This is a genomic window from Pseudoprimorskyibacter insulae, assembly GCF_900302505.1.
Lineage (GTDB): Bacteria > Pseudomonadota > Alphaproteobacteria > Rhodobacterales > Rhodobacteraceae > Pseudoprimorskyibacter > Pseudoprimorskyibacter insulae.
The window spans coordinates 1-54,875 of record NZ_OMOJ01000016.1 but is presented as its reverse complement, the minus strand read 5'-3'; the positions used below and the strand labels follow the sequence as shown (position 1 = coordinate 54,875).

57 protein-coding genes, 1 tRNA gene and 1 pseudogene (1 of these 59 running past the window's edge) are annotated in these 54,875 nt (G+C 60.4%); 34 read left to right on the top strand and 25 right to left on the bottom strand.

The window, feature by feature from the left end:
* Both PRI8871_RS18620 and PRI8871_RS18615 read left to right on the top strand, forming a co-directional pair.
* Positions 1-16, top strand: the end of a protein-coding gene (locus PRI8871_RS18620) for a DNA packaging protein (protein WP_108887702.1). 479 nt of this gene lie to the left of the window's left edge; the window shows 16 of its 495 coding nt (coding positions 480-495); its start codon lies beyond the left edge, outside the window; it ends in the stop codon at positions 14-16.
* On the top strand, positions 3-1,781 hold the full coding sequence (locus tag PRI8871_RS18615) for a phage terminase large subunit family protein (RefSeq protein WP_108887701.1): 1,779 nt from the start codon (positions 3-5) through the stop codon (positions 1,779-1,781). Before PRI8871_RS18620 ends, PRI8871_RS18615 begins: the two co-directional genes overlap by 14 nt.
* Positions 1,782-1,910: 129 nt before the next feature.
* Here PRI8871_RS18615 and PRI8871_RS18610 read toward each other — a convergent pair whose 3' ends face one another.
* Complete coding sequence (locus tag PRI8871_RS18610; RefSeq protein ID WP_108887713.1) at positions 1,911-2,237, bottom strand: Arc family DNA-binding protein; 327 nt, start codon at positions 2,235-2,237, stop codon at positions 1,911-1,913.
* Between the two features lie 75 nt (positions 2,238-2,312).
* On the opposite strand from PRI8871_RS18610, the gene PRI8871_RS18605 reads away from it, so the two are divergent.
* The 8 genes from PRI8871_RS18605 to PRI8871_RS18570 all read left to right on the top strand — a co-directional run bounded on the left by PRI8871_RS18605 (position 2,313) and on the right by PRI8871_RS18570 (position 8,012).
* Positions 2,313-2,465, top strand: a complete 153-nt coding sequence (locus PRI8871_RS18605; protein ID WP_108887700.1) for an Arc family DNA-binding protein — start codon at positions 2,313-2,315, stop codon at positions 2,463-2,465.
* Positions 2,466-2,581: 116 nt separating this feature from the next.
* Positions 2,582-2,920 carry a hypothetical protein gene (locus PRI8871_RS18600; RefSeq protein ID WP_146188713.1) on the top strand — a complete coding sequence of 113 codons (339 nt, stop codon included), beginning with the start codon at positions 2,582-2,584 and terminating at the stop codon, positions 2,918-2,920.
* Between the two features lie 96 nt (positions 2,921-3,016).
* Positions 3,017-3,523, top strand: a complete 507-nt coding sequence (locus PRI8871_RS18595; RefSeq protein WP_108887698.1) for a hypothetical protein — start codon at positions 3,017-3,019, stop codon at positions 3,521-3,523.
* Positions 3,520-4,827, top strand: a complete 1,308-nt coding sequence (locus PRI8871_RS18590; protein WP_108887697.1) for a phage portal protein — start codon at positions 3,520-3,522, stop codon at positions 4,825-4,827. The genes PRI8871_RS18595 and PRI8871_RS18590 overlap by 4 nt, the downstream gene beginning before the upstream one ends.
* On the top strand, positions 4,824-6,584 hold the full coding sequence (locus tag PRI8871_RS18585; RefSeq protein ID WP_108887696.1) for a prohead protease/major capsid protein fusion protein: 1,761 nt from the start codon (positions 4,824-4,826) through the stop codon (positions 6,582-6,584). Before PRI8871_RS18590 ends, PRI8871_RS18585 begins: the two co-directional genes overlap by 4 nt.
* A complete protein-coding gene (locus PRI8871_RS18580; RefSeq protein ID WP_108887695.1) occupies positions 6,584-6,799 on the top strand; it encodes a phage head-tail joining protein in 216 nt (71 codons plus the stop codon). Before PRI8871_RS18585 ends, PRI8871_RS18580 begins: the two co-directional genes overlap by 1 nt.
* A gap of 2 nt (positions 6,800-6,801) precedes the next feature.
* Entirely contained in the window at positions 6,802-6,987 is a 186-nt protein-coding gene (locus PRI8871_RS18575; RefSeq protein WP_108887694.1) for a hypothetical protein, read from the top strand.
* Positions 6,984-8,012, top strand: a complete 1,029-nt coding sequence (locus PRI8871_RS18570) for a site-specific integrase (RefSeq protein ID WP_108887693.1) — start codon at positions 6,984-6,986, stop codon at positions 8,010-8,012. Before PRI8871_RS18575 ends, PRI8871_RS18570 begins: the two co-directional genes overlap by 4 nt.
* A 68-nt stretch (positions 8,013-8,080) precedes the next feature.
* Here PRI8871_RS18570 and PRI8871_RS18565 read toward each other — a convergent pair.
* Positions 8,081-8,154: transfer RNA gene (locus PRI8871_RS18565), tRNA-Cys, on the bottom strand.
* Positions 8,155-8,354: 200 nt separating this feature from the next.
* Between PRI8871_RS18565 and PRI8871_RS18560 the strand changes: the two genes are divergently transcribed.
* The 3 genes from PRI8871_RS18560 (at position 8,355) to PRI8871_RS18550 (ending at position 11,656) form a co-directional block, all read left to right on the top strand.
* On the top strand, positions 8,355-9,008 hold the full coding sequence (locus PRI8871_RS18560) for a protein-L-isoaspartate O-methyltransferase family protein (RefSeq protein WP_108887692.1): 654 nt from the start codon (positions 8,355-8,357) through the stop codon (positions 9,006-9,008).
* Between the two features lie 57 nt (positions 9,009-9,065).
* Entirely contained in the window at positions 9,066-10,484 is a 1,419-nt protein-coding gene (locus PRI8871_RS18555) for a TolC family outer membrane protein (RefSeq protein WP_245897970.1), read from the top strand.
* A gap of 212 nt (positions 10,485-10,696) precedes the next feature.
* Complete coding sequence (locus PRI8871_RS18550; protein WP_108887691.1) at positions 10,697-11,656, top strand: hypothetical protein; 960 nt, start codon at positions 10,697-10,699, stop codon at positions 11,654-11,656.
* Positions 11,657-11,732: 76 nt separating this feature from the next.
* On the opposite strand, the gene PRI8871_RS18545 is transcribed toward PRI8871_RS18550, so the two are convergent.
* Positions 11,733-12,053, bottom strand: a complete 321-nt coding sequence (locus PRI8871_RS18545) for a DUF6280 family protein (RefSeq protein WP_108887690.1) — start codon at positions 12,051-12,053, stop codon at positions 11,733-11,735.
* Positions 12,054-12,268: 215 nt separating this feature from the next.
* On the opposite strand from PRI8871_RS18545, the gene efp reads away from it, so the two are divergent.
* Positions 12,269-12,832, top strand: a complete 564-nt coding sequence (gene efp / locus PRI8871_RS18540; protein WP_108887689.1) for an elongation factor P — start codon at positions 12,269-12,271, stop codon at positions 12,830-12,832.
* 73 nt (positions 12,833-12,905) lie between these two features.
* On the opposite strand, the gene PRI8871_RS18535 is transcribed toward efp, so the two are convergent.
* Positions 12,906-15,155 carry a calcium-binding protein gene (locus tag PRI8871_RS18535; protein WP_108887688.1) on the bottom strand — a complete coding sequence of 750 codons (2,250 nt, stop codon included), beginning with the start codon at positions 15,153-15,155 and terminating at the stop codon, positions 12,906-12,908.
* A 277-nt stretch (positions 15,156-15,432) separates the two neighbouring features.
* Positions 15,433-16,170 carry a CAF17-like 4Fe-4S cluster assembly/insertion protein YgfZ gene (gene ygfZ / locus PRI8871_RS18530; protein ID WP_108887687.1) on the bottom strand — a complete coding sequence of 246 codons (738 nt, stop codon included), beginning with the start codon at positions 16,168-16,170 and terminating at the stop codon, positions 15,433-15,435.
* A 64-nt stretch (positions 16,171-16,234) separates the two neighbouring features.
* Between ygfZ and PRI8871_RS18525 the strand changes: the two genes are divergently transcribed.
* Positions 16,235-16,912 carry a glycosyltransferase gene (locus PRI8871_RS18525; protein ID WP_108887711.1) on the top strand — a complete coding sequence of 226 codons (678 nt, stop codon included), beginning with the start codon at positions 16,235-16,237 and terminating at the stop codon, positions 16,910-16,912.
* Here PRI8871_RS18525 and PRI8871_RS18520 read toward each other — a convergent pair.
* Both PRI8871_RS18520 and PRI8871_RS18515 read right to left on the bottom strand, forming a co-directional pair.
* On the bottom strand, positions 16,909-18,651 hold the full coding sequence (locus PRI8871_RS18520) for an ABC transporter ATP-binding protein (protein WP_108887686.1): 1,743 nt from the start codon (positions 18,649-18,651) through the stop codon (positions 16,909-16,911). The genes PRI8871_RS18525 and PRI8871_RS18520 overlap by 4 nt on opposite strands.
* Positions 18,648-19,397, bottom strand: coding sequence for a fused DSP-PTPase phosphatase/NAD kinase-like protein (locus tag PRI8871_RS18515; protein WP_108887685.1), 750 nt, complete (start codon positions 19,395-19,397; stop codon positions 18,648-18,650). Before PRI8871_RS18515 ends, PRI8871_RS18520 begins: the two co-directional genes overlap by 4 nt.
* Positions 19,398-19,479: 82 nt before the next feature.
* On the opposite strand from PRI8871_RS18515, the gene PRI8871_RS18510 reads away from it, so the two are divergent.
* Positions 19,480-20,697, top strand: coding sequence for a pyridoxal-phosphate-dependent aminotransferase family protein (locus tag PRI8871_RS18510; protein ID WP_108887684.1), 1,218 nt, complete (start codon positions 19,480-19,482; stop codon positions 20,695-20,697).
* On the opposite strand, the gene PRI8871_RS18505 is transcribed toward PRI8871_RS18510, so the two are convergent.
* Entirely contained in the window at positions 20,670-20,861 is a 192-nt protein-coding gene (locus tag PRI8871_RS18505; RefSeq protein WP_108887683.1) for a hypothetical protein, read from the bottom strand. The two genes, PRI8871_RS18510 and PRI8871_RS18505, sit on opposite strands and share 28 nt — an antisense overlap.
* Before the next feature lie 80 nt (positions 20,862-20,941).
* The gene (locus PRI8871_RS18500; RefSeq protein WP_108887682.1) at positions 20,942-22,051 is read right to left on the bottom strand and encodes a pyridoxal phosphate-dependent aminotransferase; all 1,110 of its coding nucleotides are present in this window, start codon (positions 22,049-22,051) and stop codon (positions 20,942-20,944) included.
* 122 nt (positions 22,052-22,173) lie between these two features.
* Between PRI8871_RS18500 and PRI8871_RS18495 the strand changes: the two genes are divergently transcribed.
* The 3 genes from PRI8871_RS18495 to PRI8871_RS18485 all read left to right on the top strand — a co-directional run bounded on the left by PRI8871_RS18495 (position 22,174) and on the right by PRI8871_RS18485 (position 24,788).
* Positions 22,174-23,466, top strand: coding sequence for a lipoprotein-releasing ABC transporter permease subunit (locus tag PRI8871_RS18495; RefSeq protein ID WP_108887681.1), 1,293 nt, complete (start codon positions 22,174-22,176; stop codon positions 23,464-23,466).
* The gene (locus tag PRI8871_RS18490) at positions 23,459-24,142 is read left to right on the top strand and encodes an ABC transporter ATP-binding protein (protein ID WP_108887680.1); all 684 of its coding nucleotides are present in this window, start codon (positions 23,459-23,461) and stop codon (positions 24,140-24,142) included. The genes PRI8871_RS18495 and PRI8871_RS18490 overlap by 8 nt, the downstream gene beginning before the upstream one ends.
* Positions 24,143-24,239: 97 nt before the next feature.
* The gene (locus PRI8871_RS18485) at positions 24,240-24,788 is read left to right on the top strand and encodes a hypothetical protein (protein WP_146188712.1); all 549 of its coding nucleotides are present in this window, start codon (positions 24,240-24,242) and stop codon (positions 24,786-24,788) included.
* Here the strand turns inward: PRI8871_RS18485 and PRI8871_RS18480 are convergent.
* Together PRI8871_RS18480 and PRI8871_RS18475 are read right to left on the bottom strand one after the other, a co-directional pair.
* Positions 24,772-25,206, bottom strand: coding sequence for a DMT family transporter (locus PRI8871_RS18480; protein WP_108887678.1), 435 nt, complete (start codon positions 25,204-25,206; stop codon positions 24,772-24,774). The genes PRI8871_RS18485 and PRI8871_RS18480 overlap by 17 nt on opposite strands.
* Positions 25,207-25,217: 11 nt before the next feature.
* Complete coding sequence (locus PRI8871_RS18475; protein WP_108887677.1) at positions 25,218-25,625, bottom strand: PaaI family thioesterase; 408 nt, start codon at positions 25,623-25,625, stop codon at positions 25,218-25,220.
* Between the two features lie 125 nt (positions 25,626-25,750).
* Between PRI8871_RS18475 and PRI8871_RS18470 the strand changes: the two genes are divergently transcribed.
* Positions 25,751-26,170, top strand: a complete 420-nt coding sequence (locus PRI8871_RS18470; protein ID WP_306418462.1) for a cytochrome c4 — start codon at positions 25,751-25,753, stop codon at positions 26,168-26,170.
* Here the strand turns inward: PRI8871_RS18470 and PRI8871_RS18465 are convergent.
* The 6 genes from PRI8871_RS18465 to PRI8871_RS18440 all read right to left on the bottom strand — a co-directional run bounded on the left by PRI8871_RS18465 (position 26,160) and on the right by PRI8871_RS18440 (position 32,703).
* Positions 26,160-27,332 (bottom strand): acetate/propionate family kinase, encoded by a 1,173-nt coding sequence (locus PRI8871_RS18465; protein WP_108887676.1) that lies wholly within the window; start codon positions 27,330-27,332, stop codon positions 26,160-26,162. The two genes, PRI8871_RS18470 and PRI8871_RS18465, sit on opposite strands and share 11 nt — an antisense overlap.
* The gene (locus PRI8871_RS18460; protein ID WP_108887675.1) at positions 27,329-28,714 is read right to left on the bottom strand and encodes a bifunctional enoyl-CoA hydratase/phosphate acetyltransferase; all 1,386 of its coding nucleotides are present in this window, start codon (positions 28,712-28,714) and stop codon (positions 27,329-27,331) included. Before PRI8871_RS18460 ends, PRI8871_RS18465 begins: the two co-directional genes overlap by 4 nt.
* Before the next feature lie 201 nt (positions 28,715-28,915).
* Positions 28,916-29,905: an ABC transporter substrate-binding protein gene (locus tag PRI8871_RS18455; RefSeq protein ID WP_108887674.1), complete on the bottom strand. Its 990-nt coding sequence runs from the start codon at positions 29,903-29,905 to the stop codon at positions 28,916-28,918.
* A gap of 36 nt (positions 29,906-29,941) precedes the next feature.
* Complete coding sequence (locus tag PRI8871_RS18450; protein ID WP_108887673.1) at positions 29,942-30,781, bottom strand: ABC transporter permease; 840 nt, start codon at positions 30,779-30,781, stop codon at positions 29,942-29,944.
* Positions 30,778-31,641, bottom strand: coding sequence for an ABC transporter permease (locus PRI8871_RS18445; RefSeq protein WP_108887672.1), 864 nt, complete (start codon positions 31,639-31,641; stop codon positions 30,778-30,780). The genes PRI8871_RS18450 and PRI8871_RS18445 overlap by 4 nt, the downstream gene beginning before the upstream one ends.
* Positions 31,642-31,899: 258 nt before the next feature.
* Complete coding sequence (locus PRI8871_RS18440; protein ID WP_108887671.1) at positions 31,900-32,703, bottom strand: ABC transporter ATP-binding protein; 804 nt, start codon at positions 32,701-32,703, stop codon at positions 31,900-31,902.
* 16 nt (positions 32,704-32,719) lie between these two features.
* Here PRI8871_RS18440 and PRI8871_RS18435 point away from each other — a divergent pair, with 16 nt between their 5' ends.
* Positions 32,720-33,115: a cupin domain-containing protein gene (locus PRI8871_RS18435; RefSeq protein WP_108887670.1), complete on the top strand. Its 396-nt coding sequence runs from the start codon at positions 32,720-32,722 to the stop codon at positions 33,113-33,115.
* A gap of 27 nt (positions 33,116-33,142) precedes the next feature.
* Here PRI8871_RS18435 and hydA read toward each other — a convergent pair whose 3' ends face one another.
* Genes hydA through PRI8871_RS18415 form a run of 4 tightly spaced genes read right to left on the bottom strand, consistent with a single transcriptional unit; the run spans position 33,143 to position 36,468 of the window.
* Positions 33,143-34,597 carry a dihydropyrimidinase gene (gene hydA / locus PRI8871_RS18430; protein WP_108887669.1) on the bottom strand — a complete coding sequence of 485 codons (1,455 nt, stop codon included), beginning with the start codon at positions 34,595-34,597 and terminating at the stop codon, positions 33,143-33,145.
* Between the two features lie 21 nt (positions 34,598-34,618).
* A complete protein-coding gene (locus tag PRI8871_RS18425) occupies positions 34,619-34,942 on the bottom strand; it encodes a hypothetical protein (protein ID WP_108887668.1) in 324 nt (107 codons plus the stop codon).
* 9 nt (positions 34,943-34,951) lie between these two features.
* The gene (locus PRI8871_RS18420) at positions 34,952-35,179 is read right to left on the bottom strand and encodes a hypothetical protein (RefSeq protein WP_108887667.1); all 228 of its coding nucleotides are present in this window, start codon (positions 35,177-35,179) and stop codon (positions 34,952-34,954) included.
* Between the two features lie 38 nt (positions 35,180-35,217).
* Positions 35,218-36,468, bottom strand: a complete 1,251-nt coding sequence (locus PRI8871_RS18415; RefSeq protein ID WP_108887666.1) for a Zn-dependent hydrolase — start codon at positions 36,466-36,468, stop codon at positions 35,218-35,220.
* Between the two features lie 184 nt (positions 36,469-36,652).
* Here PRI8871_RS18415 and PRI8871_RS18410 point away from each other — a divergent pair, with 184 nt between their 5' ends.
* Positions 36,653-37,303 (top strand): TetR family transcriptional regulator C-terminal domain-containing protein, encoded by a 651-nt coding sequence (locus PRI8871_RS18410; protein WP_245897969.1) that lies wholly within the window; start codon positions 36,653-36,655, stop codon positions 37,301-37,303.
* A 1-nt stretch (position 37,304) separates the two neighbouring features.
* Here PRI8871_RS18410 and PRI8871_RS18405 read toward each other — a convergent pair whose 3' ends face one another.
* The 3 genes from PRI8871_RS18405 to PRI8871_RS18395 form a co-directional block, all read right to left on the bottom strand.
* Complete coding sequence (locus PRI8871_RS18405; protein ID WP_108887665.1) at positions 37,305-38,426, bottom strand: serine/threonine protein kinase; 1,122 nt, start codon at positions 38,424-38,426, stop codon at positions 37,305-37,307.
* 133 nt (positions 38,427-38,559) lie between these two features.
* Complete coding sequence (preA, locus tag PRI8871_RS18400; RefSeq protein WP_108887664.1) at positions 38,560-39,864, bottom strand: NAD-dependent dihydropyrimidine dehydrogenase subunit PreA; 1,305 nt, start codon at positions 39,862-39,864, stop codon at positions 38,560-38,562.
* Between the two features lie 25 nt (positions 39,865-39,889).
* Positions 39,890-41,221: an NAD(P)-dependent oxidoreductase gene (locus PRI8871_RS18395; protein ID WP_108887663.1), complete on the bottom strand. Its 1,332-nt coding sequence runs from the start codon at positions 41,219-41,221 to the stop codon at positions 39,890-39,892.
* Positions 41,222-41,473: 252 nt separating this feature from the next.
* On the opposite strand from PRI8871_RS18395, the gene aroQ reads away from it, so the two are divergent.
* Positions 41,474-41,914 (top strand): type II 3-dehydroquinate dehydratase, encoded by a 441-nt coding sequence (gene aroQ, locus PRI8871_RS18390; protein ID WP_108887662.1) that lies wholly within the window; start codon positions 41,474-41,476, stop codon positions 41,912-41,914.
* A complete protein-coding gene (locus PRI8871_RS18385; protein WP_245897967.1) occupies positions 41,911-42,753 on the top strand; it encodes a shikimate dehydrogenase family protein in 843 nt (280 codons plus the stop codon). Before aroQ ends, PRI8871_RS18385 begins: the two co-directional genes overlap by 4 nt.
* Here the strand turns inward: PRI8871_RS18385 and PRI8871_RS20165 are convergent.
* Positions 42,750-43,760, bottom strand: coding sequence for an NADP-dependent oxidoreductase (locus PRI8871_RS20165; protein WP_108887661.1), 1,011 nt, complete (start codon positions 43,758-43,760; stop codon positions 42,750-42,752). The genes PRI8871_RS18385 and PRI8871_RS20165 overlap by 4 nt on opposite strands.
* Before the next feature lie 351 nt (positions 43,761-44,111).
* Here PRI8871_RS20165 and PRI8871_RS18375 point away from each other — a divergent pair, with 351 nt between their 5' ends.
* From PRI8871_RS18375 to PRI8871_RS18330, 10 genes and pseudogenes are all read left to right on the top strand, one after another.
* Positions 44,112-45,509: a family 4 glycosyl hydrolase gene (locus PRI8871_RS18375; RefSeq protein WP_108887660.1), complete on the top strand. Its 1,398-nt coding sequence runs from the start codon at positions 44,112-44,114 to the stop codon at positions 45,507-45,509.
* Entirely contained in the window at positions 45,509-46,393 is an 885-nt protein-coding gene (locus tag PRI8871_RS18370) for a carbohydrate ABC transporter permease (protein WP_108887659.1), read from the top strand. The genes PRI8871_RS18375 and PRI8871_RS18370 overlap by 1 nt, the downstream gene beginning before the upstream one ends.
* Positions 46,394-46,396: 3 nt before the next feature.
* Positions 46,397-47,311 carry a carbohydrate ABC transporter permease gene (locus tag PRI8871_RS18365; RefSeq protein WP_181389532.1) on the top strand — a complete coding sequence of 305 codons (915 nt, stop codon included), beginning with the start codon at positions 46,397-46,399 and terminating at the stop codon, positions 47,309-47,311.
* Positions 47,311-48,429, top strand: coding sequence for an ABC transporter ATP-binding protein (locus tag PRI8871_RS18360; RefSeq protein ID WP_108887658.1), 1,119 nt, complete (start codon positions 47,311-47,313; stop codon positions 48,427-48,429). The genes PRI8871_RS18365 and PRI8871_RS18360 overlap by 1 nt, the downstream gene beginning before the upstream one ends.
* 33 nt (positions 48,430-48,462) lie before the next feature.
* Positions 48,463-49,722 (top strand): ABC transporter substrate-binding protein, encoded by a 1,260-nt coding sequence (locus tag PRI8871_RS18355; RefSeq protein WP_108887657.1) that lies wholly within the window; start codon positions 48,463-48,465, stop codon positions 49,720-49,722.
* A 57-nt stretch (positions 49,723-49,779) separates the two neighbouring features.
* Positions 49,780-51,285, top strand: coding sequence for a polygalacturonase PglA (pglA, locus tag PRI8871_RS18350; protein WP_181389531.1), 1,506 nt, complete (start codon positions 49,780-49,782; stop codon positions 51,283-51,285).
* On the top strand, positions 51,285-52,358 hold the full coding sequence (locus PRI8871_RS18345) for a glycoside hydrolase family 88/105 protein (RefSeq protein ID WP_108887655.1): 1,074 nt from the start codon (positions 51,285-51,287) through the stop codon (positions 52,356-52,358). Before pglA ends, PRI8871_RS18345 begins: the two co-directional genes overlap by 1 nt.
* A 46-nt stretch (positions 52,359-52,404) precedes the next feature.
* Positions 52,405-53,802 (top strand): pectinesterase family protein, encoded by a 1,398-nt coding sequence (locus PRI8871_RS18340; RefSeq protein WP_181389530.1) that lies wholly within the window; start codon positions 52,405-52,407, stop codon positions 53,800-53,802.
* A 15-nt stretch (positions 53,803-53,817) separates the two neighbouring features.
* On the top strand, positions 53,818-54,627 hold the full coding sequence (locus PRI8871_RS18335) for an NAD-dependent epimerase/dehydratase family protein (RefSeq protein ID WP_245897964.1): 810 nt from the start codon (positions 53,818-53,820) through the stop codon (positions 54,625-54,627).
* Positions 54,620-54,875, top strand: a pseudogene (locus tag PRI8871_RS18330) (aldehyde dehydrogenase (NADP(+))); the annotation flags it as partial. The gene PRI8871_RS18335 and the pseudogene PRI8871_RS18330, both read left to right, overlap by 8 nt.

The window sequence follows — 54,875 nt, the reverse complement described above, 5'->3', positions numbered from 1 at the left end:
CAATGACGACAATTGACGAAGTGGCCAGCAACGCCTTGCGTGCCTTGATCCCGCCGCCCCGGCTGCAACTGTCGCAGTGGATCGAGGCCAACGTTTGCCTGCCCGAAGGTGTGAGCGCACAGCCGGGGCCTGTCACGCTGTGGCCGTTCCAACGTGAAATTGCCGATGCAATCGGAGATCCCGCCCTTGAGCGTGTGACCTTGGTCAAGCCGGTGCGCGTGGGCTTCACAACGCTTCTAACCTCTGCTGTGGCCTCCTTCGTGGCGAACGAACCCGCGCCGATCCTTTGCCTTTTGCCAGCTGAAGCCGATTGCCGCGACTACGTGGTGAGCGACGTTGAACCGATCTTTGCCGCGTCCAGCACGGTTGCAAAGGCGTTGTCCGATGATCGGGAAGACGGCGACCGCAACACGCTTCTGTCGCGCCGCTTTCCCGGCGGTTCGCTGAAAGTTGTCGCCGCAAAGGCCCCCCGAAATTTGCGCCGGCACAACGTGCGCGTCTTGTTCATCGACGAAGCGGACGGCATGGAGTCGACCGCCGAAGGTTCGCCCATCCTGTTGGCCGAACGCCGGACGCTGTCGTTTCCTGACCGCAAGATCGTCTTGGGCAGCACGCCGGTTCACGACGAAACAAGCCACGTCCTTCGCGCCTATGCGCAGTCTGACGCCCGCGTATTCGAGGTGCCTTGCCCCTGCTGTGGCGTCTTCTCAGAAATCCAGTGGGACGCGATCATTTGGGACGAAGGCAAACCGGAAACCGCCCGTTGGAAGTGCCCTGAATGCCGTGAGGAGGTGCCAGAACGGCACAAGCCCGCAATGGTGGCTGAAGGCCAATGGCGTGCCACGCGGCCTGAGGTGCAAGGGCACGCGGGCTTTCGGCTGAATGCCTTGGTGTCGCTGCATATCAACGCCTCATGGTCGCGGTTGGCGGCTGAGTTCATCGGCGCCAAGGACGATCCCAGCACCCTACAGACCTTCGTCAACACGATCCTTGGCCAAGGCTGGCGCGGGGAAGGTGAAGAACTGGACGAAGACGGTTTGGCAGGCCGTGGTGAGGCCGTGGGGCTGGCTGAGGTGCCCGAAGGCGTGTTGACCGTCACAGTGGGCTGCGACGTCCAGCACGACCGCCTAGAGGTCACTTACGTTGGCTGGCAGGAAGACGGCACCGCCGTTGTCTTGGGCCATACCGTGATTTGGGGGCAGTGGGACGAAGACGCCACCTGGACTGATTTGGATACCTTGCTGAAAGAGACGTTCCCGCACGCGCTGGGGGGCCGGATCGGCATCGAGGCAGTCGCGATCGATGCGGGCGACGGCACCACCATGCACCGCGTCACGGCCTTCTGTCAGCCACGCACCCGGCGCAAGGTCATGGCCATCAAGGGCGCACCGGGAAACCGCCCGATGATCGAACGCGCCAGCTCTAAAACCAAGACAGGGGCAAGGCTTTGGATCGTTGGGGTTGATACCCTGAAAACCCTGATCTTTGGCCGGTTGTCGCGGGGGGCGTCCATTCGGTTGTCTGAGGATCTTCCCCGCGTCTGGCACGAACAGGTTGCCAGCGAACGCGCCGTACTGCGCTACCGCAAGGGCCAGCCGGTGCGCAGCTTTGAGCGGATACCCGGTCGCCGCGCTGAGGCACTGGATTGCCTTGTCTACGCCTTTGCCGCCCGACAGATGCTGCACCCCGATTGGGACGCCAAACGGCGGGAATTGGCCAATCCAGCGGGCGCAATCACGCGCCCGTCGCCGGTACTGCAATCGAACTGGATGCGCAGATAAGTTTGGTAGGTTGCACCTACGGGGCCGGTATCGGGCATTCCCCCAAAGCAACCCCGTAACTGGGTGAGTGGGAAAACCCCCAGACCGCGCGGCCCGTTCCCTAACGGGCGCGGCGCGGGTTTCAAGTGGTTAGTTCGCCTTAAGCGTAACAATTCCGGACGTGTATTGAGAAGTAGCCTGAATACTTCCGTCAGCTTCCATTACAACCGTCGTGACACTTTTGCCCTTTTTCAATTGGCGCGGCAAACCATCTGAGGCGACCAATTCGATTACCTCTTCCAGCGACATGTCGGCAACTAGTGTTGCTGGCTCTGGATATGCAGCGCTTAGAGTGCTCAAAATCTCCGAGTTCATGCTTCGATTGTTCTTTTCAGCGACGGATTTGATTCTGTCGCGCATGCCGTCTGGCATTCGAAGGATGAACTTATCCTGATTTTGAGGCTTTCGGTCTGTCATGATGGCATAGAGCCATATTCGACGCTTGACGCAATGATGGCAATGAGCCATGATATCAATGAGCCATCATGAGGGATGTTAGATATGAAGCCAATGCAAGTACGTCTTCCCGACGACCTCAAGGCTTGGATTGCGAACCAAGCTGAACTGAATAGCTCGTCTCAAAATTCCGAAGTTATCCGGGCCATTCGCGAAAGGGTGGAACGGGAAGAAGCCAAGAAGATTTAAATTTGGAGCACCATACAATGACGAACCAACCCGTTTGCGGGAAAGATGAAACTCGCCCTGTCACCCTGTGGGAAAATGAGACTGTCCACGGCCATGCCCTTTGCCACGAGTCTTGCGTGGACGAACACTTTGCCGCTGTGAAGGCCCTTCGAGACCGTCAAGCGGCCTATCTGGACAGTTTGCCGACCGATCCCAAAGAGGCGATTAAAGCCGCGCGTGCGATCATGACGCCCGATTTTGAGCCGTATCCCGAAGGCGTGAAAGAGGCCCTTTACCTGTCGGTCGCGCTGGAGTCGTTGGTCAACGGCGAAGGGATTGAAGGGCGCGGCCTAGACCGCGATGCGGCAAGATTCATCGCCAACCGCGTCTCAACCGCCATGTTCAACGTCATGAAAGACCTAGATCGGCTCTCCGATGTCCTTGAAAATCCGAGCAGATTTGAGCGGCTGGAATAGGTATTTTGCCAAGGCCAAATTGGGAGGCTGACCAGCTAGAAAATCGTTGCATGCGCATCGAAATATTGACTTCACCATGGCAACATGAGACTTTCGATGAAGTTGCAACGATTTTATGGGCCTAAAATGAAGAGCAAAGAATTCAAGATGGGCGTAGCCGACAAGGTAATTGGCTTGAATCAAGCTACTTTGCGGGCATGGCGTCGGAAAGGTTACCTTACCGAACTTGGCTTGGCCCCGGATGGGACCACGGCGTATCTGAGCGTTGTAGACATTTGCGTTTTGCAAGTTGCGAATGAACTGATCCATATTTTTCGCATTGAAACCAAGAACGCGATCAAAGTTGCGTCTTCAATGTCTGACATTATTCAGTTCCTGATTCCCAAAGTTCAGATGGCCAGTAGCCCGCATGAGAACGGCATTGCCATACTGCGGCCTTCCCGCGTGATTGATGAAGTTTATTCCGTTGATTTTGTGGAAAAATCTTCCGATCTGAGTATGTACTTCGCCCTGCAAACATCATCGAATGCAATCTGCTACGACATTGGTCAAACCTGTTTTGAGGTCATGAAAAGGTTCGCGACCCTTGAGGTTCGCGTATGAGCCTCTTTTCCCGATCTCTGGCCAAAGTGTTTCGCCGTTCCGGCATTGAGGCCGGGGGCGGTGGGCGACGTTGGGAAGGTGCTTCCGTCCTGACCTCGCCCTTGCAAAGCACGCTTGCCGCACGCGGACCGGCACAGGCCCGCGCTGCGGCACAGTCCGTCAATACGCCCTACGGTAGCCGCTGCATCGAGGTTTGGACCTCTGCGCTTGTTGGCAAAGGCTGGCAGGTGCGGGCGCGTCACCCCAACGCCGCTACGGCCCGCGATCTGAATGAGGCGTTTGAGGCGTTGACCGCCCCCCAGTTGCCGGTTCTGGCCCGCGCCCTTGTGCGCGATGGTGAGGCGTTCGCCCGTATCCAGATCACTGCGCAAGGCGATATTCGGGTTAAGCCGATCCCGGCAGAACAGATTGACCCGACGATCAACCGCGACCTTGGCAACGGTGGCCGTATCGTTGCCGGTATCGAGTTCGACGCCGACGACGAAATCACCGCCTATCACATCTTGCCCGAAGCGCCGGGAACGCCCTTTGCCGTCTATGGCACGGCTGTACGCGTTCCGGCCCGTGAGGTGCTGCACGTCTTTGACAAGCTGTTTCCGGGGCAGGTGCGCGGCTTGTCTTGGTTGGCACCGGTTCTGGCCAAGCTGCGCGACCGCGACGACGCATCCGACGCGCTATTGATGCTCTTGAAGGTGTCCAGCCTTATGACCGGCTTTGTGCGCGACCCCGATGGCAGTTTCGCGGGCTTCGAAGGTCAGGCGGACGGTAGCGCGTTGAATGTGGCCTTGGAGCCGGGCGCAATGCGCATTCTGCCCCAAGGGGCGGACGTGACTTTTTCGACGCCGGGACAGGGCTTGGCGCAAGCGGTTGACTTCTTGCGCGCCCAAGATCGGGAAATCGCCGCTGGCTTGGGTCTGACCTTCGAGGCGTTGACCGGCGATCTGACCCAAACGAACTACAGTTCGGCCCGCGTGGGCCTGTTGGAGTTCCGCCGCCGCGCCGAAATGCTGCAACGGTCTTTGATCGAAGGGCAGTTCTTGCGCCCCTTGTGGCGGCGCTGGATCGAACTTCGTTTCCTGAATGGCGAAATCACCGCGACCCCCTCCGAGATGAACGATTATTTTGCCGTGCGTTTCGTGCCCCCCGGTTGGCAGTGGGTTGACCCGAAAAACGAGGTCGAAGCCGACGCCCGCGCAATCGAAGCCGGTTTGAAAAGCCGTGAGGAAGTCGTTGCAGGCCGGGGCCGCGACATTGACGACCTGAACGAAGAATTGGCCCGCGACCAAAAGGAGGGCAACGCATGAGCATTCACCTTCGCAACCTGACCACCAAGCCGAACACGGTAGATCCCGAAAACCGAACGGTTGAAGCCATTGTTTCGACCGGGGCAGACACGCCGCGCGGTGCCTACATCGAGCGTTTGGATTTGGCCGGGGCTGACCTGTCGCGCTTGATCGGTGCGCCGGTCTTGGACGCGCATCGCAGCGCCTCCACCCGTGACCAGTTGGGCGTTGTCGAAGCCGCTGAACTGCGGCCCGAAGGCATTTGGGTTCGGATGAAATTTCGCAGCGCGTCCAGCGCGTTGTCTGTTCTTTCCGACATCGAAGACGGCACGTTGCGCGGCCTGTCCATCGGATACCAGGTCGCCAAGTGGGAAGACACGCGCAACGGTCAAACCCGCATTCGTACCGCGAAAATCTGGACGCCTATCGAGGTGTCCGTTGTTCCAGTCCCGGCTGATCCGGGCGCACACTTCCGCAATGGAGAAATGACCATGGAAGCACAAGAAACCGTTATCGAGCAGTCCACCGAAACCACGACCCGCGCCGCCGAGAACGCGGAAATTCGCACCATCGCCGCAACCGCCGGTTTGACGCGGGCTTGGGCTGATGAACAGATTGACGCCGCCGCAACCCCGGACGAAGCCCGCCGCGCGGCCTTTGAGGCCATGCAGCAGCGTTCGACCAGCACGCAAACCCGCACCACACGCGCCACCGTGGGCACCGACAACACCGACCCGGCAGTTATTGCCACGCGTGCCGGTGAGGCGCTGTATGCCCGTTCGCACCCGGACCACGATCTGAGCGCACCGGCCCAACAGTACGCGGCCATGTCGTGCGTGGATATTGCCCGCGATTGCTTGCAGCGTTCCGGCCTTTCGACCTCCGGCCTTGCCGCTGGCACGGTGGTTACCCGCGCCTTGAATTCGACCTCTGACTTTCCGCTGATCCTTGGCGATGCGGTTGGGCGTGAACTGCGCCGCGCCTATCAGGCGGCACCGTCCGGCGTTCGTCTTCTGGCTCGCCAGACCACGGCCCGCGACTTCCGCGCCAAGCGTGCCTTGCAGTTTGGTTCCGGGCCTGATCTGAAAAAGGTCTCTGAAACGGGTGAGTTTTCCTACGGCACGATTGACGAAAGCGGCGAAAGCTACAGCGTCGAAACGTTCGGCCGGATTTTTGGCATTTCCCGGCAAGCGCTGGTCAATGATGATCTCGGGGCGTTTACGCAGATCCCCGCCAAGCTGGGCGAAGCGGCCCGCGCTTTCGAGGCAGCGCAGCTGGTGGCCCTGTTGACCTCCAACCCGACCATGAGCGACGGCACGGCAGTGTTCCACGCTGACCACAACAACCTTGCGGCGACGGGCGCAAGCCTGTCTATCGCCACGCTGACCGCCGCCCGCACGGCCATGCGCCGTCAGAAGGGCCTTGCCGGTGAACCGATCAACGCCACCCCTTTCGCTGTTGTCGTTCCGCCGGAACTTGAAACCGAAGCGGAACAGCTTCTGACGCAGATCAACGCCGCCAAGTCGGATGACGTTAACCCGTTTGGCAAGCTGACCTTGGCCGTGGAACCGCGTCTTAGCGACGTGAACGCTTGGTACGTGGCCGCTGATCCCGCCACCATCGACGGCTTGGAGTATGCCTATCTTGAGGGCGCACCCGGCCCGCAGATCGAGACGCAACAGGGCTTCGAGGTGGACGGGGTGAAGATCAAAGTGCGCTTGGACTTTGGTTGTGGCTGGATCGACCACCGCGGCTGGCACAAGAACGCGGGTGTCTAATGGCAATCAGCGTCACCGAACTTGAAGAAATGCGCGACGCCCTAGTTCGGGCGCGCGCACGCGGTGCGCGGGAAGTGCAATACAATAACGAACGCGTGCGCTACGGCTCAGACTCGGAAATGGCCCGAGCAATTGCCGATCTGGACGCACGCATTCGCCAAACCACCTCCACCCGCCCCAGCACCGTTCGGTTTTCCTCTTCGAAAGGTTTTTAGCGATGGCACGAGAACACACGAAAGCAAAAGCATTTGCTCAAATGCTCATGCGTGAGGCCCGTGACTGCGGCTGGCTTTATAACCGTATTGAAATGAAGCCTGATGGGACGGTCATTGCACTATCGGGTATGGTTGAGCCGGAAGGAAATGACGACTTCTGCGCAGAAGACTTGCGGATGGGCAAATGACGAAAAAGGGCCTTCCCAAGTACGTCTACTATGATCGGGGATACTACCGTTTCATTCGTCGTTCGCGGGGCCAATCCGTAATGATGAAAGAGGAGCCGGGAACGCCTGAGTTTTGGGACCACTACAACCTACTACTGAAAGGCCGCGCCCCAATCCCAGCAAAGCGCACTTTCGAGACACTGATTCTGAGCTATTTTGAAAGCCAAGCTTACAAGAAGCTGAAACCGCGCACGAAGGCCGATTACAGGAAGTATATCGGACACATTCGGACGATCTGGGGCACCAAAGACCCCGCCAAGATTGAGACGCATCACATCTATGAGTTGCACCGAGCAAATGCGGAACGCTGGCGGCAGGCCAATTACTTGGTTCAAGTGATGGTTGTTTTGATGAACCATGCCCGCTTGATTGGCTTTATCAAGAAAGAGCATGGCAACCCCGCCAAAGGAATTCCGCTTTTCAAGCAGGAAAGCAACGGCTGGGAACCGTGGCCGAAAGATGTACGGGCAGAGTTCGAGGCGATTGCAACCCCACGAGCACGGCTTGTCTACGAATTGTGTTTGGGCACAGGTCAGCGGATCGGTGATGTTCTGAAAATGAAGTGGGAACACGTTCGCGATGGCCATTGGGATTTCACGCAGGGCAAAGGCGACAAGCCGATGTGGATACCTTTCACGGACCGCCTCAAGTCATTTCTAGCGACCGTCGAAAAGAAGGGCCTTACCGTCATCACAGATACGGCAGGCCGCCCCGTTCAATACCGCACCGTTGCCGAGGAAATGCGCAAGGTCAAAGCCAAGATGCAGCACCCGGATGCTGCCCTATACGTCACCCATGGACTGCGTAAGAACGCGACGATTGAGCTTTATCTGGCCGGATGTGATGACGAGATGGTCAAGGCTGTCACCGGGCACTCAGGCGTTGAGATGCTTAAAAAATACGGCGGGCCGATCCGGCAACGGGAACTTGCAACGCGGGCTCAGAACGCCCGAAACCGTTTTGAACAGAACAGGAAGGAAACGTGAATGTTTCAACGCCTGTTTCAAAAATCAAGCAAGAGGAGTCTGAGCATGACGCAAGTCATTGATAATGTTGGAGGCGAGTACCGGAATCGAACCGGTGTACACGGATTTGCAATCCGCTGCGTCACCACTCCGCCAACTCGCCATCCGTGGTGTTGTGCGGATTTAGCCCAGTCGTTCGGGTTCCGCAAGCCCTCTCGGATGGGGGATCGCAGAAATGCGCATTCGTGGGCGGAAAGGCGGGCAGCGACCATTTGCTTCGGGAAACTTCCGCGCTTTGCATTGTTGTCCTGAGAGAGCTGTGGCATTAAGTATGCGAGGAATCTGAACGAACGAGTTTAGTAGATGACTGACTACGCTGCACGCCGAACAATGATGGTCGACACTCAGGTCCGCCCGTCTGATGTGACCAAGTTCCCGATTATTGACGCCATGCTGTCTGTACCGCGCGAAAGTTTCGTGCCGCGCGACAAGCGTGAGGCGGCCTATATCGGTGAAAACGTCGAGCTGGGCGGCGGCCGCGTTGTGCTTGAGCCGCGCACGCTGGCGAAAATGCTGGACGCGCTGGACATCGCCAATGACGAACTGGTTCTCGATATCGGCACGGGCCTTGGCTATTCGTCGGCAGTGATTGCCCGCATCGCCGAAGCTGTTATCGCGGTTGAAGATGACGAAGACCGCGCGGATGAAGCTCAGGCGCTTTTGTCGGAAAACGGGTCGGACAATGTCGTGCTGCACAAAGGTGCGCTGACGGCTGGTGCGGCGGATCATGGCCCCTACGATGTCATCATCGTGCAGGGCGGCGTTGAATATCTGCCCGAGGCTTTGACCGAGCAGCTGAAAGAGGGCGGCCGCATTTGCGTTCTGTTCCAGACCGGCGCTTTGGGCGAGGTTCGCATCGGCTATAAAATCGACGGCAAAATGCACTGGCGTTTGGCGTTCAACGCTGGCGCGCCTGTTCTGCCCGGTTTTGAAAAGCACGCGGCGTTTTCACTTTGACATCCTAGGGCGCGCGCCCAATTCTGCAGACCTGAACAAGGGGGACAGACTGTGAGCATGGTAAACACATTCCGTGGTCGCATTGGGCGCATCGCGCTTGCTGCAACGATGGCGGCATTTGCCGCGGCACCGGTCAGCGCCGAGACGCTGGCCGACGCGCTGGCCAGCGCCTACAAACACAGCGGTCTTCTGGAACAGAACCGTGCCTTGCTGCGCGCCGCTGATGAAGATGTGGCCTCGGCCATTGCGGATTTGCGTCCGATCATTTCATGGTCGGTTGAAGCAAGCCGCAGCTTTGGCACCCAGCGCAGTTCCTCAACCGGTGGCGCCGTCGCGGGATTTGCCAACAATACACTGACCGCCAATTTGACCGCGCAACTGTCGATCTATGATTTCGGCAAGGGCAAGCTGGCGGTGGATGCGGCCAAGGAAACGGTCCTGTCCACGCGTGAGGCGCTGATTGGCGTTGAACAGCAGGTCATGGCCAATGCCGTTGCGGCCTTTATGGCGGTGCGCAGCTCGTCTGAGCAGGTGGCCCTGAGCCAAAGCAACGTGCGCGTCATCACCGAAGAATTGCGTGCGGCGCGTGACCGGTTCGATGTGGGTGATGTGACCCGGACCGACGTGGCCCTGACCGAGGCTGCGCTGGCTTCGGCCAATGCCAATCAGGCGCTGGCGCTTGGCAATTATGAGGTCGCCCGCGAACAGTATCGCGCGACGGTTGGCCATTACCCCAAGAACCTGGTTGCTCCTACGTCCTTGCCGCGCTTGCCCGGCAGCGAAGAGTCCGCGAAATCCACGGCAGTGCGTCAGCACCCGTCGATGCTTCGGGCCCAACATGACGTCGCCGTTGCGGATATCAATGTTCTGCGCGCGCAGGCGGCGATGAAGCCGGATGTGACGCTGGAAGGCGGGCTGCGGTTGCAAGACACGCTGGGGAACAACAACTTCAGCAACTCAGCGACGGTGACGCTCAAGGCTGCTGGTCCGATCTATGCGGGCGGCAAGCTGTCGGCGCTGTATCGTCAGGCGATTGCCCGCCGGGATGCGCAGCGGGGCAACCTGCATGTGGTGCGTCACACGGTCGAACAGGATGTCGGCAATGCCTTTGCCCGCCTGCAAGTCGCCACCGCCAGCCGTGATGCCAGCGAACGCCAGATCCGAGCCGCGACCGTCGCGTTCCGCGGTGTGCGCGAAGAGGCCACGCTTGGCACGCGGACCACGCTGGATGTTCTGAACGCCGAACAGGAACTGCTGGATGCACGCGCTGGGTTCATCTCGGCTGCGGCGGATGAGTACGAAGCGGCCTATAACGTGCTGGCGTCGATCGGCCAATTGACCGCCGCCAGCCTGAAGCTGAACGTGCCGGTTTATGATCCGTCCGAATATTACAATTTGGTCAAAACCGCCCCCACGGTGCGCAGCGAACAAGGAAAACAGTTGGACCGCGTGCTCAAGGCGCTTGGAAAAGAGTAGAGTTTTCGCGGATCTATTGTCAGAATCTTTTGGTCGGGCTAGGCTTATGCCCGAGGCGAGAGTGGTAGTCCGTTATGTCTGATCCAGTCACGAATGTTCCCGTGGAAGATGTTCTATCGTCCATTCGAAAGCTCGTGTCTGCAAACATTGGGCCGCAGGAAGCTGCGGAACCCAATGCGACAGCACAGGCGGAGCAGGAGCGGGATAAATCAATGGACAAGCTGGTTCTGACGCAGGCACTCAGGATTCCTGATCCGGTTGAGGCTGATCTTGGTAGCTCGCTTGGTCAGGAAGATGACGTTCTGCTGGATACCACCGATTTGGCCGAAGGTCTGGATGAGCCCGCAGCGCCCGACGATGTCAGCCTTGATGTGTCGCAAGATGCCACCTTGGCCGAAGTGTCGGCCTTGGCGCAGCGTCTGGGCGGTCTGACCGACAAGGCCGCCAAGGAAGCCATCCTCGAAGAATTGCGTATCGCGCTGTTTCAACGCTTCCCGGCGCAGGTCGCTGAAGCCGCCGAAGCACCTGCGCCCGCCGCAGAAATGCCTGCGCCTGTCATGGACGATGTTATTCCCCTGACACTGCTGAAAGCGGTTGAGGCCGAGGAAACGCCGTCTGACCGAGCGCGGACCTTGGAAGAAAAGATTGCCGAGCTTGAGGCCATGATTGGCCGCGGGCAGGGCGAGTGGGAGTCGGAAACTGGTGATGCAATGGCAGATCCTGTCGCCCCGATGCCCGAAGTGTGGGACGAACTGACCGCGCCAGAAGAGACTGCCGCCGAGGTGGTTGACGCACCTGCCGCGTCTGAGGCGCCTGCCGCCGAGGCCTCCGCCGAAGTGCCTGAGGCCCCGATGGCGCTGGATGTCGACCCTGACACGTCCATCACCGCGCCTGAGGCCGATGAGGCCCCTACGCCGCATGTCCTGTTTGCGCATCGCGCGCCTGAGAAATCGGCAGAGGCGCCGCGCCGCCCGGACTTCCCGCCTTTGCGCGCTGTTCCGAATTCAGCGACCAAAGCCACTGGCATGGATGAGGCCGCGCTGCGCGGGTTGATCCAGCAGGTTCTACAAGAGGAACTGCGCGGGGTCTTGGGGGAACGGATCACACGCAACGTGCGCAAGATGGTGCGCCGCGAAATCCAGCGGGCGCTGATGGCGCGAGAGCTGGAATAACCCTTTCGGGGCAATCGGAAAAAACAAAAAGCGCACCCTTGGGTGCGCTTTTGTCATAGTAGGCCGTGGTGTTGGATCAGGCGGCTTCTGCCTGTTGCGCAGCGTTACGACGCTCGCTTTCTTCGCGCGACAGGGCGACCGACGTGCGGATCCCTTTCGACACGAATTCCATCAGCCCGGACACCACACGTTCGTTCGGGTCGATGCCTGCGCATGACAGCACTTCACGGCCATCACGCGAACGCGCCCAGCGGGCGATCTGCTCAGGTCCATTGCCATACTTCTTGTCGTCAGCAATGGCATCATCCAGAGCAGCAAGAACAACGGCGGCGAAGAGTTTGCGCGCACGGTTCCCTTGTTCGGTGTTGAACGCTGTACCGTCAACGAAATCCGTCATGATTCGTCCTTTAATTATTGCTCTTGTATTTTGTGGCGTGGCGAGGGTTATGGCCTATATCGTGCGATTCGGATACCCCTATAAGGCATAGCACCTATGCGCCCTATGCATGGCTTTCTGCGGGTGCATAACGAAATAGGTTGTCTTGCCAGCCTGCCACCCGCCAGATATAGGAGGGCGCAACGATCTATCAACCTTTTGTCACGGTTTTGCACATGCCCAAGATCAACGGTAACGAAATTCGCCCCGGAAACATCCTTGAACATGAAGGCGGCCTGTGGGCTGCGGTCAAGGTTGATCACGTCAAGCCAGGGAAGGGCGGTGCTTTTGCTCAGGTTGAAATGCGCAACCTTCGCAGCGGCTCCAAGCTGAACGAACGCTTCCGCAGCGCCGATAAGGTGGAACGCGTGCGCCTTGAGCAAAAGGACCAGCAGTTCCTGTATGAAACTGACGGCATGCTGGTGTTCATGGATTCCGAAACCTTCGAACAGATCGAACTGCCCGCAGATCTGCTTGGCGAACGTCGCCCGTTCTTGCAGGACGGCATGACCATCGTTGTGGAATTCCACGAAAGCGAAGCGCTGAACGCGACGCTGCCGCAGAAAGTGACCTGCAAAGTGGTTGAGACGGAGCCGGTCGTAAAAGGCCAGACCGCCGCCAACAGCTTTAAACCGGCCATTCTGGACAATGGCGTCAAGGTCATGGTGCCGCCGTTCATCGCGCAGGACGAGGACATCATCGTCAACACCGAGACCATGGAATATTCGGAACGCGCCTAAGCCGCTGTTTCGATCCAAGCAAAAGGGCCGCCCCCAGCAAGGTGCGGCCCTTCGCATGTCCGGCGTATACCGGTTAGATGAATTCGGTCGTGTAGTGCAGATCGGCCAGGGCGATGTCGTTGAAGACAATCACATCGTCCCCCCAATGTACCGTGACCGCGCTGCGGCTTTCGCTGATTTGAAACTCGGTTCCGGCATCGGCGGTCGGGATGGTGAAGATCGCCGTATCCTGTGCCCGGTCAAACCCGTTGATGACCTTGTCCTGCCCCATGCCAAGCGTAAAGACAAAGGTGTCCGCTGCGGCTGTGGCATTGATCAGGTCTGGGCCGTCATCGACCTCGGCGACCGAGAACAGCGTCGCAAGGTCAAACTGGTCCACTGTGGTTTCCATGATCCGCACGGCCATCTTATAGCTTGAGGTCTTGTATTGGTTGGTGCCGTCAAAGCCGATGCCAACCAGAACCTTGCCTTCCAACTGCACGATCTTGGCAACATTCAGCACCTCTTGGAGCGAGTCCGCGCCAGAGACGTTGATCGTGATCGTTTCTTTCAGCGGTTTGTAATCGTTCACAGTGTCGTACTGCGACACGTCCATATCCCATTGCAGGATAAAGGTATCGATGTCGCTGCCACCGTCCAGCGTGTCATTGCCGAAGCCTGCGATCAGGGTGTCATTGTCATCGCCGCCGGCAAGGTAGTCATTGCCGCCGCCGCTGATCAGTAGGTCGTTATGCGCGCCGCCCGACAGGTTGTCGTTCAGTGATCCGCCAATCAGCGTGTCATTGCCGCTGCCGCCGCCAATGGTGTTGTACCCGTCGATCAGGAAATGCGTCAGGTCCAGCACCACGCCGCCATCGACCGCGCGGTCGCCACGGCCTTCTTCATCGGCCATGAACGCGCCAGATCCAAACATCTGCATCGAGTTGACGCGCTGGCCGCCGATTTCGGTCACGAAATCCCAGCTGTACCAGCTGAGATCGTAGCTGCCGCCGCCGACCAGATAATCCGAACCTGCGCCGCCGTAGATCGTGTCGTTCCCGGCTTCACCGTAGATCGTGTCGCCATTGTCGCCGCCGGTCATGAAGTCATGGCCATTGCCGCCGATAATCAGGTCGTTGCCATCGCCGCCGTAGGCCTGATCCGACCCGTCGCGCCCCAGAAGCGTGTCATTGCCTTCGTTGCCGGTCAGGAAGTCATTGCCTGCGCCCGCATCAACGATGTCATTGCCGTCGCCGCTGTGCAGGGTGTCATCGCCGTCGCCCGACAGGATCGAGTCATTGCCGTCCCCCGCAGCCACATCGTTCGTGCCGTGGCCCGCCTCGATATGGTCATCGCCATCACCTGCGTCGATGCGGTCACGCCCTGCGCCTGCCAGAATGGTGTCATTGCCCTGGCCGCCGGAAATTCGGTTGGTGCCATGGCCCGCCCAGATCAGATCGCTTTCGTCGCCGCCGTCCACGCGGTCGTCGCCATTGCCGGAGGTCATGGTATCTGCGCCGGTGCCGCCCGCGACGCGGTTGTTGCCGTGTCCGGCGTAAAGCGTGTCATTGCCTTCGCTGCCCACGACCCAGTCATCGCCGCTGCCTGCGGTCAGGAAGTCGTCGCCTGTGCCGCCGGTCATGCGGTTGTTGCCTTCGCCACCGATCACGGTGTCGTTGCCTTCGCCGCCGTTCATCCAGTCGTTGCCGTCATGGCCGTTCATATAGTCGTCTTCGTCGCCGCCGTTCATGCGGTCGTTGCCCGCACCGCCAAGGACCGTATCGTTGCCCTTGCCGCCGTTGACCCAATCGTCGCCATCGTCGCCGGTGATATAGTCGTTGCCCGCGCCGCCATCGCCGCGGTCATTGCCCGCGCCGCCAAGAATAGTGTCATTGTCATCGCCGCCCGACAGGCGGTCGTCGCCGTCGCCTGCGTCGATGTAGTCGCGTCCTTCGCCGCCATCGGCGCGGTCGTTGCCGGGCCCTGCCAGAAGGGTGTCATTGCCTTCGCCGCCTGCCAGCCGGTCATTGCCTGCGCCTGCGGTGGCGTGGTCATTGCCATTGCCGCCGTTCAGCCAGTCGAAATCATCGCCGCCGATCAGGATATCGTTGCCTTCGCCGCCGTTCATCGTGTTGTCGCCCGAAGTGCCGCCGTCCAGGGTATCGTTGCCGTTACCGCCGTTCAGCTTGTCATGGCCGCCACCCGTCGAGATGTAGTCGGCGCCATCAAGGCCGTTGATGATGTCATGAGTGTCGCCGGTAATGATCGTGTCGCCACGGTTCGTTCCGTCGATGGAGTTGCGGACAAATTTGTCCTTTGTCTGCTCGGTCGTTGCCACAGTCATCGGTTCTCACCCAAAGTCACAGGGGCCTGCCAACAGTTTGGTCAGGTCTGTTTTTGTGCGTTCCGAAACAAGATCTTTGCCCGCAGTATACTGTTTACAAAAACACCGATAATCGCGGCGGACACATGACCCCTTTGTCGGAGGTTCACACTTTGGATACCGGGTGCGCGGCGCGTTTTGGCGGCGCAATCTTGTAAAGATTAAGGCAGCATTAAATTCTTAGTCGCGCCCAGGGTGAATTAATCGCCAATTTTAGGTCAAATCGGCAGCATACTCCCTATAGTTTCTCAACTGATGACAATTCGGCAGAAAGTGCGCCAGTCGCCCGGTCGAATCTAAGATATGCGATTCCTTCGCCGTTGCTTTGACTGAAAACCTGCCCCGCCTCTTTGTCACCGGCCATGATGGTCGTACCGATCGGCACTTCGTCGCTGATGCTGACACGGGCCAGACCTTTGCGAAGCTCGGTCTTGTGCTTCATCCGCGCGGTGACTTCCTGCCCCACATAACAGCCCTTGCGGAAATCGACGCCGTTCAGCGCCTCAAACCCGGCCTCAAGAATAAAGGTGTCGGGCGTCAGTTCGATGCCGCTTTCGGGGATGCAATTGGCGACACGCAGCGCGGTCCAGTCAATGCCGGGCGCATCGGGGCGGCCATCATAGGCGCGCCAGCCCATCGCGGCATGGCGCGGGTCGGCAAACGCGCCGTCCGGCACGGGCAGGGGGCCACGCGCCACGGTCTGGTCGGTCTGGACCAGCGTTACATCGGCGCGCAGTTTGTACATCGACAGCCGCTGAAACAGCCCGGCCGCCAGCGGGGACGCAACGTCAATCAGGATGTCAGACCCGTCAGGGACAAGGAAAAAATCGGCAAGATACTTGCCCTGCGGCGTCAGCATGGCTGCGTAAACGATGCCGGTTTTCAAGCGATTGACATCATTGGTCACCAAACCTTGCAGAAAGCTGGCAGCGTCGTTGCCAGATACTCGCAAAATGGTACGGGCCTGCTCGGTCATGGGGAACTCCTTGTCGTTGGGCCAGACATATAGGATGGTTCTGGCAAAACAACAGGGGAAGACCATGCGGGCACCCATCTCGGTCGTTGTGCCGACCTTGAATGCAGAGGCAGCCTTGCCGGGATTGCTGGCAAGCCTGATGGAAGGGGTCGAGGCGGGGTTGATCCGTGATCTGATCCTGTCAGACGGTGGATCGACCGACGGAACGCGAGCGATTGCGCAGGCGGCGGGGGCCGACATCTTAACGGGCGATCCTTCGCGCGGCGGGCAATTGCGGCGTGGATGCGATGCGGCGCAGGGGGTATGGTTGTTGATCCTGCATGCCGACAGCCGCCTGCCGCCGGGGTGGAGCCTGCAAGCCGAATACCTGTTGGATCGTCCGGGGGCTTATTACGGCTGGCTTAGGTTTGATTCTGTCGGGTTTGCGCCGCGCGTTGTGGCAGGCTGGGCGAACCTGCGGTCGCGCCTGTTTGGCCTGCCGTTTGGCGATCAAGGCCTATTGATGCCCACGGCGCTTTACCGCGATTGCGGCGGCTATCGCGACATGCCCTTGATGGAGGATATTGCCATGGCCCGCGCCTTGCGTGGCCACCTGCGCCCGATGGGCATTGAAGTTTTGACCAGCGCCGACCGCTACCGCCGCGACGGGTGGATCCGTCGCGGGGCGGGCAATCTGCTGCGGCAGGTGCGCTATGGGCTGGGTACGGCCCCTGCGCGGCTGCGCAAAGACTATGACGCTTAACTGATCTGTAGCTTGTGCAGGTTGGCGTAGATCCCGCCGCGCGCGATCAGCTCATCATGGGTGCCTTGGTCAACGACGCGGCCCTGATCCATCACCACGATTTTATCGGCATGCCGCACCGTAGACAGCCGGTGCGCAATAACCAATGTGGTGCGCCCCTTGGCCAGCTTGTCCAACGCGTCCTGCACCTTGGCCTCGGACTGGGCATCAAGCGCCGATGTTGCCTCATCCAGCAACAGAACCGGGGTGTTGCGCAGCAGGGCGCGGGCAATCGCCACGCGCTGACGCTGACCGCCCGACAGGTTGGTGCCGCGCGGTCCGGCGGGGCTGTCCAACCCGGCAGGCAGGCGTGGCAGGAAGTCGGCCACATGGGCCGCTTGCAGCACCGGGTCCAGATCGGCATCGGTCACGTCTGTGCGGCCCAGCAGGATATTGTCGCGCAGGGTTTCGTCGAATAGCGACGCTTCTTGGCTAACCACCGAAAACAGGCCGCGCAGATCGGGCAGGGCCATATCCCGCACCGCAGTGCCGCCAATGGCGATTTCTCCGGTTTGCGGATCGGCCAGACGGGTCAACAGGTTGAACACCGTCGATTTGCCCGCACCAGAGGCCCCGACCAATGCCGTTGTCTTGCCGGCTTCGGCGGTAAAGCTGGCGCCGCGCAGGATTTCGACATCGCCGATATTATAACGCACGTCGTTCAGCACGATCCCCGGCACATCTTTCGGTGCGGCTTTGGGCTTGGCCGGGCTGGTGATGGTCGGACGGGTTTCCAGCAGGTCGCGGATGCGTTCGATCCCGGCGGCGGCCACTTGCCAGACGCCACTAACCGCACCCAGACGGCGCAGCGGTTCAAACGCCAGACCGATTGCGGTGAAGAACGCCATGAAATCGCCCACGGTCTTTTCGCCCGCGATGATTTCCTGACCGCCGAAATACAGCACTCCCAGAAAGCCAAAGCCCGACATCAGGTCGATCAGACCGGGGATCGAGCTTTCGCCAAGGGCGGATCGCACCTCAGTCCGTACGCGATCCTGGGTCAGGTCGCGATAGCGGTCGGTCTGGTAGTCCTCAATCCGGTTCAGTTTGATCGGGATGATACCGTGGAACACCTCATCGACCCGCGTCGACAGGCGTGCTGCGATCACGCGGGCCGACCGCGCATTCCGGCGAACGAATTTTTGCACAAAAATCGCCGGGGCCACCAGAAGTGGCGTGCCAACCAGCGCGACGGCAGTCCAACGCCAATCGACACTTAGCGCCACGCCAAACAGCGCGACCAAGGCAACCAGATCGCGACCCGCGCTGGTGATGACGGTGCGCCACAGCCGGTTGACCGCCTCAACATCGCCTTCGATCCGCTGGATCAGGTTGCCGGGCGGGTTGGCCTGATGAAAGCTGCCGTCCAGTGTCATCAGATGCGCCACCAGATCGGTGCGGATCTGGCCGACGGTCTGCTGGCTAAGGCGCGACATCAGCACGTTCTGCGTGATGCTGGAAAAGGCCCGCAGCGCAAAGATCCCCAGAACCGCCAGCCCGACCCATTTCAGCGCGTTTGTATCACCGGCGATGAACACCTTATCGAACATCGGCTTCATCATATAGCTGAGGGCGCCGAACATCCCGCCCTCAATCGCCATGAAGAACATGGCCAGAAGCATAAGCCCCAGATGGTGGCGCAGATAGGCCGTCCAGACCCAGGCCAGCAAGCCGCGCGGCTTGGCCTCGGGGGCGCTCATGCGCGGGCCTTTACGGCGTCGGGGGGCAGGCGTTTGTTAAAGCCTTCCTGAATCGCGACATGGTCATATTCGTTGCGCAGCCAGTCTTCGAAGCTGATCGGATCGCGCTGATTGCGGGCATCATAGACGTCAAGGATATAGTCCTGGACGCCGGTCTTGGTGGATTTGAGGTGAATGTACTTCAGGCTAAGTTGCCTGCGCGCCTCATCCACGCTGGCCCTTTCGAACACCAAAAGGTACATCGCGGCCACGAACCCCGCGCGGTCTGCGCCGGATTTGCAATGGAACATCAACGGTTTTTCCGCCGCCTTCAGCGCGTCCACCACACCGATGATAAATTCCGGCGCGGCGGCGCTGCGGGCGTATAGCTTGGCATTGACCAAAGTCATGCCCAAACCTTCGACGCTTTCCTTTTCGAACAGGTAATGCGCCCAGACATCTTCGCCCCGCAGGTTGATGACCGTTTTGATGCCCATAGCGGCGTATTTTTCGAACCGCGCGTGCGTCGGCTGGTTCGACCGATACACCCCCGGTGCGATTTGATAGAAATTTGTCCATGGAACGCGCAGGAAGGCGTGGTCAAACAAGTGGTAGTGCACCTTTGACCAGAACCGCGCTTTGGGCGTGCTGATGTCATTGCCAAAGGAATAGCGCAGTTTGCGTTCCTGTGTTTCTAGCCATTTCAGCACTGGTTCATCCCATCGTAGGTTTTTCGCGTGTTGCGCGGGGTTTAGAGGCTCCGACATAGTGAGGCAAGCGCAGAGCCGATTGACCTTGCCGGGACAGGCGATACTGTGCCGCAAATCCCCTAACGTCGGAGTATTGCAAATGTCGTTGGCGCACGGTCGTTCTTATCTGGCCATTCCCGGCCCCTCAGTCATGCCGGATGCTGTGCTGCGTGCCATGCATCGCGCGTCGCCCAATATCTATGAGGGCGAATTGGTCGATATGATGAAGACGATTGTGCCAGATCTAAAGCGCGTGGCCCGTACCGATGGGCATGTGGCAATCTACATCTGCAACGGCCACGGCGCATGGGAGGCGGCTTTGGCCAATACCGTCGCGCCGGGGGAAAAGGTTCTGGTGCCGGTTGTGGGCCGCTTTGGCCTTGGCTGGGCCGAAATGGCCCGCGCCATGGGCATAGAGATTGAAATCATCGATTTCGGCCGCAACGCGCCGTTTGATCCGGCCCGTGTGGGTGAACGGCTGAAGGCCGACACCGGACATGAGATCAAGGCCGTGCTGGCGGTGCATGTCGATACCTCGACCAGTCTGCGCAACGATATGGCCGGTCTGCGGGCGGCGATGGATGATGCAGGCCACCCGGCGCTGCTGATGGCCGATTGCGTGGCCTCGCTGGGCTGCGACCGGTTCGAAATGGACGCCTGGGGCGTGGATGTCACGGTTAGCGCGTCGCAAAAGGGGCTGATGGTGCCTGCGGGCGTGGGGCTGGTGTTCTTCAACGACAAGGCCCATGAGGTGCGCAAAGCCATGCCGCGCGTCAGTTCCTATTGGGATTGGAAACCGCGCGCATTCCCCGGTCAGTTCTATGAATTCTTCGGCGGCACCGCGCCGACGCACCACCTTTACGGCTTCCAGACCTCGCTTGAGATGATCCACACCGAAGGGATGGAGGCCGTCTGGCGCCGCCATGAGGTGCTGGCGCAGGCGATTTGGGCCGCCGCCGATACTTGGGGGCAGGGCGGCCCGCTGCGGCTGAACGTGGCTGACCCGGCGCATCGCAGCCATGCGGTGACGACCTTCTTCCTTGGGGCGGATTACGCCCGCGATCTGCGCATGTGGACGCAGGAAAACATGGGCGTGACGCTGGGCATCGGCCTGCCGCTGGAGGAGCTGAACGCGCAACGCGGCCAGTCGCAGCATTTCCGCTTTGGCCATATGGGCCATGTGAACGCGCAGATGATCCTTGGTCTGCTGGGAACCGTCGAAACCGGGCTTGCCGCGCTGAACATCCCGCACGGGCGCGGCGGCGTTGCGGCGGCGGCGGATGTCTTGGCTCAGGCCTTGGTGCCTGACCGGGACTGAGCCAATCGGTCAATCAGGTGGTTGAGGATCCAAGCGATCCCGGCCACCGCCAATGGGCCGACAAAGACCCAGACCAGCCAAAGCACCCACATCAAATTCAGCCCCGCCATAATCAGGGCGGGGTTGGTGTAATTCTCAACGGGCTGTGGCGGGCGCGAATGCATGGCGGTCTCCTGCCGGATGGGCGCAGAAGAACGATAGCGCAGAATCGCGGAATTTGAGGTCACATTCGCGGGAACGCGGGTTAAGGATTGCGAGCGCGGCGCAGGGCACGGGGCAGCGCTTGGGTCAGGATGGCAAGCTCATCGTTGGTGCCGGCGCTGATGCGGATGCAGCGGTCCTGCGGCGCGACAAAGGGCATCCGCACGAACACGCCTTCCTTGCCCAGTTCCGCCAGAACCATCTTGGCAAATGTGCCGTCTTGGCCGCAATCGATGGCCACGAAGTTCGTGGCGCTTTCCAGCGGGGTCAGTCCGTTTTCGCGTGCGATCTCGGCAATCCGGGCTTTGGCTTGCGCCACTTCGGCCCGAACGTGGTTCAGCCAGTCTGCATCATTGAGCGCGGCCAATGCGCCGATCTGAGCCGAGCGGTTCATGCCGAAATGGTTGCGGATCTTGTCGAAGGCCTGAATCAACGGGGCTGCGCCAATGCCATAGCCCACGCGCGCGCCCGCCATGCCATAAGCCTTTGAGAAGGTACGGAATCGGATCAGGCGCGGATCATCGACCGGCAGGTCCACAGCGGTGCCTTCGGGGGCAAATTCGATATAGGCCTCATCGACCACCAGCAGCGTGCCATCCGGCAGCGTGTCCATCGCTGAAACGATGTCCTTGCCTTGCCACCACGTGCCCATCGGGTTGTCGGGGTTGGCCAGATAGACGATCTTGGCGTCCACCTCGGCGGCTTTGGCGAAAAGCGCGGCGGGGGATTCGTGATCGCCTGCGTATTTGACCTTGTGCAGCACGCCGCCAAACCCGCTGACGTGATAGTTGAAGGTGGGGTAGGCGCCGTTCGATGTGACCACCGCATCGCCGGGTTCGACCAGCAGACGGACCAGATAGCCCAGAAGCCCGTCAATCCCTTCGCCGATTACCACATTTTCAGGGGCCACCGACAAATGCGCCGCCAAAGCCCCGCGCAGATCGAACGACGTGGGGTCGCCGTATTTCCAAAGCTCGGCATCGGCGTTCCGCATCGCCTCAATCGCCTTGGGCGAAGGGCCAAAGACGTTTTCATTGGCGCCAAGACGGGCGCGGAAGGGTTTGCCAAGGGCGCGTTCCTGCGTTTCGGGGCCGACGAAGGGCACGGTTGCGGGAAGGCTTTGGATCAGGGCGGGGTATCGGGGTCCAGTCATGCGCGCACTATGGCACGGGTTTTGGGCTTGGCAAGCGTTGCTTTGCTGACGTGATGCGCCGTGCCTTGACCCCAACCAGCAAAGAGGCCACGTTCCCCGCGACTTGGTTCAGGAAAGATCAGATGCAACGCACGCCCCCGCCGTTTGCCCGGTTCGAATGGATGATTGCCTGGCGATATTTGCGCGCGCGCCGTGCTGAAGGCGGCGTCAGTGTGATGACCTGGATCAGCTTGATCGGAATCACCCTAGCCGTGTTTGCGCTGATCGCCACGCTGGCGGTCCGGTCGGGATTTCGCGCGGAATTCGTTGACACGATCCTAGGGGCCAATGCCCATGTGACGGTTTACCAGACGTCTGAAATCAATGCCGCCGGTCAGTTGGACCGCACGATCACCGATTATGACGCCATGGCCGAACGTTTGGCCGCTGTACCGGGCGTGACGCGTGCCGCGCCGCTGATCAAAGGCCAGATCATGGCCAATGCCCGCGACCGCAACGCCGGGATTGAGGTGTTCGGCATCACGTTGGAAAATCTACGGTCGATCCCCCGGATTGCCGACCCTGAGGCCGCCTTGGGCGAGATTGACCGCTTTAACGACGGCATTGCCATCGGGTCGGGCGTGGCGCGTGAATTGGGCGTGGGGCCGGGCGATCAGGTCAAACTGATTTCGCCCAACGGGGTGAAAACCGCCTTTGGCGTTAGCCCGCGCATCAAAGCCTATGAGGTGGTCTATATCTTCTCAGCCGGGCGGTATGACATCGACCGCGTGCGGGTCTACATGCCGTTTGATGAGGCGCAGCTTTATTTCAACCGCGAAGGCTCCGCCGACGAGATCGAGGTGATGCTGACCAGCCCCGAAACGGTCGAGGATGCAAGTGTGACCGCCGCGCTGATGCAGGCAGGCGGGGATCGGTCGCTGCTATGGACATGGAAAGACGCCTCGGGCGGGTTTTTGCGGGCACTTGAGATCGAAGACAACGTGATGTTCATCATCCTGTCGATCCTCGTTCTGATTGCCGCAATGAACATCGTGTCGGGCCTGATCATGCTGGTCAAAAACAAAGGGCGCGACATTGGCATCCTGCGGACCATGGGCCTGTCGGAAGGGGCCGTCCTGCGGGTGTTCTTCATCTGCGGCGCGTCCACCGGGATGATCGGCACTTTGGCAGGTGTGGCGCTTGGCTGCCTGTTCGCCATTTATATCGACCCGATCTTTTCCTTGGTGAACTATATCTCGGGCGGCGGCGTCTGGGATCCGTCGGTGCGCGGGATTTATTACCTTCCGGCCAAGTTGGAACTGGGCGACGTGATGTCGGCGGTTCTGCTGTCGCTTGGCCTTAGCTTTGTCGTGACGATCTTCCCGGCCCGCCGGGCGGCCCGCATGAACCCGGTAGAGGCGCTGCGCTATGAGTGATGTTGTTCTGCGTCTGTCCGGCGTTTCAAAGACTTACAACAAGGGCGCGGCCAATGCGGTGCCGGTTTTGCGCGACATTGACCTGACGGTGATGCGCGGCGAGGTGGTCGCGCTGGTGGCCCCTTCGGGCGCGGGCAAAAGCACGCTGCTGCATATCGCGGGCCTGCTGGATTCGCCCGACACCGGGCTGGTTGAGATCGCGGGCGAGGATATGACAGGCCGACCCGATCGCCGCCGCACCGCCGTGCGCCGGGCCGATGTGGGCTTTGTCTATCAGTTCCACCACCTGTTGCCCGAATTCTCGGCGCTGGAAAATATCGTGCTGCCGCAACTGGCCAACGGCACGCCTGCGGGGGCGGCCAAGGATCGGGCGCAAAGCCTGCTTGATAGCGTTGGGCTAACCGGGCGGGCAGATCACCGGCCTGCGGCCCTGTCTGGCGGCGAACAGCAGCGCGTGGCCTTCTGCCGGGCCATGGCCAACGCGCCGCGCCTTTTGCTGGCGGATGAGCCGACGGGCAACCTTGATCCCGGCACCTCGGATCATGTGTTTGGCGTGCTGATGACGCTGGTGCGCGAAACTGGTCTTAGCGCGGTGATCGCGACACACAACCTTGATTTGGCCGCCCGGATGGATCGGCAGGTCAGGTTGGACAAGGGCGCGATCGTGCCTGTATAAAGACACAATAGCATCGAATTAATTCTTATTTTTGCCAATTCGAAAACGATATTGGGTTTCAGGATGGGCTTCTGACGAAACTAATATGGGTCCGGCCATGCCGTTCGAGTTCATCCTGATCGTTATTGCCTCAGTGCCGTTTTATGTCGCCATCAGCAGTCTGGTCGAGGACCGGCAACTTGCCCGCGAAGATCTGGACGCGGCCCCGATTGTCGCGGTGCGCCAGATCACCGACCGTGCGGCCCTTCAGCGGATGCAGCGCCTGCCCAGCAGCCGTACCGCCGCCGATGCGCCCGCCTTGATGCCCAAGGCCCCGCCGCAACCCACACCGCTGCCGACACTTGTTTTGACCAATCCAGTTGAACAGCCGGTCAAGCCGGTCACGCGATTGGATGCGATATTGCCGGCAGGCCCCGCGCATCTGACCCAGTTCGACCCGGATCAGGATGTGCTGGTGGTGCTTTATTCCGGCTTTATCGCGCCGCGCCCCGTGCATCAGATGCTGGACGACGTGGGCCTGACCATTCGCTTCAGCGATGGCGCAGAAGTCTTCCTCAGCGGTGTGAGCCGCGAATTGGTCGCGATGGATTTCGCGTTTCAGTCCAGCCTGTCGCTGACCTCGCGCCAGCTTAGACCTGCTGCGTAACCCAAACCCCGGCTGCCATCAGCGAAATCCCGGCAGCCCGCGTCAATGACAGCGGGCTGACTTGCGCGCCGAACAGGCCGAAATGATCGATCGCAGCGGCCGAAAACAACTGCCCCAGCAGCACGAAGAACACCGCATTCCCGACGCCGAATTTTGGCGCGATGAAGGTGACAGACAGCACGTAGAACGCCACGAAGGCCCCGCCCAGAAACAGGTGTTTGGGCGTGCCGGGCAGGTTTTGCAGGCCCCGGAAGCCCGTCATGGCCAGTACGATCAGGGCAAGGGTCAGCGCCACGCAAAACAGAATGGCCGCCGCCGCGACGGGTGATCCAAGGCGAACGCCAAGCGCCGCGTTGATCGCGGCCAAAAGCGGAATGCCGATCCCGGCAAGCAGCATGACAAAGGCATATCCGGCCATCGGTGTGGTCCTCATGGTTTGAAAAACGTGGCGCTTGCCTGTGCGACAGGCTTGTCGGCGGGCAGAGCGGTCAGGGTCGCTTCGGCAAAGATCAGGGCTTTGCCGCCCCTGATCACCCGCGCGGTACAGCGGATCGTGTCGCCCGTGCCGGGGCGCAGGAATCGGGTTTCAAGATTGGTGGTCGCAACCGGGGTGAATTCGCCCAAATGACCGGCACAGGCAAAGACCATGGCCGTGTCGGCCAGTGCGCTGAGTGCTTGGCCAGACACGATGCCACCGACGCGGGCGATGTCTTCGGTGATGGGGATTTCCAGCACGGCGGCGTCTGGCCCGATCTCGGTCACCTTTGGGCGCAAGGCTTTGACCCAACTGGCAAAGTTATCCTCAAGCGCGGCATTGGCTGCCTTGATGTCAATCATGGTTGCATCTCCTCCTGCCGGTCACAATGACCGCAAGCTTGGGGACTGTCACCCCAAATCACGCAATCGCGCGGGCTTGCGAAATGGGGCCAAACAGGCCACTGATAGGCAAACAGGAAAAGGGCATGGGCATGAAATTCGCGGCATTCGCAGCTTTGGGGCTTGGTCTGGGATTGGTGGCCTGCACAGAGGCCGAAATGCCGGGGCCGAGCGATGGCCAAGCGCTATTTATGAACTATTGCGCGGCCTGCCATGGGCCGACTGGCAACGGCAAAGGCCCGATGGCCGAAGGGCTGAACCAGGCGCCCAAAGATCTGACGCTGATCGCGGCGCGCCATGGCGGGACGTTCCCGCGTGCCAAGATCATGTCGATCATCGATGGCTATGCCCGGTCTGACCAAAGCCTGCCGGGGATGCCGGAATTTGGCGCGTTGCTGGAAAGCGATCTGGTGCCGTTCGATTCAGGTGATGGCAAGTTGACGCCGACGCCGCGCAATCTGGTGGCGATCCTCGAATATCTCGAAACGATTCAGGTCAGTCGCTAAGGGCGCTGGCCGCGCGGGCGATCATCAGTTCTTCGTTCGTGGGGATGACCATGGCGCGGATGGCACTGCTGTCCGCGCTGATGTCTGTTGCCGCGGCGTGATTGGCAGCCACGTCCAGATCCAGCCCAAGCCAGCCAAGCGCGTTACAGACCTGCGCGCGGATTGGGGCGGCGTTTTCGCCAATGCCGCCGGTAAAGACCAAGGCATCAATCCCGCCCATCGCCGCCGCCAGCCCGGCGGTTTCATGGCAGATGCGGGCACAGAAATAGTCGATGGCCTGTTTGGCATGCAGGTCGTCCGAGGCCAAAAGTTCGCGCATGTCGTGGCTGATGCCCGACAGGCCCAGCAGGCCCGAGCCCTTGTACAGCAGGTTGGTCACTTGCTGCGTGCTCAGCCCTTCTTGGTCCATCATGTACAGCAGAACGCCCGGATCGACCTGTCCGCAACGCGTGCCCATTGGCAGCCCGTCCAGCGCCGTAAAACCCATAGTTGAAGCAACAGACCGCCCGCCATGGATCGCGCTCATCGACGCGCCATTGCCCAAATGCGCAACCACCGTTCGGCCCGTATGCAGGCCGGGCCATTGGCGTTTCAGAACGCTGGCGATGTAGGCATAGCTTAACCCGTGGAACCCGTAGCGCCGCACGCCCGCGTCGTAATACCGGCGGGGCAGGGCGAAGGCGTCGCTCTCAAAGGGTTGGCCGCGATGGAAGGCCGTGTCGAAACAGGCCACCTGCACGGCGTCGGGGAATTCGGCCAAGGCGGCGCTGACCCCGGCAAGGTTGTGCGGTTGATGAAGCGGCGCAAAAGTGACCAGCCCGCGCAGGTCGTCCAGAATATCATCGGTCAGAACCACCGGGTCGGCATGATCCAACCCGCCATGCACGACGCGATGGCCGACCGCGCCAATATCGGCCTCAGGGAACCGCGATTGCAAAGCGTCCAGCGTGGCGCGCACTGCGCCGCCGTGGGTTCCGGCTTGATTGCTGGGCAGGTCTTTGGCCACTTTATCGCCGCTGGCTTGATCCTTCAGTGACAGAACCGCCGCACCGCCGATGCGGTCCACCTTGCCGACGGCAACCAAAGACGGCTCCTCGCCGCGTTCGAACAGGCCGAACTTCAGCGTGGATGACCCGGCGTTGAGCGTCAGAACATGGGTCATTTTCCGCCCCCGCTGCGCCATTGATGGTGCAGGGCCGCCACCGCGCAAGAGGCCAGCCGCGCCATGTCATCGTCGGAGCGGGAGTTGAGGATGATCGGCACGCGCGCACCCATCACCAGCCCCGCGCCCTCGGCGTGGCTGATATAGGCCAGCTGTTTGGCCAGCATGTTCGCCGCGTCCAGATCGGGGGCGACAAGGATTTCCGCCTGCCCTGCGACGGGCGAGGTCAGCCCCTTGGTGCGTGCCGCCGCTGGGCTGACGGCGTTGTCCATGGCCAATGGGCCTTCGACCAGCCCGCCGGTTATCTGGCCACGCTCGGCCATTTTTGACAGCAGCGCGGCGTCCACCGATGACGGCAGGTCCGGGTTCACGGTTTCCACTGCCGACAGCACGCCGACCTTCGGCACCTCAATGCCAAGCGCACGGGCGCAGTCGATGGCGTTTTGCACGATATCCACCTTGGTACGCAGGTCCGGCGCGATGTTGATCGCGGCATCCGTCACCAAAAGCGGATGGGGCAGGCCCGGCACATCCATCACAAACACATGCGTCAGGCGGCGCCCTGCCCGTAGGCCCGTGACCTTGTCGATCACCGGGCGCAGCAATTGGTCGGTGTGCAAATGCCCCTTCATCAGCGCATCCGCCGCCCCGTCATTGACCATGGCAACCGCATGAATGGCGGCTTGGGTGTGGTCAGGGATGTCGATAATTTCGATCCCGTCCAAGCTGCGCCCGATTGCGGCGGCGGTGGCGGTAATCTTGGCGGCGTCGCCGATCAGAATGGGCGCAATCAACGTGTGATCCCGCGCCAGCAGCGCCCCGCCAAGCGAGTTTTCTTCCTCGGGGCAGACAACAGCGGTGCGCAGGGCGGGCAGGGGTTCGGCCCGCGCCAGAAGGCGTTCGAAATGGCGGTGCCGCTGAACCAGCAGTCCGGGCAGATCGTCGTCATCCATTTCGATTTTGCGGCGCGGGGCCTCCACCACCGCTTGGCCGGTGATAATCAGCGCGTTGTCATGGCTGCGCCGGGTGATCGTATCCAGTGTGACCGTGCCTTCGGACTCGTTCTTGGACACCACGGTCACGGTCGAGATCAGCTCATCCCCGGCATGGGCGCGGTGGCAGAACTCAAAATGCTGGCTGCGGTAAAGCGTGCCGGGACCGGGCAGCACATTGCCCAAAACAGCCGAGATCAGCGAGCCGATAAACAGCCCCGGCGCGATCGAGGTTTCGATCCCGTCGTCATCCAGATCATGCAGGTGCATCGGATTGTGATTGCCCGACATATTGGCAAAAACCAACAGATCGTCCTGGGTCACCAACCGCCGCAGTTCGGCGGTATCGCCGGGCTGCAATTCGTCAAATGTCTTGTTCGATGTGACCATCGTCTATCGCTCCGATCCGTCTGTGACGCCATCCTAGGGCCAGCCTGTGACGCAGGGGTGACGGCATGGCCGATCCCTCGCATGGCTGGGGCCAAGCAGACTTGATCGAACGCAAAATGGGCAGGGGAATTGCGCCTGACCAAGCGTCAGCGGCGCGGAATTGGGCAAGGGCCCCCAGCACTGCCGGGGGCCCGCCAAAGTTTAGTTCAGTGCGGCATCGGTGATCGCATGGGTCCAAGCGCCTTCGGGCTGCTTGGTGATGACCGGATCCGACCCGCCCGCCAGAAGCGAGTCGACCGTGCGCTGGAAGTCCGCCGGATCAAGCGAACCGTTCGAGCCTGCCGTCAGTTTGGCAATCTCGCCCATCATACGCTTTTGGTGCATTTCGGTCTGCGCACCCGAGGCGTCGTTGTCCAAAACGATCTCGGCGGCTTCATCCGGGTTTTCCTCGGCGTATTTCCAGCCCTTCATCGAGGCGCGGACAAAGCGGGTCAACTTGTCGACTTCGGCCGGATCGCTCAGCTTGTCTTCCAGCACGTAAAGCCCGTCTTCCAGCGTGGCGACGCCCTGATCTTCATACTTGAAAACCACCAGATCGTCGGGGCTTAGGCCTGCGTCAATCACCTGCCAGTATTCGTTGTAGGTCATGGTCGACACACACGCGGCCTGACCCTGCAACAGCGGATCAACGTTAAAGCCCTGCTTCAGCACTGTCACGCCATCGGCCCCGCCTTCGGTCGGAATGCCCAACTGGCTCATCCACGACAGGAAGGGGAATTCGTTGCCAAAGAACCAAACGCCAAGGGTTTTGCCCTTGAAATCGTCGGTGCTGGCAATGCCCGCATCCTTGCGGCAGGTCAGCATCATACCTGAGCTTTTGAACGGCTGGGCGATGTTCACCATCGGCAGGCCCTTTTCGCGGGCCGAAAGGGCGGCGGGCATCCATTCCACGGTCACATCCGCGCCGCCACCGGCCAGAACCTGCGTGGGCGCAATATCAGGGCCGCCCGGCTTGATCGTGACGTTCAGGTCTTCTTCGCCGTAAAAGCCCTTATCCAGCGCCACATAGTAGCCTGCAAACTGGGCCTGCGTGACCCATTTCAGTTGCAGCGTCATATCGTCCGCCGCCGAGGCAATGCCGCCCCACAGGCCTAGGGCCGTGGTCGCGGCCAATTTGGTCAAGGTTTTCATCTTCGCACTCCCGTTTATGGTAAGCTGTTGATATGTTTATTTTCGTTGGGACGGATGCCAAAAGGTCACCGCCCGTTCCAGCAGCGCAATGCCGCCGTAGAATGCCGAACCGGCCAAGGCCGCCACGACAATTTCCGCCCAGACGAGGTCCAGCGCAAGCTGGCCCACACTGGTCGAGATCCGAAAGCCCATCCCGCGCGTGGGAGAGCCGAAAAATTCAGCAACGATCGCCCCGATCAGGGCCAACGTGCTGGCGATTTTGAGACCGTTGAACAGGAACGGCATCGCCGCAGGCAGGCGCAGCTTAATCAGCGTGGTCCAATAGCCCGCCGCATAGGTGCGCATCAGATCGCGTTGCATCACGGTGGTATCTTGCAGGCCCTGAACGGCGTTCACCAGCATCGGAAAGAACACCATCACCACCACAACGGCGGCCTTGGATTGCCAATCGAAACCGAACCACATCACAAGGATCGGGGCGATACCGATGACGGGCAGGGCGGCCATGAAGTTGCCCACCGGCAAAAGACCCCGGCGCAAGAAATCATAGCGGTCCACGATGATGGCCGTCACAAAGGCCGCGCCGCAGCCGATGATATAGCCGGACAATGCGCCCTTCAGCACGGTCTGCACGAAATCCAGCCACAACACCGGAACGGATGACCCAAGCCGAACCAAGATCGCGCTTGGCGGCGGCAGGATCACCGAAGGCACGCCCAGGCCCCGCACCAAGCATTCCCACATAAGGATCAACGTCACCCCAAAGACCGCCGGCACGGCCAGCGCGGTCGCGCGGGTGCGCGGCAGTCGCGAGATCCAGACATTCAGCACCCAGCCCGCAGCCCAAACGATCAGTCCCAAAAGCACCAGCATCATGCCAACCCCATCCGTTTCAAGGTGACGCGCTGGATCGCTCCGATCACGCCGACCAGCACAGCGGCCAAGGCGGCGGCCATCAGAAGGGCGCTCCAAATCTGAACGGTCTGGCCGTAATAGCTGCCCGCCAGAAGACGTGCACCAAGCCCGGCCACAGCGCCCGTCGGCAACTCACCCACGATCGCGCCAACAAGGCTTGCGGCCATGGCGATCTTCATTGAAGTGAACAGATACGGCATCGAAGCCGGTAGGCGCAGTTTGATGAATTCCTGACCGCCCGAGGCGTTCCAGGTGCGCATCTGGTCAAGCTGCATGGCATCGGGACTACGTAGGCCCTTCACCATGCCGACGACCACTGGGAAAAAGCTAAGATACATGGAAATCAGCGCCTTAGGCAGAAGTCCCGAAATCCCGACCGCGTTCAGAACGACGATGATCATCGGCGCGATGGCCAGGATCGGGATCGTCTGGCTGGCAATGACCCAAGGCATCACGCTCATGTCCATAACGCGATTATAGACGATCCCGACCGCCAGCGCGAAGCCAAGCGCGGTGCCAAGGGCAAAGCCCAGAACCGTTGCGCTCATGGTGATCCAGCTGTGATAAATCAGACTACGCTTTGAGGTAATTTTCTTCTCAACCGTGGTGTTCCAAATCTCAATCGCCACCTGATGCGGCGCGGGCAGCTTGGGCTTGTCCTGCGCCCAAGTGTCGGCGATCAGGTCAGACGTGGAAAGTGTCACCTCGGCCCGCTTGGCCTTATCCAGCGCCCAAGGGGTATTTAGCCACACCGCAGCGGCATACCAGATCGCGATCAAAACCGCGACGACAGCCAGTACAGGAAACACACTGCGCATCATGGGCGCCCCCTCCTGCCTTCATCTTTCTCTAAATACTCCAAATGCCCGGCCAGCGGTGAGCGCATATTTTTGAGTATTTTAAGAAAGGTGAAAGGGTTTGGTGGTTCTGTATCGGCACGGTACAGGCTGGAGAGCCGATGACCGTGAAAGGTGAAGGGGCCCGCGTCCTTACCCCAAGCGCGGGACGGTTTCGCATTGCGGCGGGCGCCAGCCGCTTTGCGTGCCGTATTTGTCTTGGCTTGAATGGGAGCGCGCGTTTCAGTCATAGGCATGCCCCGCCCGCAGCCCTTCGCGCACGCGGTGGGCGATGTCCATGAAGTCCTGTGTGTCGCGGATATCAAGCGTGCGGTCACGCGGCAGGCGGCTGTCGATCACGTCCGTAATCCGGCCCGGACGCGGCGACATCACCACGATCTTTGTGGACAGGAACACCGCCTCGGGGATGGAATGGGTGACGAAGCCGATTGTTTTGCCAGTGCGGCTCCAAAGGGCCAGAAGCTGTTCGTTCAAGTGGTCGCGGACGATTTCATCCAGCGCGCCAAAGGGTTCGTCCATCAGCAGGATTTCGGCATCAAAGGCCAAGGCGCGCGCAATCGAGGCCCGTTGCTGCATCCCGCCCGACAGCTGCCACGGGAATTTCTTTTCAAATCCTGCCAGATCGACCAGTTCGAGCGTTTTCTTAACGCGTTTGGCTTGTTCTTCCTTCGAGAAGCCCATGATTTCCAGCGGCAGGCGGATGTTGCCGCCAATCGTGCGCCACGGATAGAGGCCCGCGGCCTGAAACACATAGCCATAGGCCCGCGCTTTGCGGGCATCGTCGGGCGTCATGCCGTTGACGGTGAGCGTGCCGCCCGTGGGCTGTTCCAGCGCCGCGATGCACCGCAGGAAAGTGGTTTTCCCGCAGCCCGACGGCCCGATGAACGAGACAAATTCGCCCTTGCCGATATCAAGGTTCACGCCTTTCAGCGCATGCACGGGGCCGTCATTGGTCTGGAAGGTCAGGTCCAGATTGCTGGCTTTGATGACGGGGGGCTGGCTTTGTGGCACAGTGGGCTCAGACATAGTGGAGGGTTCGATCATGGGTGATTGTGTCAAGCTGCGGCCCGAGGGAACGTATGCGGGCAAGCAGGGGTTTTCCTATTTCGAAGGCATTGCGAAAGAGACGGTCGGATCGCAGGGCGTGTGTATGCACCTGTTGACCGTCCCGCCGGGCGGGCGCGCCAAGGCGCATAAACATGCGACGCATGAGACCGCGATTTACGTCATCTCGGGCGCGGCCAAAATGTACTGGGGGGACCGGCTGGAGCATTGCATGGACACGGTCGCCGGCGACATGATCTACATTCCCGCCGACGTGCCGCACCTGCCGTTCAACGACGGGGATGAGCCCGCCGTTGCCATCATCGCCCGCACCGACCCGCACGAACAGGAAAGCGTGGTGCTTCTGCCCGAGCTCGAGGCCTTGGTGCCCTAAGGCGCTGTGCGGGCGTGTTGAGGCCACTTACACCCCCGTCGCCGGAATGCCGGTGCGCTGAACCGGGCGGGGAGAGGTGAGCTCTTTCCAAGTGCTTAGCGCACGGCTGACCGAGCTGTTGGGTTCACGCGCAACGAATTTGCCGTGGCCTTCTTGGCTGCGCAATTCGCCGTCGTGGACGGCGACATGGCCGCGGGTCAGGGTAAAGCGGGGCAGGCCCTTCACCTCTTTGCCTTCGAAGACATTGTAATCGATGGCCGAAACCTGATTGCCCGCCGTGATGGTTTTCGACTTCTCAGGATCCCAGACCACCAGATCGGCATCGGCGCCCACCAGAACCGCGCCCTTTTTGGGGTACATGTTCATGATCTTGGCGATGTTGGTGCTGGTGACGGCGACGAATTCGTTCGGCGTCAGGCGGCCTGTGTTCACGCCATAGGTCCACAGCATCGGCATCCGGTCTTCTAGCCCGCCGGTGCCGTTGGGGATCTTGGAGAAATCGCCCACGCCGTAGCGTTTCTGATCGGTGGTAAAGGCGCAATGGTCGGTGGCCACAACCGAAAGCGAGCCGGATTGCAGGCCCGCCCAGAGGCTGTCTTGGTGCTGTTTGTTGCGGAACGGCGGAGACATAACGCGGCGGGCGGCGTGATCCCAATCGGGGTGGCTGTATTCGCTATCGTCCAGCGTCAGGTGCTGAATCAGAGGCTCACCCCAAACGCGCTTGCCCGCCTGTTTGGCGCGGCGAATGGCTTCGTGGGATTCCTCGCACGAGGTGTGCACCACATAGAGCGGCACACCCGCCATATCGGCGATCATAATCGCGCGGTTGGTGGCCTCGCCCTCGACCTGCGGGGGGCGGGAATAGGCGTGTGCCTCGGGGCCATTGTTGCCAGCGGCCAGCAGCTTGGCTGTCAGTTCGGCCACCACATCGCCGTTCTCGGCATGAACCATGGCGATACCGCCCAGTTCGGCCAGACGGTTGAAGCTGGCGTACATCTCATCATCGTTCACCATCAGCGCGCCCTTGTAGGCCATGAAGTGCTTGAAGGTGTTTATGCCGCGCTCTTTGACGACGGTCTCCATCTCGTTGAAGACCTGTTCGCCCCACCATGTCACCGCCATGTGGAAACTGTAATCGCAATGGGCGCGGGTGGATTTGTTGTCCCACATTTGCAGCGCGTCCAGCAGGCCTTGGCCGGGTGAGGGCAGGGCGAAATCCACGACCATCGTCGTGCCGCCCGACAGGGCCGCGCGGGTGCCGCTATCGAAATCGTCGCTGGAATAGGTGCCCATGAAGGGCATCTCTAGGTGCGTATGCGGATCGATCCCGCCGGGCATGACATAGCATCCGGTGGCGTCCAGAACCTCATCGCCCTTCAGGCCCTGACCGATCTCGATGATCTGGCCGCCCTCAATCAGGACATCGGCCTTGTAGGTCAGGTCAGCGGTTACAATGGTGCCGTTCTTGATGACGGTCGTCATGATGTGTCTCCCTGTTGGCCTTCAAACTGAGGCAAAGCAATTGAGTGCGGAGCCATGCACCCCGATGTCGAGCGGGCCGAAATCGGAATTGACGCATAGCGAAAAATAGTCAGCGGTGGGCAGGTAGATGACCTGATACGACCCGTTGGATCGGGTCACGGTCCAGCATTTCTGGATGATCGCGCCCGAAAACTGCACGCTGATCTTGGCCGGGTTGCGCACGCGCAGGCGCATGAAATCGGCCAGTGTGGCCTGATTGACCGGCAGCGAGGTGTCATAGGCCCGAACCTCGGCATCGACGAGGCCGTTGATATGGGCTTGGATTGTCTCGCTTTCGTGTAACATGGGTCGCCTTTACATCGCCCTTTGATAGGCAAAATACACGATTCCCAAGACGACCAGCACGGGGATAATCATTCCGGCCAACGAAAACGCCAGATTGGTAACAAAGTTGATGATATGCGCCGAAACCGTGCCCAGAAAGGCCCCCGCGACGGCACCGATGGCGATGCTGACCAAGGTGCCTTCGGTATAGCCCAAATAGGCCCCGGCCAGAACACCGACCGGAACCAAGATCGCCATGAGCAATCGCAAATAGTGCGGTGCTTGTTGGTCTTCGCTCACTCGACCACCTCGGCGGTTTCAAGAACGGCGTGCAGCAGAACATCGGTGCCAGCGGCGGCCCAGTCTTTGCTGATCTCTTCGGCCTCATTGTGGCTGAGGCCATCGACGCAGGGGCACATGATCATCGCCGTCGGGGCCACATCGTTGATCCAGCAGGCATCGTGCCCGGCGCCGGAAATGATATCCATGTGGCTATAGCCAAGGCGTTCGGCCGCGCCTCGCACAGCCCCAACGCAGGCCTCGTCAAAGGCGGGCGGCTCAAACTGGCCGGTGACTTTGCTCTCGAAGCGGACGCCAAGCGCCTCGCACAGTCCCGGCGCGCGCTCGTAAAGCTCGGCCTCCATCGCGTGCAGCTTTTCGGGCAGATGCGAACGGAAATCGACGGTAAAGACGACCTTGCCGGGGATCACGTTGCGGCTGTTGGGGTAAACATCGACATGGCCAATGGCGCCAACCGCGCCGGGTTGGTGCTTCATTGCGATTTCATGCACCAGTTCCGTGATTTGCGCGAGCCCTCGCCCGGCGTTCTTGCGCATATGCATCGGGGTCGATCCGGTGTGGCTGTCCTTGCCGGTGACCGTGCATTCGATCCAGCGCAGACCTTGGCCGTGGGTGACCACACCGATGTCTTTGCCTTCGGCCTCAAGGATCGGGCCTTGTTCGATGTGCAATTCGAACATCGCATGCATCTTGCGGTCGCCGACCGTTTCGTCGCCCTTCCAGCCGATCCGCTCCAGCTCATCGCCAAAGCGCTTGCCCTCGGCATCGACGCGGTCATAGGTCCAGTCCAGATCATGTTTGCCAGCAAACACGCCCGAGGCCAGCATGGCCGGCGCAAAGCGGGTGCCTTCTTCGTTGGTCCAGTTCACCAGAACGATCGGGTGCTTGGTCTTAATCCCCAGATCGTTCATCGAGCGGATCACCTCCAGCCCGCCAAGCACGCCCAGAACGCCATCGTATTTGCCGCCCGTGGGCTGGGTATCAAGGTGCGATCCCATGTAGACCGGCAGGGCGTCTGCATCGGTTCCGGGGCGATAGGCGAACATATTGCCGATCTCATCCAGACCCATTTCGCAGCCCGCAGCCTCACACCACTGTTTGAACAGGGTCCGGCCTTCGCCGTCGGCATCCGTCAGGGTTTGGCGGTTGTTGCCGCCCGCGATCCCTGGACCGATCTTGGCCATCTCCATCAAGCTGTCCCACAAACGGTCTGGGTTGATACGAAGATTTTCGCCCGGTGCGGCCATGGATACCCCCTGTGATTGTTTTTCGGGCGTTATGGGACGCAATGTGCATAAATGCGGTATCGCCCATGTGCCTTTTTTACCATTTGGTAAACTCAGACTTGACGACAGGGGGGCACCTGTCAAGAAATCTTATGAAAGGTACTGCGCGACACTGCGATGCCTGCACAAAGAAAAGGCAGCACAGATGACCCATCCGGCCAGAAAGCCGCGACCCGAGGAGGAAACGCCTCAGCCCAAGAAGCTGAGCCGTATTCAGGTGCGCAATCGGCGCAAGATCATGAATGCCGCGCTTGAGGTGTTTTCGAGCCACGGATACCGCGGCGCGACATTGGACCAGATCGCGACTGAGGCCGGTTTGTCCAAGCCAAACATCCTTTACTACTTCGAAGGCAAGGAAGCGATCCATGTGGAATTGCTGAACGCCCTGATGTTCAACTGGTTGGCCCCACTGCATAAAATGGGCCCCGGTGGCGATCCGATGACCGAAGTGCTGACCTATGTGCGCCGCAAAATGGAGATGAGCCGTCAATACCCGCGCGAAAGCCGCCTGTTCGCCAATGAAGTCTTGCAGGGCGCGCCGCGTATGGGGCCGCATCTGGAAACCGGGCTAAAGCCGCTATTTGATGAAAAATGCGCGGTTCTGGCCGATTGGATGGCGCAGGGCAAATTGGCCAAAACCGATCCGGGCCAATTGTTGATGTCGATTTGGGCCGTCACTCAGCATTACGCCGATTTTGACGCGCAGGTGAATGTGTTGATCGCCGATGCCGACGCCGGGTGGAAGGCCGCCAACAGCCATGTGGATCTGATGTTCCGCAAACTGTTGACGCCGTAAATCACAGGTTCGGGAAGTAATCCTCGCACCCGCCTTCGCGGTAGACATCCGCCGTGCTGCAATGCAGCCCGCCGCCAAAGGCATAGGCGTCGCGCAGGTCCACCTCGACGACCTCCAGACCCAGCTTGTCCATTTGGTCGGCTTGATACACCTCGGACTTTTCAACGCAGACGGTTTTGGGGTCCAGCACCAGCACGTTCATCGACAGCCAGACCGACGAATAGCACAGCGGCGGCGGCTGGTTGTGCGCGGGCTGGGCGGAATCGACAATTTCCCAGCCGTTCTTGTGGAACATCTCGCGCTGGTCGTCGGGCAGGCGGCGCTGCGGGTTGTTCAGGATCAGGCCGGGACGCAGCGGCGTGAAAGTCGCATCAATGTGGATCGGGTAGGGATCACCGGGGAAATTGACCGTGTGCACCCGGTGGTCGGGGAAATGGCGGCGCAGCCATTCGATGCCCTTCAGGTTGGTCGTGAATCCGTGCTGCACCACAAGGTCGCGGCCAAAGCGCAGCACGTCGGCGGCGTCGAATAGCGGCTCTTCCTCGGTCGTGACAAAGAACTTTTCGGCGGCCCATTGCAGGCGCTTTTCCACGCCGATCTTCTCGGACAGATAGTCCGGGTGGTAGTCGGCATCGGTCAGGCGGGGTTTCGGCGCGGCCTCATGCCGGAATTTCGGGTCTTCTTCCCAATACTGCTGCATCAATGGGCGGTAATTCAGGTATTCGAACCAGCGGCAGCGATAGGACATCGTCGCCTCTAGGATTTCAGACCCGACCGTCAGCAACACATCGCGCGGGGGCATGCAGCCGAACTGGCTGGCGGTGTGAAAATCCGGGGTGGTCACCGGCAGGGAATGGTCGATGGGAGTGGGACGGTCCACCTTGACGCCACGCGCGCGCAGCTGGTCGGCGAATTTGTCCAGCAGCTCATTGGCGCGGTCGATGGTTTCTTGTGGGCGCTTGCCCCATTGGCCGCGCATGTCGCTGTCTTCGGGGACTTTGGCATCCAGTGCCGGTTCTTCGGGCGGGATGTGGCAATCATCGGCACGTCCGACAATCACATGGCGCAGTGGATCCCATTCGTTCCAGCTGTTGACGGTGGTTTTGTCCGGGCTCCAGGCCATGCATTCCTCCTGCTCTGGGTTGACCGATGCACGAAAACGAAAGGGCGGCCAGAAATCAAGCCGCCCCTATCGAAGGAGTTTCGGGTGGTCGGGGACGCGAAAGGGACAGGAGCGGTCCCCGACCGGGAGGATCCTATTCCGCGGCCCGCGTGGCCGGGTTGTTGGGGTGTGTCGTCCAATCGGCAGGCGTTGCTTGCACCGTCTTGCCCGTGCGCGGATCGGTGCTGCCGGGGGCCATGGCCTCCATCGTGATGCAGTTCTCAACCGGGCAGACGTTGACGCACAGGTTGCAGGCCACGCATTCCTCATCCTTGACGCTGAACACGCGGTCATCAGACATGGCAATCGCTTGGTGGCTGGTGTCTTCGCATGCGGCATAGCAGCGACCGCATTTGATACACAGATCTTCGTCGATCTTGGCCTTGGCGATGTAGTTCAGGTTCAGGTTCTGCCAATCGCTGAGGTTCGGCACCGCGCGGCGCACCAGTTCGGATGTCGAGGTCATGCCCTTTTCATCCATGTATTGCGACAGGCCCGAGATCATTTCCTGAACGATCTTGAATCCATAGGTCATGGCTGCGGTACAGACCTGCACGTTTCCAGCCCCCAGTGCCATGAATTCCGCCGCATCGCGCCATGTCGTCACGCCGCCGATACCGCTGATCGGCAGGTTCGCCATTTCTGGCGTGCGGGCGATTTCGGCCACCATGTTCAGCGCGATCGGCTTCACCGCCGGGCCGCAATAGCCGCCATGCGCGCCTTTGCCGTCAATCGTGGGTTCGGGCGCAAAGCTGTCAAGGTTCACCGAGGTGATCGAGTTGATCGTGTTGATCAGGCTCACCGCATCGGCCCCGCCCGCATGCGCCGCAGCGGCGGGTTTTCGGATGTCGGTGATATTGGGCGTCAGTTTGACGATGCAGGGCATACGGGTGTTCTGTTTGACCCAGCGCGTGACCATCTCAATGTATTCCGGCACTTGGCCCACCGCGCTGCCCATGCCGCGCTCGCTCATGCCATGGGGGCAGCCGAAGTTCAGCTCGACCCCATCGGCGCCGGTTTCTTCAACCAGCGGAAGGATGGCTTTCCATGCCTCTTCCTCACACGGCACCATGAGCGAGACAACCACAGCCCGATCCGGGTAGTCGCGTTTGACCGACTTGATTTCGCGCAGGTTCACCTCAAGCGGGCGGTCGGTGATCAGTTCGATGTTGTTGAGGCCCAGAAGGCGGCGGTCCGCGCCCCAGATCGCGCCATAGCGCGGGCCGTTCACGTTGACGACGGGCGGGCCTGCCTCGCCCAGTGTTTTCCAGACCACGCCGCCCCAACCGGCCTCAAAGGCGCGGCGAACGTTGTATTCCTTGTCCGTCGGCGGGGCCGAGGCCAGCCAGAACGGGTTGGGGGATTTTATGCCTACGAAATCGGTCGTTAGATCAGCCATTTGAATGTCTCCGTAGGGTGGGTTTTCAACCCACCGCCCCCATCAGGGTTGCGTGAATGTCTTCGGCGGCGTCGCGCCCTTCGGCCACCGCCGTTACGGTCAGATCATCGCCGCCGCTGGCGCAATCGCCCCCGGCCCAGACGCCGGAAACCGAGGTGCGGCCCGTTTCATCGACCGAGATTTTGCCGCCATCCAGCGCGGGCAAATCTTCGCCCTGCAAGGTTTGGCCGATGGCGCTAAAGACCTGATCCGCCGTAAGGCGCAGGGTTTCGCCCGTTGGGGTCAGGGCATCGTCGGTATAGTCGAACTCAATCTCGCGCACCGCGCCGTTGCCATGGATGGCCTTGGGGGTTGCGTTGGTGATGATGCGCACGCCGTGGCTTGCGGCCAGATCCTGTTCAAACACGCTGGCGTTCATGCGGTCGCGCCCCCGGCGATAAAACAGCGTGACGTTCAGCGCGCCCAGAAGTTTGGCTTGAACGGCCGCATCGATGGCGGTCATGCCGCCACCGATGACAACCACATCGCGACCTATTGGGAGGGAGGCCAGGTCGCTGGTCTGACGAAGCTTCGCAATAAAGTCCACGGCAGGGAGGACGCCGGTCATGTCTTCATCGCCAAGCCCCAGTGCATTTACACTTGCAAGACCGATGCCAAGGAACACCGCGTCATGCTTGGCCTTCAGGTCGGGCAGGGACAGGCCATTGCCAAGCGCCTTGCCGGTTTCAATGGTAATGCCACCGATTTGCAGCAGCCAATCCACCTCGGCCGCAGCAAAGCCGCCGGTCGATTTATACGATGCGATCCCGTATTCGTTCAGGCCGCCGGGCTTGGGCCGGGCGTCATAGACGCTGACCTTGTGCCCGTACATTGCCAGACGGTGCGCACAGGCCAGACCAGCGGGGCCAGCGCCCACGACGGCAATGGTCTTGCCGGTTGGGTCGTCCCGCTCAAACGGGTGGTCGCCGGTGGCCATCAATGTGTCGGTCGCATAGCGCTGCAATTCGCCAATCTTGACTGGCTTGCCTTCGGCGGTTTCGCGCACGCAGGCCTCTTCACAGAGTGTTTCGGTCGGGCAGACACGGGCGCACATGCCGCCAAGGATATTCTGGGTAAAGATCGTGCGCGCCGCCGCCTCGGGCGTGCCGGTGGCGATTTGCCGGATGAACAGTGGTATATCGATGCTGGTGGGGCAGGCCGTCACACAGGGTGCATCATGGCAGAAATAGCACCGATCGGCGGCAACGCGTGCCTCGTGCCGATCAAGCGGCGGATGCAGATCCGAGAAATTCTCAGAGTAGGTTTCGGCATCCAAGCGACCCGGAACGATTCCGGGTGTCAGGGGGCTGTGGCTCATGGCTGGGCTCCTGTCCGTCGTTGGAATCAGTATGAGCGGGTCCGAATTTTAATCAACTGGTAAATTTTTCCAGACGGTCAAAAATATGCCTGGGCCTTGCGAATGCTGCATTTCTGCGCAATCTCGCGGCGCGATCTTTGACCGATTGGGCAATATCGCGACGAAATTTCTTGAGGCGACGCGCCAAGCTGATAGACATATTTGGTATACCAAATCAGATCGCCACGGCGCAGGCGACACGGACGGACATCCATGACCAAGACCATTTACATTCTGAACGGCCCCAACCTGAACCTGCTGGGCAAACGTCAGCCGGAAATCTACGGCTACGACACGCTGGCCGATGTTGAGGCGAATTGCCGGGCGTTGCTGCCCGACGGCTATGACCTGACGCTGAAGCAGTCGAACTGGGAAGGTCAGATCGTCGATTGGATTCACGAGGCGCGGGAAAAGGCTTGCGGGATTGTCATCAACCCGGCGGCGCTGACCCATACGTCGGTTGCTGTGCTGGATGCCTTGAACACTTTCGAAGGCCCGATCATCGAGGTGCATATCTCGAACGTGCATAAGCGCGAAAGCTTCCGTCATCATTCCTATGTGTCGCTGCGCGCCGATGGGGTGATCGCCGGGTTGGGCATTGAAGGCTATGAAATGGGCGTGCGCCGCGTCCTAACCCTGACCAAAGACGCATGACCCAGTTGATCACCGGTCACACGCGGTTTCTGGCCCATTTGGGCACGCCGACCCATTCGTTCAAAGCGCCGATGATCTACAATCCCTACTTCGAAGAAGCGGGGATTGATGTGGCCGTGGTGCCGATGGACTGCGGGCCTGATGCGTTTGGTGATGTGTTGCGCAGCATTTTCCGGCTGGGCAACATCGCCGGGGCCTTGGTGACGATGCCGCATAAGGTGCCGGTGGTCGATATGCTGGATGAGGTTTCGCCCACGGTTCGGGTGTGCGGGGCGTGTAATGCGGTCAAGGTCGCTGCCGATGGGCGTTTGATCGGTGACATGTTCGACGGCGAAGGTTTTGTGCGCGGGGTTCTGCGCAAAGGCCGCGCGGTGGCCGGGGCTTCGGCGCTGGTGATTGGCGCGGGCGGCGTTGGCTCTGCGATTGCGGCATCCTTGGCCAATGCCGGTGCCGCCAAGGTTGGGGTGTATGACACCGATCCGGACCGGGCAGGCGGGCTGGCCCAACGGCTGCGCGATGCGTTCCCGAACACTCAGGTTTCAGTTGGCAGCAATGATCCAGCGGGTTGGGATATCGTGGTGAACGCCACGCCCTTGGGCATGAACCAAGGCGACCCGATGCCTTGCGACACCAGCCGCATCGCGCCGGAAACCTTTGTCGGTGAGGTGGTGATGAAGGCCGAGGCCACGCCCTTTCTGGCGGCGGCCCGTGCCAACGGCTGCATGACGCAGGTCGGCACGGACATGTTGTTTGAGCAGATCCCAGCCTATCTGGAGTTCTTCGACCTGCCCAGCACGACCGCCGAAGCGCTGCGCAGAACGGCCAAGATCGTCTATTAAAGCCGGACCAGGGCCTTGCCCTGATTTTCGCCCGCCATCATGCGAACAAAGGCTTTGGGCACGCTTTCGAACCCGTCTAGGACATCTTCGCGGAAGGTGATGTGCCCGGCCTCGTACCATTTGCGCAGGAACCGCATGGCGATGTCGCGTTTGTGCCACCAGTCAAATACGATCAGCCCGTGAGTGCTGGCGCGGGTGACGATCAGGCGCGAACTGGCGCGGATGCCGATGTCTTCGTGCGGGGCCTTGTTCACCACGGCGATGCGGCCGCAGATGATGACCCGCGCAAAGAACGCCAGTTGCGACAGCACCGCGTCATGGATCGGCCCGCCCGTGTTGTCCCAAAACACATCGACGCCCTCGGGGCAGGCCTCGCTCAAGGCGGCATCCAGATCGCCACAGGTTTTATAGTTGATCGTGACGTCAAAGCCGATGTTGCGGCAATGCGCCAGTTTCGCGTCATCGCCCGCAATTCCGACGACCCGCGCGCCCATCAGCTTGGCGATTTGGCCCACCAACTGACCCACCGCGCCGCCAGCGGCCGACACAACCACCGTTTCGCCGGGCAGAGGGCGGCCCATTTCCGTCAGGCCAACAAAGGCCGTCAGGCCGGGCATGCCCATCCATGACAGGCAGGCCTGCGGCGGGATGCCCTCTGGCACGCGATTGGTTGCGCCTGCGCCGGGCACATCCGGGGTCAACACGCTGAATTCCTGCCAGCCAACGGCCATGGACTCGGCCAGATCGCCGACCGCCCAGTTGGGGTGGTTCGAGGTCACAACCTCGCCCACGCCGCCGCCGTGCATCACGCCGCCGGGGGCGACGCCCGCCGTGTAATTGGCGGCGGGGTTGATCCGGCCACGCTGATAGGGATCAAGCGACAGCCATTTGGTGCGGACCACGATCTGCCCCGGCCCGGGCTGCGGCATGTCGGTTTCGATCATGCGCCAGGTCTCTTCGGTCGCGGCCCCCTGCGGATAGCTGTCCAGCACCCATTGACGGTTCATCCTGTCTCCTCCCGGATTTGTTTGCGGTAAAGGTGCAATTGCCAGCGCGGAAAGCAAGTGGGTTTCTGCCCCGCACCACGAAAGAATCTGTCTGTCTGGGATTCGAATAATTGTGTGATAAGTTGGCAAAGATTGCGCACATATGCAGGCATAATGCCTGTTAGGTTGTGATGGGTTGACTGATGTGTTTCGAAAAATTCCTTATTTTTCTATGGGTTTGAAGGAAAGTTGCGCCGGATACCCATCTTTCTCATAAACATCTTGCCTAGTTCGCAAAACTTATCATACAACTAATCCTACAAGTTATTTGGGGCCGGCAGCGCGTAAGCGTCCCGCCGGTAGGGAGTGGAAATGCAGCCGGACACCGGACCAATCGACGTGCGTATCGCCTATATCGGCGGTGGATCTTTGAACTGGGCGCTGGGCCTGATGGCCGATCTGGCGCAAGACACAATCCTGTCGGCGGATGTGCGCCTGTATGATCTGGACGTTGACGCGGCCCGCCAGAACGCGGCTTTGGGTGCCCGGTTTGCCGAAGTGTCACGCGGCACGCCTGCACGGTATTCGGTCTGCGATACCATTGGGGATGCCCTGCGCGATGCCGATATCGTTGTCGTTTCGATCCTGCCCGGATCCTTTGACGATATGGCGCAAGATATCTTGATCCCCGAACGCTACGGCATTCCGCAGGCGGTGGGCGATACGGTTGGGCCGGGCGGCTTTGTGCGGGCGCTGCGGTCTATCCCGATGCTGCACCAGATCGGCGCGGCCATCGCCGAACATGCGCCAGATGCCTATGTCTGCAATCTGACCAATCCCATGAGCGTTTTGACCGGTGCCCTATACGCCGCCCATCCGGGCATTCGGTGCTGGGGCGAATGCCACGAGGTTACTAAGCTGCGCAAGCAGGTGGCGTGGTTGGCCAATCGCGCCGAGGGCGGGGAACGGTGGACGCACCGCGATGTCGAAGTGAACGTGCTTGGCGTCAATCACTTCACCTTTGTCGACAAGATCGCGCTGAACGGGCAAGACATGATGCCCGCCTACCGCGCCTTTGCCGCCGAATTCGCCGAGGCTGGCTGGACCGCCAAAGTGCCGGACCCTGACGATGAATTCGCCCGCTATTTCGAAGACCGCAGCCGCGTGAAGTTTGACCTGACGCGCCGGTTTGGCATCGCCGCCGCCGCCGGGGATCGCCACCTAGTGGAGTTTTTACCCGCCGCTGAATACCTTGAGGCCCCCGCCAATTGGGACTTCGGTCTGACCCCGGTCGAATTCCGTATTCGCGACAATAAGGCCAAGCGGGCCCGCCGGGCCGCGCTTTTGGCCGGTGAGGCCGCGGTCGCGCCGAAACGCAGCGACGAGGCGTTGGTGGACCAGATCATCGCCCTGATGGGCGGGGCTGCGCATGTGTCCAACGTCAACCTGCCCAACCGTGGCCAGATTTCAAACCTTCCCCAAGGCGCAATCGTCGAAAGCAATGCGATGTTCTCGGGGCTTGGGGTCACGCCGCTGATGGCCGGATCCTTGCCCGAGCCGTTGGCCGACCATGTGCGCGGCCATGCCCTGCGCCAGTCCGCGTTGCTGAATGCTGTCATCGCGCAACAGTACGATGTGCTGTTCGACCTGTTCCGTACTGACCCGTTGGTTGCCCCCCTCAGCGGCAACCGAGCGCGTCAGATGTTTGCCGAAATGATCCAGGCGACCGCAAGTCGCTTGCCCGACGCCTTAGTAAAGGAGATTGCCTGATGGGAGGCGAAAGCAAATACGCCGGGCTGTGGTACGTCGCCCCCTATGTCATAGGGTTGCTGCTGTTCACCGCCTTTCCCTTTGTCGCGTCATTCTACCTGAGTTTTACCGACTATGACCTGTTGTCGAAGCCCGAATGGGTCGGCACCAAGAACTACGAAAAGCTGTTCAGCCGCGACCGGACCTTCGATAAGTCGTTGAAAGTGACACTGATTTACGTGTTCACGACGGTTCCGCTCAAGCTGACGTTTGCACTGTTTATCGCGGTGGTGCTGAACTACCGCCTGAAGGCGATCAACCTGTTCCGCACGGCCTACTATGTGCCGTCGATCCTTGGCGGGTCTATCGCGATTGCGGTGCTGTGGCGCTATATCTTTGCCGATACCGGGCTTGTGAACATGCTGATCGTGTCGCTTGGCGGCGAGCCGATCAACTGGTTCGGTGATCCGACCAATGCGCTGTTCACGATCACGCTGCTGCGCTGCTGGCAGTTTGGCTCGGCCATGGTGATCTTCCTTGCGGCGCTGCAATCTGTGGATAAGTCGCTGTATGAGGCAGCGTCGATCGACGGGGCAGGGCCTTGGCAGATCTTCCGCAACATCACGCTGCCGCTGATCACGCCGGTCATCTTCTTCAACCTGATCATGCAGACCGTGCAAGCGTTTCAGGAATTCAACGGCCCCTACATCATCACGCAGGGCGGGCCTCTTAAATCCACCTACCTGTTGCCCCTTTATATCTACGACAAAGCCTTCAAGAGCTTTGACATGGGATATGCCTCGGCCATCGCATGGGTGCTCTTTGTCATCATCATGGTGCTGACGCTGATCGCATTCTGGTCGTCGAAAAAATGGGTCTACTACGCAGGCGACAAGCGGAGCTGAACCATGGCAATGCTATCCGACATTTCCCCCAAGGGGCGCGGCGATCGCCGTCCCCCCACCCAGATCGAGCTGAAATTGCGCCGCAAAGCGCGGGTCAGCGCCACCATCCGCTACGGTCTTTTGACGTTGATTGGCCTGCTGATGGTCTATCCTCTGATCTGGCTGATCGGTGCGTCCTTCAAGACCAACGCCGAGATGTTCACATCGCCGTCGTTCTGGCCGAATGAGCCGACCGTTCAAGGCTATATCGACGGCTGGAAGACCTCGACGCCGTATACCTTTGGCAAGTTCTTCCTGAACTCGCTTTGGATCATCATACCCAAGGTGATCGGCACGGCGATTTCCTGCACGCTGGTGGCTTACGGCTTTGCGCGGTTTGAATTTCCGTTCAAGAAGTTCCTCTTTGCGTCGGTGATTGCGACTTTGCTGTTGCCGAACGTGGTAACCCGTATTCCGCAGTACCTGCTGTTCCGTGACATCGGCTGGCTGGACAGCTTCCTGCCGCTGTGGGTGCCGTCGGCTATGGCGGGGGATGCGTTCTTTGTCTTCATGATCGTGCAATTCCTGCGGGCCATTCCCCGCGATATGGAAGAAGCCGCACGTGTGGACGGAGCGACCACCTTGCAGACATTGGTGTACATCGTCGTGCCCATGCTGACCCCGGCGCTGATCTCGGTCTGCCTGTTTCAGTTCATGTGGACGATGAACGACTTCCTCGGACCACTCATCTACGTTTCGTCGGTTGAGAAATATCCTGTGAGCCTTGCGCTCAAACTCTCCATCGACACTACAGAGGCGTTTGCCTGGAACCAGATCCTAGCGATGTCTGTCCTCGCGCTGGCGCCCTCTCTCACCGTGTTCTTCTTGGCACAGAAATACTTCATCGAAGGCATCTCAGCAGGGGGAGTCAAAGGCTAATGGCTCAGTTGCAACTCCGTTCGGTCGAAAAGACCTATGGCAATGGATTCAAGGCCGTACACGGCATCAACCTTGATGTGAAGGAAGGCGAATTCATGGTCTTGGTGGGGCCTTCGGGCTGCGCCAAATCCACCACGCTCCGCATGATCGCAGGGCTAGAGACGATCACCGGCGGCGAAATCCGCATAGGCGATCAGGTGGTCAACGATCTGGTACCGGGCAAGCGCGGCATCGCGATGGTGTTCCAGAACTACGCCCTTTACCCGCATATGAAAGTGCGCCGGAACCTGAGCTTTGGCCTCAAGCTAAAGCGCATTCCGAAGGACAAGATCGAAGAGGCGACACAAGAGGTTTCCAGCATTCTGGAAATCGAACAATTGCTGGAGCGTTTGCCGAAACAGCTTTCGGGCGGACAGGCGCAGCGGGTGGCCTTGGGCCGCGCGTTGATCAAGCATCCCGAGGTGTTCCTGTTCGATGAACCGCTGTCGAACCTTGATGCCAAGCTGCGCGCTTCGATGCGGGTTCGGATCACAGATCTGCACAAGCGTCTGCGCAACGAAGGCCGCCCCGCGACGGTGGTCTATGTGACCCACGATCAGGTCGAAGCGATGACCATGGGCGACCGGATCTGCGTCATGAAAGACGGCCATATCATGCAGGTCGATGATCCGGCCACGCTCTATGAACGCCCCGCGAATGACTTCGTGGCCGGGTTCATCGGGATGCCGGAAATGAACCTTGTGCCTTGCGCGCTGTCGCGCAATGGCGGCCTGCCGGTTCTGTCTGCGGGCAGCCAGCAGATCACCGTGGGCGATGGTCTGGCAGACCGGCTGAAGGCAGAAGACGGCAAGGTCACGCTGGGCATCCGTCCACAGCACCTGTCCGTGGTGCCTGCCGGGACGGATGGCGCGTTCAACGGCACGATCACCAACCTCGAATTCATGGGGCATGAGGTGAACCTACACGCCGATGTCGATGGCGCCGCCTTTGTGGCCGTCGTTCCCAGCGAGGATTTCGACAACAACCTGAAGCGTGGCGACAAGGTCGGGCTGCGCCCCGATGGCCGCCGCATCCACATTTTCGACGCCGCCAGCGGCGCGAACATTTCGCTTTCGTGAATAAAACTACGTCTTGATCAGGGAGGATCCAAAATGAAGAAGACGTTTATCGCAGCACTGCTTGCTGCCTCGGCACTGACCAGCACCGCGCAGGCCGTCGAACTCCGCATGAGTTGGTGGGGCGGGGATAGCCGACACCTTGCCACCCAAGAAGGCCTGAAGGTTTGCGGTGAAAAGCACGGCCACGTTATCAAGCCGGAATTCACCGGTTGGGGCGGCCACTTTGAAAAGGTCGCCACGCAGATTGCGGGCAAGACCGAAGCCGACATCATGCAGATCAACTGGCCGTGGCTGCCGATCTTCTCGGCGGATGGCAACGGCTTTGCCGATCTGAACACTCTGTCGGGCCAAATCGACCTGACTCAATGGTCGGCTGACCAGATCGAAGCAGGCTCGATACAGGGCAAGCTGAACGGTCTGCCGGTGTCCACCACGGGCCGTCTGTTCGTGTTCAACAAAACCACATGGGACAAGACCGGTCTGGCGCTGCCCTCGACCTGGGACGAACTGATGGCCGCTGGCCCGGTCTTCAAGGAAAAGCTGGGCGATGCCTACTATCCGTTCGAAGGCATCGGTCTGGATGCGTCGCTGCTGATCACGCTCTATGGCACCCAGAAAACCGGCATGCCGCTGATCGACCCGGCGACCAACAAAATCGCATGGTCTGAGGCTGATATGGTTGACGCCATCAACTACTATCAGACGCTGGTCGACAACCATGTTATCCCGTCGTGGAAGGACGTGGCAGCGGCGGGCAACGTTGCCCTGCACGAAAACCCCAAGTGGGCTTCGGGCGAAATTGGCGGGACCTATCAGTGGGATACCACCTATTTCAAAATCTCGGACCCGCTGGCCGAAGGTCAGGAACTGAGCTATGTCGGCCTGCTGTCGCAGGACGGTCAGAAAACCGCAGGCATCTATCGTAAGGCCTCCATGGTCTTTTCGATCTCGGCCAACAGCGCCAACAAAGAGGCTGCGGCTCAAATCCTGAACTGCTTGCTGAACGAAGCCGAAGGCGTTGCTGCAATGGGCTCGGCCCGCGGCGTTCCGTCGTCGAACACCGCACGTGCGGCGCTTCTGGAATCGGGCGCGTTGAAGCCGGAACAGGTGAACGCGCAGAAACTGGTTCTGGACGCAACCGGCCCGGCGATCCACCCGTTCATGGAGCACCCGGACGTCCGTTCGGCCATGCAGGATAACCTGGAGCTGTTCGCCTATGGCGAGATCGACGCAGAAACCGCCGCGTCGGATATCTTCTACGGCATCCAAGAAGCCCTGGACGACATCAAGTAAGCCAAGTGCACCCCGCCGGAGCCCGCTATGGGCTCCGGCATCTTAACGGAAGTCCCCATGACCAGCGCTTTGACCCTTGCCGCCGTGTCCAACCGGACCGCGACCCTTCTTTGCACGCCAGACGGCACCCGTTTTACATTGGCCGCCCCGTTGGCGTGGCAGGTGTTTTGCGGCAGCGATTTGATTGCCGATGGTGTGACCACGGTCGCGCCGGTCTTTCTTGAGGGGCTGACCCCCGCGACGGGCTACGTGTTTCGCGCCTGCGGGGCGGAATTGGCCTTTGAAACCGCGCCTTGCGCGGGTTTGGTCGATGTGACCGCGCATGGCGCATCGGTTGAGGCCGCCGACAATTCCGCCGCTTTTGCCCGTGCCATCGCGGCCGTGCCCGAAGGGGGCACGTTGATGGTGCCGCCGGGCCGTTATTGCATTCGGCCGATCCACCTGAAAGCACGGATGACGCTGTATCTGCCCAAAGGGGCCGAGCTTTACGCCGATCACGACCGCCAGAACTGGCCCATCCTGCCGCCGCATGACGATGCGAGCCGCGTTGTTGGCACTTGGGAGGGGCTGCCGGAGGCTGCCTTTGCCGCGCCTGTCACCGCGATTGACTGCGATAACCTGACGATCACCGGGGCCGGACGCATCGATGCGGGCGGCGATCGCGGCGATTGGTGGAGCTGGCCCAAGGAAACCCGCGATGGCGCGCGCCGCCCCCGCGCGCTGTTTCTGGCCCATGGCCGGAACGTGCAGCTTAGCGGCTTTACCCTATGCAATTCCCCCAGTTGGACGCTGCATCCCTACCGGATTGACGGTTTGACCTGCACCGGTCTGAACATCGAAAATCCGCCCGATAGCCCCAATACTGACGGTCTGAACCCGGAAAGCTGCACCGATGTGCGCCTGCTTGGCATTCGGTTTTCGGTCGGCGACGACTGTATCGCCGTCAAGGCGGGCAAGCGCGGGCCGGGGCAGGTGGATCACATTTTGCCGACGCGCGGCCTGATGGTGCATCACTGCCTGATGGCGCGCGGGCATGGCGCGGTGGTTCTCGGCTCTGAGATGAGCGGCGATATCACCGATGTGGATGTGGCCGCTTGCGAATTTGTTGGAACCGATCGCGGCTTGCGGATCAAGACCCGCCGTGGCCGCGGCGGCAAGGTCGCCCATGTGCGCCTATCCGATGTGGTGATGACCGGGGTCGGCACGCCGCTGGCGATCAACGCGTTTTACTTTTGCGACCCGGATGGCCGCAGTGAGGCCGTGCAATCGCGCGACCCCGCGCCGGTCGATCACACCACGCCGCAGGTGTTTGACATCTCGCTTACCGATGTGTTGGCCACCGATGTTCAGATCGCGGGCGTGGCCCTGCTTGGCCTGCCCGAAGCGCCGATCACCGGCGTGACCATCCGCAATTTCCGGGTCAGTTTCGACCCGAACGCGCAGCCCGCTGTTCCCCTGATGGCCGCGCATCTTGATGCCGTTCGGCACATTCCCCTTTGGACCGAATTTGCACAGGTCGACGGAACCGTCGATCTGTTGCCCAGCCCGCAGGAGGCACGTTGATGCTGACCCAATATTTCACCGATTTTGTCGAGGCGCATGAACCCTATAAGGGCGGCAACTGGTGCTATGAGGATGGCTGCATTTACACCGGCCTTGCCCTGCTGCACCGCGCCACCGGCGATCAAAAGTGGCTGGACCTGATGGTGCCGCGCATCAACGCCCAGATTGAGGCGGACGGTCTGACCGGCTATAACCCGTCTGATTACAACATCGATAATATCCAACCGGGCCGCGCCGCGCTGTATCTGTCGCAGCAAACGGGCGACGCGCGTTATATGGCGGCCTGCGGGCTGTTGACGCGGCAGTTGGCGACCCACCCCCGTACCAAATCCGGCGTGTTTTGGCACAAACTGCGCTATCCGTGGCAGGTGTGGCTCGATGGGCTGTACATGGGCCCGACCTTTCTGGCCGCGTATGGCGTTCAGACTGCCGACGATACGCTTGTCGATGACGCTATCGCGCAGGTCGACACGGCGATGCAGATGCTGGCGACGCCGGAAACCGGCCTTTACGCCCACGCCATTGATGAGGCGAAGATGCAGCCGTGGTGCAACCCGGTTGACGGCAAATCCCACGCCCATTGGTCGCGGTCGCTCGGTTGGCTGGTAATGGCGCTTGTGGATTTGGCCGAGATCGCAGGCCCCGAAAAATTCGCGCCTCTGCGCGCCCGCACGGAAAACCTGTTGCGCGATGTTGCAGGGTTCCGCCGTCCCGAAGGGATCTGGCTACAAGTGCTCGACCGCCCGGATCTGGAGGGCAATTATTTGGAAACATCCGCCTCGGCGATGTTTGTTTACGGCTTAATTCGCGGCGCCGATCTGGGCCTTTACGCTGGCGACGTGTCCACACTGATGGCGGATCTTGCCAGCTGCGCCATGCGTAAAGGGGCCAATGACAATCTGTCGATGGTCGAAATGTGCGAGGTCGCAGGCCTGGGCTGGTACGAAGGCCGGTTCCGAGATGGCAGCGCCGAATACTACCTATCAGAGGCGCGCGTCTGCGACGATGCAAAAGGTGTTGGCCCATTGATGATGGCCTATGCGGCCCACTTGATGCATCAGGCGCGGGGCTAAGCCTATGGGATCGGGGCGCAATTGTTGGGCATTGCGACACAGTGGGGTGCGCCCATTGTTGACCGAGGCGCAGGCGGCGCGGTTCGATCGCGCCAGCGTTCTGTCGCGCGTGGGTCCCGCCGGGGCTGAGCGGCTTGATCCGTGGCATCCCACCCGCGACATGCCGTGCCGAGATGCGCAGTATGACGCGCTGGTCGACTCTAGCCGCGCGGGGCATGCCAATGTGTTCGCGACGGTTCAGCAAGCGGTCGATCATTGCTTGGGTATGGCCCGAAAGACCGAAAGTAATGACCGTATGTTCATCGCGGTTGCGCCCGGCCTGCACGAAGGTCTGGTCTATCTTCCAAAATTGGCCTTCTCTCGGGTGCGTTTTACGATTTTTGGTCTGGGGGAAGCCCCGCAAGACACAGTTTTGCATGCCAATATCGATGCGGAAATGCCGGGGGATGAGTACGCAAATCGCTTTGAACGCCAATTTGGGCAATCCGATGCTGCGGTAAAGGAAATATTTCAGCGCATCGCTGCCAGAACGACGCTGAGCACCGCAAATGCCTCTGTCCTGCGGATCGAGGCGGATGGTACACAGATCTATAATTTGACCATTCACAACCGCTACAACGCGGACCGCAATGCCGCGACCCCTGCCGGTCTTGAAAAGAACCACGCGGGCCAGTTTGCGAAAGGTCAGCATCAAGCCGTTGCGTTTCTTAGCGCCGGGGCCGACAAGGTGATCCTTGGCGCGGTCCATTTGAAAAGCTTCCAAGACACGCTCTACCTTCAGGCCCCTGACAAATTCAGCACTGTTCGCAGTTACTTGTTCGATTGCGATATCGAAGGCGACGTGGATTTCATTTTCGGCCAATCCACCGCCTATTTCGAAACGTCTACCATTCGCGCAATCGGTGCGCGGGGGGCGCATTGTTGGCTGACCGCGCCGTCGACCAACTTGCGCACATCTTTCGGATTTGTATTTGATCGGTGTGACTTGACACACGACAGTAGCGATCTGGCCAGACGCGGAGTTTTTAACCTTGGGCGTCAATGGTTTGAAGCGGTTCGTGCCAGTCCCTATGGGATCGCCCCGGTGCGCGGATACGCCGTCACACTTTGCAGTGAGAGCAGGTACGATCCGCCGCTTGGGTCGATTGCACCGGCCAGCCTGCAATCGGTCGGCAAGTGCGTTTTCCTTAATTGCCGCGTGGGCGATCATGTGAATATAGCGGCCCCTTGGGATGATTGGTCCGGTCCCGGATATGGACCAGATGGGCAGTTGTTGCCGGGAGAATGGCAGCCACGTTACCGACCTGTGCAAACCGGACCGAAGGACATGGCGCGTTTTCTGAGCCCCTGGGCCGGGACCGAAGCGCTTGGCCTGTCCGAATGCCCAGACGATGACATTTGGCTGGGCGAATACAATCCAACACCAATGTTGAATAATACGTAAATGAAAGGGCATGTTTTGATAAAGAAACTGCTTTTGACCGGCGCGACAGGCAGCATGGGCACCGCGATCCGGCCTCTTTTGGCGGCTCTTGCGGAAACCGTTGTTGTGTCTGGCCGGCGCGACATAACGGATCTGATGCCGCATGAGGAAAGTCGTAAGGCCAGCCTTGATAGTGCCGATGACGTTCTGAGGGCGGTCGATGGGTGCGATGCGATCATCCATCTTGGCGGCTATTCGGTCGAAGGGCCGTTCCATCCGATCATGCAGGCCAACATTCTGGGATTGTACAACATTTATGAGGCTGCGCGAGCCAATGGTATGCCGCGTATCCTGTTCGCATCGTCCAATCATGTGGTCGGTTACCATCCGCAGGCCGAAGTGCTCGACAACACGGCGCTGCCCCGTCCAGACAGTCTTTACGGTGTGTCCAAAGTCTTCGGTGAAGCGTTGGCGCGGTTCTATTTTGAAAAGTTTGGACAACAGACGGCAATCCTGCGGATCGGGTCCTGTTTCGACAAGCCTGTGGATCACCGGATGTTGTCCACTTGGTTGTCGTATCGAGATTTCGTCGCCTTTGCCCGCGCGGCCTTTACTGTGCCGGTTCTGGGCTGCCCAATTGTATATGGGGCCTCGGCGAATGATCGGTCGTTCTGGGACAATTCGAAGTCCAACTACCTGGGCTGGCAGCCACAGGACAATGCTGAGGCATATTTGGCAGAGGTGTTGCAGGCCGTTCCGAACCCAGATCCAAACGATCCGTTGCACCTGTTCCAGGGCGGCAAGTTTACCGATATTCCAATTCTGAAAGAGGGCAATCATGACTGATCCTTTCACGCCACACGGCAACCACCTGATTGCTGGGGAGTGGGTTGGCGGTGAGGCCAAGTTCACTTCGGAGCCGGCGCATGGTCCGGCGCATGCGTTTAGCGTTGGCACGACCGATCTGGTCAACCGCGCCTGTGAGGCGGCCGAGGAGGCGTTTTGGTCCTACGGCTACAGCACGCGTGCGGAACGGGCGGCGTTTTTGAACGCCATCGCCGATGAGATTGAGGCGCGCGGCGATGCCATCACCC

Excerpts from the sequence above, each read along its gene's own strand:
- PRI8871_RS18615 (WP_108887701.1), top strand. The coding sequence starts at position 3 with ATGACGACAATTGACGAAGTGGCCAGCAACGCCTTGCGTGCCTTGATC.
- PRI8871_RS18610 (WP_108887713.1), bottom strand. The coding sequence starts at position 2,237 with ATGACAGACCGAAAGCCTCAAAATCAGGATAAGTTCATCCTTCGAATG.
- PRI8871_RS18605 (WP_108887700.1), top strand. The coding sequence starts at position 2,313 with ATGTTAGATATGAAGCCAATGCAAGTACGTCTTCCCGACGACCTCAAG.
- PRI8871_RS18595 (WP_108887698.1), top strand. The coding sequence starts at position 3,017 with ATGAAGTTGCAACGATTTTATGGGCCTAAAATGAAGAGCAAAGAATTC.
- PRI8871_RS18590 (WP_108887697.1), top strand. The coding sequence starts at position 3,520 with ATGAGCCTCTTTTCCCGATCTCTGGCCAAAGTGTTTCGCCGTTCCGGC.
- PRI8871_RS18585 (WP_108887696.1), top strand. The coding sequence starts at position 4,824 with ATGAGCATTCACCTTCGCAACCTGACCACCAAGCCGAACACGGTAGAT.
- PRI8871_RS18580 (WP_108887695.1), top strand. The coding sequence starts at position 6,584 with ATGGCAATCAGCGTCACCGAACTTGAAGAAATGCGCGACGCCCTAGTT.
- PRI8871_RS18575 (WP_108887694.1), top strand. The coding sequence starts at position 6,802 with ATGGCACGAGAACACACGAAAGCAAAAGCATTTGCTCAAATGCTCATG.
- PRI8871_RS18570 (WP_108887693.1), top strand. The coding sequence starts at position 6,984 with ATGACGAAAAAGGGCCTTCCCAAGTACGTCTACTATGATCGGGGATAC.
- PRI8871_RS18560 (WP_108887692.1), top strand. The coding sequence starts at position 8,355 with ATGACTGACTACGCTGCACGCCGAACAATGATGGTCGACACTCAGGTC.
- PRI8871_RS18555 (WP_245897970.1), top strand. The coding sequence starts at position 9,066 with ATGGTAAACACATTCCGTGGTCGCATTGGGCGCATCGCGCTTGCTGCA.
- PRI8871_RS18550 (WP_108887691.1), top strand. The coding sequence starts at position 10,697 with ATGGACAAGCTGGTTCTGACGCAGGCACTCAGGATTCCTGATCCGGTT.
- PRI8871_RS18545 (WP_108887690.1), bottom strand. The coding sequence starts at position 12,053 with ATGACGGATTTCGTTGACGGTACAGCGTTCAACACCGAACAAGGGAAC.
- efp (WP_108887689.1), top strand. The coding sequence starts at position 12,269 with ATGCCCAAGATCAACGGTAACGAAATTCGCCCCGGAAACATCCTTGAA.
- PRI8871_RS18535 (WP_108887688.1), bottom strand. The coding sequence starts at position 15,155 with ATGACTGTGGCAACGACCGAGCAGACAAAGGACAAATTTGTCCGCAAC.
- ygfZ (WP_108887687.1), bottom strand. The coding sequence starts at position 16,170 with ATGACCGAGCAGGCCCGTACCATTTTGCGAGTATCTGGCAACGACGCT.
- PRI8871_RS18525 (WP_108887711.1), top strand. The coding sequence starts at position 16,235 with ATGCGGGCACCCATCTCGGTCGTTGTGCCGACCTTGAATGCAGAGGCA.
- PRI8871_RS18520 (WP_108887686.1), bottom strand. The coding sequence starts at position 18,651 with ATGAGCGCCCCCGAGGCCAAGCCGCGCGGCTTGCTGGCCTGGGTCTGG.
- PRI8871_RS18515 (WP_108887685.1), bottom strand. The coding sequence starts at position 19,397 with ATGTCGGAGCCTCTAAACCCCGCGCAACACGCGAAAAACCTACGATGG.
- PRI8871_RS18510 (WP_108887684.1), top strand. The coding sequence starts at position 19,480 with ATGTCGTTGGCGCACGGTCGTTCTTATCTGGCCATTCCCGGCCCCTCA.
- PRI8871_RS18505 (WP_108887683.1), bottom strand. The coding sequence starts at position 20,861 with ATGCATTCGCGCCCGCCACAGCCCGTTGAGAATTACACCAACCCCGCC.
- PRI8871_RS18500 (WP_108887682.1), bottom strand. The coding sequence starts at position 22,051 with ATGACTGGACCCCGATACCCCGCCCTGATCCAAAGCCTTCCCGCAACC.
- PRI8871_RS18495 (WP_108887681.1), top strand. The coding sequence starts at position 22,174 with ATGCAACGCACGCCCCCGCCGTTTGCCCGGTTCGAATGGATGATTGCC.
- PRI8871_RS18490 (WP_108887680.1), top strand. The coding sequence starts at position 23,459 with ATGAGTGATGTTGTTCTGCGTCTGTCCGGCGTTTCAAAGACTTACAAC.
- PRI8871_RS18485 (WP_146188712.1), top strand. The coding sequence starts at position 24,240 with ATGCCGTTCGAGTTCATCCTGATCGTTATTGCCTCAGTGCCGTTTTAT.
- PRI8871_RS18480 (WP_108887678.1), bottom strand. The coding sequence starts at position 25,206 with ATGGCCGGATATGCCTTTGTCATGCTGCTTGCCGGGATCGGCATTCCG.
- PRI8871_RS18475 (WP_108887677.1), bottom strand. The coding sequence starts at position 25,625 with ATGATTGACATCAAGGCAGCCAATGCCGCGCTTGAGGATAACTTTGCC.
- PRI8871_RS18470 (WP_306418462.1), top strand. The coding sequence starts at position 25,751 with ATGGGCATGAAATTCGCGGCATTCGCAGCTTTGGGGCTTGGTCTGGGA.
- PRI8871_RS18465 (WP_108887676.1), bottom strand. The coding sequence starts at position 27,332 with ATGACCCATGTTCTGACGCTCAACGCCGGGTCATCCACGCTGAAGTTC.
- PRI8871_RS18460 (WP_108887675.1), bottom strand. The coding sequence starts at position 28,714 with ATGGTCACATCGAACAAGACATTTGACGAATTGCAGCCCGGCGATACC.
- PRI8871_RS18455 (WP_108887674.1), bottom strand. The coding sequence starts at position 29,905 with ATGAAAACCTTGACCAAATTGGCCGCGACCACGGCCCTAGGCCTGTGG.
- PRI8871_RS18450 (WP_108887673.1), bottom strand. The coding sequence starts at position 30,781 with ATGATGCTGGTGCTTTTGGGACTGATCGTTTGGGCTGCGGGCTGGGTG.
- PRI8871_RS18445 (WP_108887672.1), bottom strand. The coding sequence starts at position 31,641 with ATGATGCGCAGTGTGTTTCCTGTACTGGCTGTCGTCGCGGTTTTGATC.
- PRI8871_RS18440 (WP_108887671.1), bottom strand. The coding sequence starts at position 32,703 with ATGTCTGAGCCCACTGTGCCACAAAGCCAGCCCCCCGTCATCAAAGCC.
- PRI8871_RS18435 (WP_108887670.1), top strand. The coding sequence starts at position 32,720 with ATGGGTGATTGTGTCAAGCTGCGGCCCGAGGGAACGTATGCGGGCAAG.
- hydA (WP_108887669.1), bottom strand. The coding sequence starts at position 34,597 with ATGACGACCGTCATCAAGAACGGCACCATTGTAACCGCTGACCTGACC.
- PRI8871_RS18425 (WP_108887668.1), bottom strand. The coding sequence starts at position 34,942 with ATGTTACACGAAAGCGAGACAATCCAAGCCCATATCAACGGCCTCGTC.
- PRI8871_RS18420 (WP_108887667.1), bottom strand. The coding sequence starts at position 35,179 with ATGGCGATCTTGGTTCCGGTCGGTGTTCTGGCCGGGGCCTATTTGGGC.
- PRI8871_RS18415 (WP_108887666.1), bottom strand. The coding sequence starts at position 36,468 with ATGGCCGCACCGGGCGAAAATCTTCGTATCAACCCAGACCGTTTGTGG.
- PRI8871_RS18410 (WP_245897969.1), top strand. The coding sequence starts at position 36,653 with ATGACCCATCCGGCCAGAAAGCCGCGACCCGAGGAGGAAACGCCTCAG.
- PRI8871_RS18405 (WP_108887665.1), bottom strand. The coding sequence starts at position 38,426 with ATGGCCTGGAGCCCGGACAAAACCACCGTCAACAGCTGGAACGAATGG.
- preA (WP_108887664.1), bottom strand. The coding sequence starts at position 39,864 with ATGGCTGATCTAACGACCGATTTCGTAGGCATAAAATCCCCCAACCCG.
- PRI8871_RS18395 (WP_108887663.1), bottom strand. The coding sequence starts at position 41,221 with ATGAGCCACAGCCCCCTGACACCCGGAATCGTTCCGGGTCGCTTGGAT.
- aroQ (WP_108887662.1), top strand. The coding sequence starts at position 41,474 with ATGACCAAGACCATTTACATTCTGAACGGCCCCAACCTGAACCTGCTG.
- PRI8871_RS18385 (WP_245897967.1), top strand. The coding sequence starts at position 41,911 with ATGACCCAGTTGATCACCGGTCACACGCGGTTTCTGGCCCATTTGGGC.
- PRI8871_RS20165 (WP_108887661.1), bottom strand. The coding sequence starts at position 43,760 with ATGAACCGTCAATGGGTGCTGGACAGCTATCCGCAGGGGGCCGCGACC.
- PRI8871_RS18375 (WP_108887660.1), top strand. The coding sequence starts at position 44,112 with ATGCAGCCGGACACCGGACCAATCGACGTGCGTATCGCCTATATCGGC.
- PRI8871_RS18370 (WP_108887659.1), top strand. The coding sequence starts at position 45,509 with ATGGGAGGCGAAAGCAAATACGCCGGGCTGTGGTACGTCGCCCCCTAT.
- PRI8871_RS18365 (WP_181389532.1), top strand. The coding sequence starts at position 46,397 with ATGGCAATGCTATCCGACATTTCCCCCAAGGGGCGCGGCGATCGCCGT.
- PRI8871_RS18360 (WP_108887658.1), top strand. The coding sequence starts at position 47,311 with ATGGCTCAGTTGCAACTCCGTTCGGTCGAAAAGACCTATGGCAATGGA.
- PRI8871_RS18355 (WP_108887657.1), top strand. The coding sequence starts at position 48,463 with ATGAAGAAGACGTTTATCGCAGCACTGCTTGCTGCCTCGGCACTGACC.
- pglA (WP_181389531.1), top strand. The coding sequence starts at position 49,780 with ATGACCAGCGCTTTGACCCTTGCCGCCGTGTCCAACCGGACCGCGACC.
- PRI8871_RS18345 (WP_108887655.1), top strand. The coding sequence starts at position 51,285 with ATGCTGACCCAATATTTCACCGATTTTGTCGAGGCGCATGAACCCTAT.